Below are 57,671 nucleotides of genomic sequence, written 5' to 3'. Positions count from 1 at the left end.
TTGACGTTGGTTTCGGCAGCGGTCCCGGCGAACTCTCTTTAGGCGCCAAATTCAACATCCTCTCCGAGCGCCGCGGAGACGCCCTGGGACTGGCCGTACAGCCGGTCGCCAAGTTTCACCTGGATGCCAGCCGTGGACGTCTGGCCCGCGGACTTTCCTCGGGAGCCAACGACGCCGGCTTCGACTTCATCCTCTCCAAGGACATGCCCAACAGCGGAACCTTCACCGCCAGCTCGGGCCTGATGATCACCGGCGACCCCAACGGTGTGGACCGCCAGAACGAGTGGAACTTCGGACTGGGTGTGGGAGTTCCTCTGGGAAGTGCCAAGAAGGTGCACTTCATCGGCGAACTGACGGGTACCGTCTTCTACGGTGAACGCCGCGGCCTGGCCAATCCTCACAACCCCGTCGACGTGATCGGCGGACTGAGGGCCTTCCCGGCCAAGTGGCTGGCCATTTCGGGCGGCTACATGGGCTATGTCGGCGCCAACATCGACGAAGCTTTCGGCATCGACGAGACCGACCGTCACGGTTTCTGGGCCCAGTTGGCTTTGCAGCGCAAGATCAACCGTCCTCCGACGGTGAGCTGCAACCCCGCCCAAACCACCATCACCGAAGGCGAGTCGGCCACCGTCAACGCCCGCGTCAGCGATCCCGACGATGACAACCTGACCATGACTTGGTCGGCTTCCGGCGGACGCCTGAGCGACAGCGGAACGTCTGCCACCTTCGATTCCACCGGTCTCGAGGCCGGACGCTACACCGTCAAGCTGGACGTCAGCGACGGCGAGGCCACGGCCTCCTGCTCGGCTGATGTCAATGTCGAGAAGAACAAGCAGCCGCCCACCATTACCTGCCAGCCGGGCAGCGTCAGCGTCACCAAGGGCGAGTCGGCCACGCTCAATGCCCAGGCCTCCGATCCCAACGGGGACGCCCTGACCTATTCCTGGACCGTCAACGGCCAATCGGTCAGCAACAACAGCCCCACCTTCGAGTTCGGAACCGCCCAGCGCAACCCCGGCAGCTACACGGTTGAAGTGACGGTCACCGACGTGGACGGCATGACTGCCTCCTGCAGTTTCGACGTCACCGTCAACCGCCGTCCCAACAACTGTCCCGAGGTGAGCCTGTCGGTCGATCCCACCGAGGTCTACGCCGGCGAAGATGTCCAGGCTACGGCCCAGATCAGCGATCCCGACGGCGATCCCTTCACCGTCGAGTGGTCGGTCGACGGACGCACCCGCACCGGCAGCGGCAACAGCTTCACCATCGATACTTCCGGCTTGGCCGGCGGATCGCATACGGTGGAAGCCAAGGCTACCGATGACCGCGGTTGCGAGGGCAGCGACTCGGCCACCTTCAATGTGACCGAGAAGGTCATCATCCAGATGCCTCTGGACAACATCGGCAAGGCCAAACTGGACGAGATCGCCCTCAAGATGCAGCAAGAACCCCGCCTGCGAGCCGTCATCACCGGGTACACCGACGACACCGGCTCAGAGGCCGTCAACGAGCGGGTCGGTCTGAGACGCGCTAATCGCGCCAAGGCCTATCTGGTCGATGAACGCGGCATCAGCGAGGACCGCATCGAAGTCAAGAGCGGCGGCGAAACCAATCCCATAGCCGACAACTCCACGGCTGAGGGACGCAAAGAAAACCGCCGCGTCGAAGTTGAGCTTTCCGTCCCCTAGACGGCAGGCTGGAGCTTCGCTAACCGTCGGGCCTCCTCGCAGCAATGCGGGGAGGCCCTTTTTGCGCCAATTTGCGGCCCGCCAAGGGTCCGCGAAGGTTGCCTTTACCAGGGGCCAATCGGTTATCCTCTAAGGATGCTGTCGCACATGAACCAGATCGCCAAGTCCCTTCCGCAGTTGTGCCGGCTTTTGCTTCTCTCTTGCTGCTGCTTCCTCGAGGCTCAGCCCGTGGAAGAAGTCGAGTTGGAGGTGCTGGGGCCTTTCGGGGGCGATGTGCGTTCCCTGGCCATTCATCCCCAGCGGCCCGACACGGTATTTCTGGGCACTTCCGACAGCCAGATCTTCAAGTCGACCGACGCCGGCCTGAGCTGGGAGCGCTTGCTGCCGGGACTGCCGCAGCGCCATCTGGTAGTCGACAACCTGCACTTCGACCCAGCCGACCCCGACACGCTCTATGTCGGAGCTTGGGAAACTAAAAGCGACTACGGCGCGCTTTTCGTGACCCGCGACGGGGGGAAGGACTGGCAGGAGATTCCGCTGGGGCAATATCAGATGAGCATTCGCGCCATCGCCGTGGCGCCCTCCGATTCCCAGGTCATCGCCCTGGGCATTTCCGAGGGGGTCATCCTCAGCCACGACGGAGGGGCAAGCTGGCGTCGGGTAACCCGCGGCTACCGCAGCCTCTACAACGTGGAATCCCTGGCTTTCGACCCCAGCGACGGGCAGACCCTCTACGTGGGAACCTGGAGGCGCGGTTGGAAAACCGTCGACGGGGGACGGACCTGGAAGCCCATGCACCAGGGAATGGCCTTCGACAGCGACATGTTCAGCCTGCTGGTCTCGCCACGGGATCCCCAAGTGCTCTTCTCCAGCGCCTGCACGGGCGTCTACAAGTCGACCAACGGCGGAGAGAGTTGGGTCAAGCTGCGCAATGGCCTGCCTAAAGAGGCGAAGCGCACTCGCATGCTGCATTTCGATCCTGCCGACCCCTCCATCGTCTACGCGGGAACCACCGTCGGGCTCTATAAAACCGAGGACAACGGCGCCCGTTTTGAAGAAATCTATCCAGGAGTGGTGGTCAACGCCATCGCTGTCCATCCTCTCGACAGCCGCATTGTGCTGGTGGGGGTGGATGACGCCGGAATCCTGCGCAGCCAAGACGGCGGACGCACTTTTCAGCCCTCCAACCAGGGCTTCACCCATCGCCACATCTCAGCCCTGGCCTCGGCTCCCGGAGACTCCGGACACTACTATGCGGCCATAGCCTCGGACGGATCCCATGGAGGGTTTTTCATCACCCGCGACCGGGGCCGCCACTGGCAGTCTTACAACGACGGATTGGAGGCGGCCGTGTCCTCCATCCGCCGGATCCTGCCCTCGCCTGACGGCGAAGTGCTGCTGGTCACCGGGGATGGCCTCTACCGGGGACGGCCCGGCCAGTCTTCCTGGACTCCTCTGCAACTGCCCAAAGGGCCTCAGATCGGCGATCTGGCCCCGGTGCCGGGCCGCGACCAATTGCTCCTGGCTACTGCCCAGGGGGGCCGTTTGGCCGATCTGTCTACGGGACGCCTGCGCTCCATCGACCTGGGCGTTTACGAGGGACCCGTTCACGCCGCCTTGCAAACCCCCCAGGGCGGACTGATGGTGGGGACCGAGATGGGCGTCTTCTTCAGCCAGGACGGCGGAGAGAGCTGGGCCATCCGCGTCCAGGGCCTGCCCTACACCCCGGTGCAGCGCCTGCAGGTGGCGGGGGACGGGGCCGTAGTGGCGGCCACTCCGCGGGGACTCTACCTGAGCAGCGACCAGGGCCTGACCTGGAATCCGGTGGAAGGGCTGCGCCGTGACGGCCTGACCGCCGTGACCGCCGATTCCGGCCGCCGGCTCTTCGCGGCCGATCTGAGCGCCGGTTACTTGTTCTCGCGCTCTCCGGAGGATGGTTCCTGGCGGCGCCTGCGTCTCAAGGACGCTTCCAGGGTAACCGCCCTGGCCGCGGCGTCCGACGGTTCCCTGCTGGTGGGGACCCTCACCGACGGGCTGTGCCGGCTTGATTTCCCTGCCCGGGCCGCCATGGAAGCCGGGTCGCGTTGAGGACTCGCCATGTCCCTGCCTTCCTATTCAACCGCCTTGCTGCTGGTGGCCGGCGCCATGCTGGTGTTGGCCGGACTCTACCTCTCGCGCCGCCTCTGGCAGGTCGAGGGAGGGGGCTTGCAGAGTTTGCCCGGAAACGATCCCGACTATGGCGAGCAGATCATGCCGCTGATGATCTACGAAGAGCGCTATCCCGCCTTCGGACGCATTGCCGCGCTCGTCTTCGGCCGCTTCCCGCTTTCCCGCTTTCTGCCCGACGAGGACTTCCGGCGGGCCCTCGACTACTTGAGCCGGCAAGCCTTCCAAGAGGCCTCCAGCCGGTCCGCTGAAGCCGCCATGTGCGTCATCGTCAAGACCTTCGTTTCCGACCCCGAAGTCCAATACCGCTGCCGCCCTCTCGACGAACTCGTCGACCAGTTCCTGGCCGAGATCGAAATCGACTGATGGCCAGACGCCTTCAGGATGCTGCTAAACTGTTCTGTTGAGATAGCCAATGGGTTCCCGCGTGAGGAGAGCGTGGCAGCCTCGAACAACAGATGGGCAGATGATGCGTTTCGTGATCCTTTGGTGGTTGCGGTCGGTTCAGCGGCGGCCATTCTCGAGCTTTCTGTTGATGGTGACGTCTTTCTTGCTCACGCTCTCGACACCTGATCTACTAGGCGGCGAACCTAATCCAGGCGCAGCATTCAGCGCCTCCCTGAGGTGGATTGCTACAATATCGATGGGAGCCATCGTGGCTTTCACCGTCTACTCGATGCAGAGGGATGCTGCTCAAGCCAAAGCGCTTCTTCACTTGTGGGGTCATGCTCGCCTCCAGCTGTTCTTGCTGGAAATCAGCGTTCCAGCTTTGCTTGGTGGGCTGCTCGCTTTCCTGACTTGGCCTGGTCTTTCTCAAGCCGGGCTTCTCGCGTTGGCGTCAATGGCGATCGTCTATTCATCCGGCGCAGCAATCGCTCTGGCGATAGCTCCACGTTCCAGTCCCGACCGCTAGCCTGAAGACCCGCTTCCCGCTCGGATCGAGTTTCACCGTCTCTCGCTGTATATGCCATGTTGATAATAGTTGAAAATAAGTTGACATTTAATTGTACTTATGGTAATACCGCATGAAACTCTAGATAGGTAGTCTATGATTGTACACTCGATAGCTGTTGTCTGAGGCTTGCCGCTTCATCCGACACTCAAGGAGATGAGGTGATCATGCGGAAAATTATGCTGATCTGTTTCGCGATGGCTTTCTTGACTGTCGCTGTGCTATTCGATCCAGCGATGATCAGCGGCGAACCCCCGTGCAGGCTGGTGGCCGAATGGGGCGAGCGGAATGCAGAACATCTGCCCAAGGCGTATTGGGAAATCGTGACTTTCCCCTATCCATACCGAATTCAGATCTTCTCTCGCCTAACTTCGGACGAGAAGGCCCGCTTCTTTCAAGAACAGATCTCCAACTTTCTCGCTTCCGATGCCGGCTTGTCAGAAGGCCAGGTCCGCTTTCTAGAGGAGGCCCGTCAGGGCCTTAGTCGTGATCTCTATGAAGGCTCCTCGGATCCTGCCTTCCTAGTAAGGTACGAAGCAGAGGCAGCCGAGATCCTCGGTCCGGAACTGGCATTGAGTCTCTTCCAGACTCTGGGCCCGCGTGAAGTCAAGACACCTCTAGGCTTACTTGCCATCCGAACCAATCTGACAGCGCTGGTGAAGGGCTGGTTCACAGCGACGGCCTTCACAGGCTCGTGTATCTGCAATCAGAATATCTGGTGTCAATGGTATGGATGGGGCAACTGCGACCTCGGTGTCTGCGAGGCCACCGTTGCAGGGTGCGGTCTCTTCGGGAATAGCGAGTGCACTGGCGGTTGTGAGTTCTTTGATGAGGATCCCACTCAGAGCGGCGGAGCAAGCTGAGCTTCTTTTCAAGACCTTTCGGAGGGCCTCATGCCATCTTTGGCACCAGAACCGGCTTCCCACCAGGCCATCGAGATCGAAAGGGTGAAGTTCTGCGCCGGAGTCTGCGCCGCAGGACACCAGCGAGTATTGCTCCAGGATTTGAATCTCAGTGTTTCCCCTGGAGAATTCCTCACCATCACAGGGCCAAGCGGGATCGGTAAATCTACACTTCTTGACCTCATTGGTGGAATCAGGTTGCCTGAGGCAGGCGCCATTCGCATCTTTAACACCGAGATCTCGCTTTTAGGGGGACGCGCTCGCCGCCGTCTAAGGCGCTTGTGCATTCATTATGTGGATCAAGGCCTTCACCTCCTGCCACACTTGACTGTCCTCGAGAATCTGTCAGCCAGCCAGTTCTTCCAGGGCTGTTCCAATTTGATGACTGTGGAGAAAGCTATCGAAGTCCTGGGGCTGACAGAAAAGCGGCGCTCTCTTCCCTATCAACTCTCTGGAGGTGAGCGGCAACGGGTTCGCATCGCCCAGGCACTAGTGACCGAGACGCCGATACTCCTGGTCGATGAACCATCTTCTAACCTTGACGCCGAGAATGCTCTGCGCGCTTTCGAATGCTTGCAGGCACAACACCAAGGGGGGAGGACCATCGTCATGACGACCCAAGACAAGACTCTCCTTCGTGCTGCCCCCAAGGTAAAAAGCCTCGAGGAATTTCAGGCTGGCGGACGTCAAACATAAAAGGGCTCAGTTCCCCCCTTTGATCAACCAGTTCCTGGCCGAGATCGAAATCGACTGATGGTGCAGGAGGCCTGGCGGCGGAGGGCTCTCCAAGCCTGGTTAAAGGGACAGTGCCTTGTGCTAGAGTGCCTTTGGTGGACTGGAAAAGCGAAATCAAGAAGAAGCTTGAGGAGCACGCACAGAAGAAGCAGGATCTGTCCGCGCCGCAGGATGAGGACCCGGCCCAGGAGCCGGATGCAGCCGAGGGAGCTTCCGAGAACGGAACCGAAGCTTCGGAATTTACGGTTTCGCTGGGCCAGCGTCCTACTCTGAAACGCCCTCCCAACACCTTCCTCCGCGACGAAACGTTCACGCTCCCCTCGCCGCAAGAGCTGGCGGGGAAGGGAATCGACGCCCCGGCCGATGACGCTTTTCCCCCAGAGGAAGCGGGTCCGGACCCCGCTGCGGATACGGAGAGCGAGGAGGACGATCAGCCGGAAGCTGTCGAAGCCGCCGAGGAGGAAATCCAGGAGAAAGCCGCGGCAATGCTTTTCGAAGAGGCGCCCGAGGCGGAGGATGAGGAGGAGGTCGACGAGATCCAAGAGGCCGATGAGGCCGACCAAGCCGATGAAGCGGTCCAACTGGAACTGCTGGAACGCGCCTTGGCACCGGACCGCAAAAAGGGCGGGGAGGAGGCCCAGGACAGATCCATCGTCACCTTCCAAGACCGCACCGATACCCAGCTCTCGCCCCTTGACCGGCCTTTGCAGCGCGGCGATTGGGAAAGCGACGACCCGCAAAGCGTCTCAGGAGGGTTTTTACGCGATCAGTCTCAAGAGCAAGGCGATGAAACCCCCGATTCCTCAGACTCGCCCTATCGGAACGACTTCCCAGACGAAGACCTGGATGAGGCTGATGAACTGTGGGTGCCCAGGGAGATCTTCGTTTCTCGATTCCTGGCCGGCCTGGTGGACCTGATTCTGGCCTCCTTCACCGGACTGGTGTTCGCTTTCGGGGCCTCCCGCCTGCTGGCCTTGGACTTGCTCACACGCCCTGCTTTGGAGATCGGCGGCATACTGGGCTTGATCTTCTTCCTGGTCGGCTCGGTCTTCTTTCTGCGCTTGAGCGGACAGACGCCGGGAATGCAGCTCACCGAACTGCGGGTGCTCCACCAGGAGTCCCCATCGGTGCCCACCGGAGCCGCCCTCATCCGTGTGCTGGCCTTCCTGCCTTCGCTGGGACTGCTTTTCGCGGGACTGCTGTGGGGACTCTTCGATCCCTGGGCCCGCTGCCTCCATGACCGCCTCTCTCAAACCCGCGTGGTCTACCGCAAAAACCACTAGTGCTGCCGGTCATAAGTTCTGAGCCAGGCCGTCGTTTTTTGTCCCTTCTGAAAGGGACAGATCCGCCCAGGCCCGCGACTGTGTTAGAAGTCAAGTCCGGGCTCGCTGAAGGCGAGCGATTCGTCAGCCCAGGGTCAGCCCCGGCGAGCGCCAGCGAGACGGCGGCGCCACCCTGGGTTTCAGACGGCCAATGTGCCAACGCTGAAAGCGTGGGATAACGCCACAGGGTGGCTCAAAACTTCTGGCGCACTGCACTAGCCCGATCTAAGGTTACTGCTGGGAGGGGGCATTGTCGGGGGTAAAGGGCGGACGGCAGGGAGAGCCTTGCTGGAACCTGCTCAAGTCAACGCCCAGACGTCGGGCCAGGTCCTGCTCGCCGTTGGCCTCGGCGATCTTGATCATGCGCTTGGTCCAGTCGGCGGCTTCGGCGCATTGGCCGGCTTCCCCTAGAGCCAGCGCTACGGTGTAGCCGTGGGCCAGGCTCTGGCGGGCCGAGTAGACGGCTTTGGCCAGTTGCACGGCACGCTCTCCGTTGCGCAGGGCCGGATCAGAGGCCGTGGCCAGCAAATGGGCCCAGGCGTGCAGCAGGCGTCCCCGGCCGGGGACCTCCTCCTCAGCCGTTTCCAGGAGGAGCAAGGCATCGGCCGGCTGACCGGCGCTGACCAGCCAATCGACCGCCCGCAACACGACCGCTTCGTCCGAGCGGTCATGCTGGGAGGCCAGAACAGCCAAGCGGTCAGCATGCTCCCCGTTGAGGCGGACCGACAGGCGAGCTGCCCATTGCAAGGCCTGAGGGTCGTCGGGCCGCTCCTGCAGGACGGCGAGAAAGTGCTGGAGGGCCTCGGCAGGTTGCTCCTTCATGAGCAACGCCCCCAGGTTGAAGTGAGCCGACGATTGCCGGGGCTCGAGTTCCAGCGCTTTTCTCAAGTGCTCCCGGGCTTCCTCCTCCCGGTCCAGGCGCGCCAAGGCAGTAGCCAAGTTGACGCGCGCTCCGGCATTCTCAGGAGCCGCTCTTACGGCTTCGGCGAAGGACTCTGCCGCCTGCTCGATAAGGCCGTTTTGATACTGGGAGCGTCCGCGAATCGTGTAGATCACGTAGCCGCGCTTGAGATCGGCCATAGAGTCGGCGATGGGGTCGGCGGGGGCCACGCCCACCGTGTTGCGCCGGGCCAAGTGTTTGCGCGCCTCCTCCAGCTCTCCCATTTCACGGTAAGCCATCCCCAGGGCATAGTGAATGCGTCCGGCCTCGGGAACGGCTTGCAGGGCGATTTCGAAGTTATCGCAGGCGCTTTGCCAGTTGCCGCGGGCCATCTCAACCTGACCCATCCCGAAACGGGCCGCGGCGTCTCTCGGGTTGTCGTTCAAAACCCGTCTGAAAAGGAGCGCGGCCTCATCGCTCCGGTTCTGCTCCAGCTCGATCCTTCCCAGGTGGACCCTGGCGGCCGTAAGGTCATCGTCAATCCTCAAGGCTTCTCGAAAATAGAGAGATGCCTCTTGCAGGCGACCCTGTTCCTTCAGCAGCAGGCCCATCAAGTGAGGCCACTCCCGCGTTCCGCTGTCCAGCCGATAAGCGTTCCGGTAGGCGGACTCGGCGGCATGGTGGAACTCGTAGGCATGATAAAGGCGCCCCAGGTCTCCGTAAGCCTGGGAGAGTTGCTGATCAGACACCTCGGTTGCCCCCAGAGCTCTGAGGCCCTCGTTGGTGGCTTCGATCTGGTCTCTGACCACCTGCTCCAACTCCTCGGTGGGCGGGACGGCAATGGGTTCCAGCCCGATCCGAAGCGGTTTGATCACTGTTCCCTGGGCCAGGCCCATGGGAAATGCGGTCAGCGCCCAGACCGCCAGGGCCGCGAAAGTCTTGGACAAGTGTCGGATCATATGTCTGAGGATAGCAAAATCCCTCCTGCCGAGAGCCTCGCTTTGGCAAGACCCGCAGGATCGAGTAGCATCCCTTCAGCCTCACCCATCAACGACCAGCAAAGGAGCAACGATGAATCGACGTGAATTCCTGCAAAACTCGGCGGGTGCTGCGGCCCTGGCCACGGCCACGGTTTCAGGCCGGCTCCGGGCTCAAAGCGCCGCCACTCCGGTGGTCGTCTCCAGCGCCAATGGACTGCAAGCCACCGAAAGAGCCATGCAATTGCTGCGCGACGGCGCCGACACGCTGGAAGCGGTCGTCTCGGGCGTGGCCTTGGTTGAGAACGATCCCGAAGACCGCAGCGTGGGCTATGGAGGGCTCCCCAATGAAGAGGGCGTGGTGCAGCTCGACGCCTCCGTCATGCACGGGCCGACCCGGGGTGCGGCCGGCGTGGGGGCGGTTGAGAACATCCGCAACCCGGCACGGCTGGCCAAACTCGTCATGGAGCGCACCGACCACGTGCATCTGATGGGAGAGGGGGCCAAGCGCTTCGCCCTGCAGATGGGCATGCAAGAGACCGACCTGCTGACCGAAGAGTCGCGCCGCATCTGGTGGGAGTGGAAGCGCTCGCTGAGCGACCGCGACGATTGGATCGATCCCGAGGAGCGTATCCCGGCCTCCATGCGTCCCGACCGTCAGGCCGCGCTGCGCCAGTACATGCGCCATCACGGCACCATCAACTGCAACGCCGTCAACGCCAAGGGAGAAATATCGGGAGTCACCACCACTTCGGGACTGGCCTTCAAGATACCCGGACGCGTAGGCGATTCGCCCATCATCGGAGCCGGTCTTTACGTTGACAACGAAGTGGGCGCCTGCGGCAGCACCGGACGCGGCGAGGCCAACCTCAAGACCTGCGCCAGCTTTCTGGCCGTTGAGTTCATGCGCAACGGAGATTCCCCCGAAGAGGCCGGACTAAAGGTTTTGCGCCGGATTGCCGAAAATACCACCGAGCCTTACTTGTTGAACGAGCAGGGACGTCCGCGTTTCAACGTGAACTTCTACCTGGTCGACAAGAAAGGCCGCCATGCAGGAGTGGCCATGTACAGCGGAGGCCGCTACGCCGCTTTTGACGCCTCAGGCAACCGGATTCGCGAGTCGGCTTACCTGTACAAGAGATCTGACGAGAGGTGACGGTCGATACCAAGTCTTTTCGTCGGAAGCGCTACCATGAGGCTGGAATGTCTCTGTCTTCGTGCAGGGCAATCTAAGCCAAGGCCCGAGCGAGAGACCCCGAGCCACAGGCATGGGGAAGCCAGGTCATAAGGGCGAAAAAAAATGAACGGTCAGCGCGGCAACGGAAAATTTGGATGCGTGGTCACCTTGGCTCTGATGGGGCTCTTCATTTTCATCTCCATCAAGGTCATTCCCGTCTACCTGGACAAGCTGCAGTTCGAGGAAGACTTCGCGCGTCTGGTGAGTCAGGCGGGTGCCCAGTCGATGAGCGTCAACGCGCTGCACAAGAACATCGAACGGATCGCCGACCTCTATGATTTCAAGATCGTCGAAAACACCCTGCAGCACCGGCGCAAGCAGTTCGCCACGGGTCCGCCTCAGCTCTACATCGAGGTCACCGTCTTTCGCGAGGTGGAGTTTCCCGGATACACTCATCGCTTTCAGTATCGGGTCAAGGAATCCACATTCATCGGCACGCTTTAGGCTCCTGTCCGGCAGAGTGCGGGAGTTGCATCCGCGGCGGCGCCGGTGGTATGCATGAGTCGACTTATGCAACCATCGCCCTTCCGCCCCCGCCACAAGCGCGTACTGGTGACTGGCGGAGCCGGTTTCATCGGCAGTCATCTGTGCCGCGCCTTGCTGCAGCAGGGACATGACGTCCTCTGCCTGGACAACCTCTACTGCAGCCGCAAGCGCAACGTTTTCGACCTCCTCTCCAACTCCCGCTTCGAGTTTCTGCGCCACGACATCACTCAGCCCATACTGCTGGAAGTCGATCTCATCTACAACCTGGCTTGCCCGGCTTCTCCGCTGCACTACCAGCACAATCCGGTCAAGACGGTCAAGACCAACGTCATGGGCGTCATCCACATGCTGGGCCTGGCCAAGCGGGTAGGGGCCCGCATTCTGCAGGCCAGCACCTCGGAGGTTTACGGCGACCCCAAAGAGCACCCTCAAGCGGAAACTTATTGGGGCCATGTCAACCCGGTGGGACGACGCAGTTGCTACGACGAGGGCAAGCGTCTGGCCGAAACATTGATGATGGACTACCACCGGCAGAATTCGGTCGACATCCGCATCGCCCGTATCTTCAACACCTACGGTCCCTTCATGCACGAGCAGGACGGCAGGGTGGTCAGCAACTTCGTGGTGCAGGCTCTCAAGGGAGAGCCGCTGGAAATCTACGGCGACGGCAGCCAGACACGCTCCTTTTGCTATGTCAGCGACCTGGTGGAGGGGCTTATCGCTCTGATGGAAAGCCAGGACCTTCACCAGCCTGTCAATCTTGGCAACCCCGACGAGTTCACCATCCTGGAGTTGGCGCAACTGGTACTGGAATTAACCGGCTCGGCCAGTCAAATCGAGTACGCGCAGTTGCCCCAGGACGATCCGGTGCGGCGCCGGCCCGCCATCGACCGGGCCCGCCAGGAACTGGGCTGGCAGCCCAAGGTCCCTTTGCGCCAGGGCCTGCAACTCACGATCGATTACTTCGACGACCTGATGCGCCATGGCCAATGACGATGGACAGGGAGGCAAGTATGGCCGCATGATGGCCGAGTACTCCACCATCTTGCTGCTCCTGCCGTCAGCCACTTTTGCGGGCTACCTGATCGGTTCATGGCTGGATGACTGGTGGGGCAGCGAACCGCTGATGGCGGCCCTGGGCATTCTGCTGGGGGCGGTGGTGGGATTTCACCAGATATATCGTGTCCTGATGCGCAAGCGGTAGCTGCCGGGGGGTGGGAAGGTGCATTTCAATCGATGGCTGGGCTGGCTTACCCTGCTGGCGGCTTTGGCCGCCTGGTGGCGGTACGGTATAGTCATGGCGGCGTCGGTTGCCTTAGGCGGGGCCGTGGCCTGGCTCAACGCCCGCTGGATGCGGGCCGGCTTGGACGCCGTCCTGACGCCCCAGGGACGTGAAAAGGCCGGGCGTATGGCCATGCTCTTCATGGCCCGCCTCGGATTGATCTTCCTGGTGCTGTCTGTTATCATCCTGACTTCTTTTTTGAGCGTCCTGGGCGTCATCGCCGGCTTGTCGCTCGGGGTCATCGCCGCCCTGGTCGACGAGGCCAGACAAATCAAGTGGAAAGTTCGCTGAGATAAAACTGGATCAATGGAACATCACGAGCCATTCATCGCAGAGATCGTAAACCACTACATCGCCAACCCCATCGCGGGATGGTTCGGATACCATCCCCACGGCGATCACGGCGGCGTGCTGCCCGGGCATTTGGTGATGATCATCATCGCCTTCCTGTTCCTGACGGTTTTCTCGCTTTGGCTGCGCCGCCGCCTCAGCGTGGACTCGCCGGGCGGCGTGCAGCAGGCGCTGGAGCTGACCATCCAAGGGCTGAGGAGCCTGGCGCAAGACGTCATAGGAGCCCGCAACCGCCGCTACTTCCCCTTGTTGGGCGGGCTCTTTTTCTACATCCTGGTTTGCAACTGGATGGGCCAGATTCCGGGATTCGCTCCTCCCACGGCCAACTTCAACATTCCGGTTTCGATGGCCATCTGCAGTTTTCTCTACTACAACTTTCACGGGGTGCGGGTGCACGGCCCCGTCAGGTATTTGATCCATTTCGCGGGTCCTGTCCTGGCTCTGTCCTTCATCGTCTTTCCGATCGAGATCATCAGCCATGCGGCCCGCATCGCCTCGCTGTCCATCCGGCTTTTCGGCAACCTCTTCGCCGAAGAGTTGGTGACCGGCAGCCTGGCCACCATTTTTCCCTTCGTTGTCCCCTTGCCCACGGTGTTGCTGGGCTTGTTCGCCGGACTGATCCAGGCCTTTGTTTTCGTGCTGTTGACCATGGTCTACATCGGAGAGGCGGTCGCAGAAGAACACTGACCCCGTCGGACGCGAGGGGACGCGCCCCGAGCTTTTTAATCGGATACGACTTGCTGAAAATAAGGAGAGTCTTGCAATGATGAGAAAGATCGCAATTACCGCTTTCGTTCTGCTGCTTTTCGCCGTGGTGGCCCTTCCGGCCGCCGCCCAGGGGGACGCCGCTTCCTCGTCCGGCGGCACCCTTTTCTGGGGGCTGTCGATCGGCATGGGCATTGCAGCCGCCGGTTGCGGACTGGCCCAGAGCAACGCACTGAGAGGCGCTTGCGATGGTGTGGCCCGCAATCCCGGCGCGGCCGACAGCATCCGCCTGTTCCTCTTCCTGGGGCTGGCGCTGATCGAGTTCTTGGCCCTGCTGACTTTTGTGATCTGTTATCTGGTTTACGGCCTCGCCAGCTAACAGAGCCCGGAGCTTGCGAGCGGCGGAGGCGCCAACAGCCGTCTTCGTCGCTTCTCCGCTTTCTTCCCTTTTTCCCCACCTCGACCGTTCCATTGCCAGCCCCTGCGCTTTCCCTTGGACGAGAACGGCGCGGCTGTAGTAGGATTTGCGGCGCCCATGGAGTCCCTGGAGTTTTTTCAACGCTTTCGCGAAAATGTCCGCCAACGGCCGGACCACGCCGTCTTCCAGATCATCGAAGAGGAGGGTCGGGAGACCTTCAGCACCAGCCAAGTGGCGGACGGGCTGCAGCGGGTCAGCCTCTTTTTGCAGCGGCAGGGCCTGCAGCCGGGCCAAGCCGTAGGAGTCCTGATGGAGAACCATCCGCGCTGGGGCGTGGCCTACCTGGGGGCCCAGAGCGCGGGGATGGTGGTGGTTCCCTTCGACATCCTCCATTCAAGCAAGACGCTGGCCGAGTTGATCGTCCACTCGGAGTGCCGCCTGCTCATCACCTCGTCCGGGCTGGCCGACAAGATCCGCGAGATCCAGGAACGGCTCGGTGATCCGCTGCCCGTGTTGGTGGCGGGAGAAGGCCAGGATGAAATGCCCCAGTGCTGGCATCGCTGGGAAGACCTGATGGCGGAGGACCTGGAGGAGCCGATCCCCATGCCGCTGGTGGAACGCGATCCCCAGGATCCGCTTTCCGTCATGTACACCTCGGGGACCACCGGCGATCCCAAGGGAGTGGTGCTCAGTCAGGCGGCCATCTACCGCAACGTCAACGCCGTCTTCGAGCAGATCAAGGTCACCGAGAACGACCATATCCTCTCGGTCCTGCCCCTCTACCACGCCCTGGCCCTGATGGCCAACTTCATCATGCCCCTCTACGTCAACGCCCGCACCACCTATCTGCCGGCGTTGGACGCCCAGCGCATCCTCAAGGCGTTCCGCGAGGAAGGCATCACCATTTTCGTCTGTGTGCCTCAGTTCTATTACCTGGTGCACAAGCGCATCTTTCAGGAGGTTGAACGGCAGGGAATGCTCAAGCGCCGCCTCTTCAACCTCATGCTCAAGTCCTCTCATTTCTGCAATCAACACCTGGGCTTCAACCCCGGCAAGGTTTTCTTCGGCCGGGTGCGCAAGCCCTTCGGCCGCCGGTTTCGCTTCTTCGCCGTGGGCGGCGCCCGATTTGACGCCGAGGTGGCGCGCTCCTTCCGTGATTTGGGATTCACCATCCTCCAGGCCTACGGGATGACCGAAACGGCGGCGGTGGCCACCGTCACTCCCCTGCGCTCGCCCCGAGCCGTGGGATCGGTGGGCCAGCCCCTGCCCCACGTCCGGCTGCGCATCGAAGAGGCTGATGAAGAGGGCGTGGGAGAGGTGCTGGTGGGCGGCGGCAGCCTGATGCAGGGCTATCTCAAGAATCCCCGCGCCACCGAGGAGACCCTCGATAACGGATGGCTTCACACCGGGGACCTGGGTTATCTCGATTCCCGCGGCCTGCTCTACATCACCGGACGCAAGAAGGACGTGATCGTCCTCAGTTCGGGGAAGAACATCTTCCCCGAGGAACTGGAGCACTTTTACCAGGACGAGATCTCCCTCATCAAGGAGATCTGCATTCTGGGGGTGCCGGACGAGACCTCCGGGGAAGGGCAGGAAAAGCTGCATGCGGTGGTGGTGCCCGATTTCGAGGAGTCCAAGCGCCAGCAGATCGTCAACGTGGCCGACATGACCCGCTATCTGCTGGAAAACGCCTCCCAAAAGCTGCCTACCTACAAGCGCGTGCGCAGCTTCACCATCCGGCGCGATGCGCTGCCCCGCACCACCACCCGCAAAATCAAGCGCTTCCAGGTGCAGGAAGAACTGCAAGAGTCCGCTGCCCAAGCCGGCCGGGCTGAGGGAGAGGATCAGCCGCAAGCCGGGGACGAGCCTTCATCGGCGGTGGAAGAGCGCATCTTCGAGATGATCCGCAAAGCCAAGCGGGCGCCTGTCTTGCGCCGGTCCATGAATCTCGAATTGGATGTCGGCTTCGATTCCCTGCAGCGGGTCGAGTTCCTTTCCAATGTGCAGGAGAACTTCTCCGTCCACATCTCCGACGAGCAGGCCTCCGAGATCTTCACGGTCGAGCAACTGGTAGAGGCCGTCGAGCGGCGTTTGTCGGGTCAGGGCGAGGAAGGCGAAGCGGGTATCCGCTCCTGGAAGGAGATCCTGGAATCTGAACTCGAGGAGGGCGAAAAGAGGCTCATGAAAGAGGTCATGGACCCCCGGCCCTTTTACGAGCTGATCGTCTACCTGGTCACCCGTTTCATCAAAGTGGCGGCTAAGCTGCTTTTCCGCTTCAAGACCTGGGGACAGGAGAATCTGCCCCGCCAGTATCCCTTCATCATCTGCCCCAACCACCAAAGCTATGTGGACGCCCCCATGGTGGCCTCGGCTTTGCCTCCCCGGGTGCTCAAGCACACCTTTTATCTGGGCTACAGCGACTATTTCGAAAACGCTTTCATGCGCTGGGTGGCCCGGCTTTGCAAAGTGGTACCGGTCGACCCCGACCGCCACTTGCGGCAGGCTCTGCGATTAGGCGCCGAAGGTCTGCGCCGGGGGCAGGTGCTGGTGGTCTTTCCAGAGGGCGAGCGAACCATCGACGGCTCTCTCAAGCCTTTTCGCGGCGGTCCCGCCATTCTGGCCCAGGTCCTGCAGGTTCCCGTCGTGCCGGTGGCCATCACCGGCGCCTATCAGGTGTGGCGGAGGGGTTCGGGCAAGATCCGCCTCCATCCCATCCACATACGCATCGGGCGGCCCCTCGACCCGCCTGCCGAGCCCGAGCAGAGGGAGGAATTCACTGAGCGTTTAAAGGCCTCGGTGAGAGCGCTTATGGAAGAAGATGACCTGCAGTAAAAAGGGGGGGCATGTCTTCTGTCAGGTCGACATGCCCAGACGTTTCATCTTGTTGTAGATGCTCTTTTCGCTGATGCCCAGTTGGCGGGCGGCTTCCGATTTGTTGCCTTCGCACTTGGCCAGGGTTTGGGCGATGGCCATTCTCTCCACTTCGGCCAGCGGCACGCCGCCCAGGTCTCCGGCGGGAGCCGGGTTGCGTCCGCATCCGGAGATTTCGGCAGGCAGGTCGCCGCGTCCCAGACGCGCTCCGCCTGAGAAGGCCGTAGCGCGTTCCAGCACGTTCTCGAGCTCCCTGACGTTGCCCGGCCAGTCGTAATTCATGAGGGCTTCCACGGCCTCGGAGTCGATGGCGTAGGAGGACTGGCCGCGCCGTTTGGCCAGGCGGCCCAGGAGGTAGCGGCTCAGCTTGGGAATGTCCTCTTTGCGGCAGCGCAAGGGAGGGATGCGGACGGGCAGCACGTTGAGGCGGAAGAAGAGGTCTTCGCGGAAGCGCCTCTCCGCGCACATGGCCCGCAGGTCCTGATGCGTGGCGGCGATGACCCGCACGTCCACGGCCACCTCCCGCCCCCCCCCGATGCGCTGGAAGCGCCTTTCTTGAAGGAAGTTGAGCAGCTTGGGCTGCAGGTCCAGCGGCATATCTCCGATCTCGTCCAAGAAAAGAGTTCCGCCGTCGGCCATCTCCACCCGTCCGGGGCGTTTCTCCAAGGCTCCCGTGAAGGCGCCTTTCTCATGACCGAAGAGTTCCGCTTCCACCAAGTCGTGGGGCAGGGCGGTGCAACTGACGGTAATGAAGGGCTGGTCTTTGCGGGGTCCGGCGTTATGCAGCAGCCGGGCCACCAGGCCTTTGCCTACGCCGCTTTCGCCGGTGATGAGGACGGAGGAATCGAGCGCCGAGATCTTCTCCACAGCCTCCACCACCTGTTTGGCGGCTTGGGAATCGCCGACGAAGGGAACATCGGTGGAGGGCATGCCGATAGCAGCCCGTAATTGGCGGTTTTCCTGTTTGAGCTTGAAGGTGGAGGCGGCACGATAGACCAGTTCGATCACCTCTTCCAGGTTGAGCGGCTTGGTCAAATAATCGAAAGCCCCGGCCTTCATGGCGTCGACCGCATCGCCGATTTCAGAACTGGCGGTGATGATGATGCATTCCACCGAAGGATGGCTGCGGGAGATGTGTTCCAGGCACTCCATGCCTCCGGGGCCGGGCATGTTCAGATCGAGGAGGGCTACCTGGAAGGCGTCGGAGATCGTGGCCAGCGCCTGATTGCCGTCGTCGGCCGTGATGACATGCAAGCCGGCTCCCTCCAGACGCCGCCGGACCAGGCGCCTGATCACGGCGTCGTCGTCGGCGACCAGTACAGACACACGGCACTCGTCCTCGTCTATCCGCCGCTCTTTAGCGCTGGTCTGCTTGCTCATCAATAGACAACCGCCTCAATAATCCAAGCATTCCTCGAATCGACAAATAAGCACTGGATCTTTAGGGCCCTCAACCGCCGGCTAAGCCTCGACTCTCGGAAGGTTTACTCAAGAAGTTATAACAAATCTCCTTGGGTAATTCGAACCCAGGGCGGGCTGCGGGTTCAGTAGCGGCGATCGTTTTCCCAAGCCCAGGCGCTTTGCAAGATCGTCGTGAGGTCGGAATGGCGGGGCTTCCAGGAGAGCTGTCGACGAGCCCGCGAAGGATCGCAGACCAGCATGGCGGGATCGCCCGGCCGGCGCGGAGCTTGCTTTGAGGGAACGGCGAGCCCGGTGACGCGGCGGGTTTCCTCGATGACCTCGAGGACGCTCAGTCCTTTTCCCGTACCCAGGTTGAAGCACTCGCCCACGTCATTTTCATGCAGCCTTTCCAGTGCCACCAGGTGTCCCGTAGCCAGATCTTCCACGTGAATGTAGTCGCGGATGCAAGTACCGTCCGGAGTGTCATAATCGTTGCCGAAGATATGCACCGGACGGTCTCTTCGGGCAGCTTGCAGGATGCAGGGTATGAGATGGGTTTCGGGCTGATGAGATTCGCCCAACCTCCCGTCCAGGGAAGCGCCGCAGGCGTTGAAGTAGCGCAGGTTGATGTAACGCAGGCCGTGTGCCCGGCGGCAGTCCTCCAGGAGCAACTCCACCGTGCGCTTGCTGCGTCCGTAGGGACTGATGGGACTGCAGGGGTGTTCTTCATCCATGGGAATGCGTTGGGGCTGCCCGTAGACCGAACAGGAGGAGGAGAAGATGAAGCGGTCGACCTCGTGCTGCAAAGCCGTTTTCACCAGCAGAGCGGCCTCGCCCACGTTGTGCTGGTAATAGCGCGCGGGCTCCCGCATCGATTCGCCCACCAGGGAAAGACCGGCGAAATGCATGACGGCGTCGATGGGGTACTGCTGAAAGACTCTGAGGACGTCCCCGGGGCGGCCCAAGTCACCGTCCTCGAAACGGCAGCCTTGGGGAATCGCCTCCCGGTGGCCCCGGCTGAGATCGTCGAAGATGAGCACCTCCAAGCCCTGGCGCCGCAGAGCTCTGGCGGCATGGCTTCCGATGTAGCCTGCCCCGCCGGTGACCAGGATCATGGGCATGTGCGAAGTTTAGCACTTTCCTAGGAGTGAGTTTTTTGTTAAGAACAGGTGGAGGAGCGGCGGTCGCCGGGGTCGCATCGCAGGCACGACGGCGCGACATCGAAAGGAGCAGGCTCGGATTGAAGTGGAAGCTGCTGCGTGAGTTCGTCAAGGATCCTCGCCGAGTGGGCGCCATCGTGCCTAGCTCCAACGGGTTGGCCGAGGCCATGACGGCCCAGCTTGAATTGTCTTCAGCCCAGGTTGTAGCGGAGTTTGGAGCTGGGAGCGGCGTTTTTACATCTCTCATCCTCCAGCGCCTGCCTGCCGACGCTCTCTTTTTCGTGGTGGAGAAGAATCCCGCCTTGGCCCGCCACTTGCGCCGCCGTTTCCCGGGCATGCACCTGGTCGAGGATTCGGTGGAGAATCTGTCCCTCATCCTGGAGCGCCTGCAGCAGCCTGCGGTCGACCGCATCGTTTCCAGCCTCCCGTGGGCCTTTTTCGAAGCCGAACAGCAGGATGCTCTGCTCTCCCAGATCGTCTCTGCCCTGCGTCCCGGCGGCGTTTTTGTGACCTACGCCTACGCCCATGGCGCCATGCTGCCCTCCGGTATCCGCTTCCGCAAGCGCCTGGAGCGCTCCTTCGCCTCCGTGGACAAGTCGGAGGTGGTCTTCCGAAACATCCCTCCAGCCTTTGTTTATCGGTGTCTCAAATAGGACCGAAGGGGCGCGGATTAATTTGGGCAATATGGCGGCGGTGCTGAAACGAAGCGGCGAGATCGGCGTATTAGGTACCGTATGCATGACGCCGGGAGGGGAATTGTCTCAATTTTTGCGTTTTTTTAGTATTGCTCTTGTTCTGATGACGGTGTCGGCCTGCTCGGGCGACGAGACCGCCGACACTCCGGCCGGGGACCGTTCCTGGATGCGCCGAGGCGGTGGAGGCGGCGCCTCTTCCAGAGCCGAATTGGAAGAAATCAGCGTCAAGGCCTATCGCGTCGAGCGCCAGTCCATCTCCAGGTTCCTGCTCTCCAACACGACCTTGGAGCCGATCCGCGAGGTGGTGGTGGTCGCCCGCTTGGGCGCTTTGGTTACCGCCATCCTGGTGGAGGAAGGCGACCGGGTGCGGGAAGGGCAGTTGCTGGCGCGGCTGGATGACCGTGAGATCCGCAACGAACACGAACAGGCCCGCATCGCCGTCGATCAGGCCGAGATCCGGGCCCGCCAAGCCGAGGTTCAGGCCGAGCAGTCGCAGTCCAACCTGCAGCGTTCCGAGCGCCTGCGCTCCCAAAAGTTAATCAGTCAGCAGGATTATGATCAGGCTTCTCTCTCGGCCCGCACCGAGCGACTGGCTTACGAAGTGGCCCGACAGGAGTACGAGGCTGCCCAAGCCCGCCTCGAGGCTGCCGAACTCCAGCTCGAATACACCACCATCGAGTCTTCGATATCAGGCGTTGTCACCGAACGGATGATCGACGTGGGCGACCGCCTATCGGCCAATCAGGAAGTTTTTCGTGTCGAGGACTTCACTCCCATGTGGGCGCGTGTCTTCATCCCCGAGAGAGATCTCAAGCGGGTCGGATTGGGGCAGCGTGCCCTGATCGAGATCGAAGCTTTTCCCGAGGAATCCTTCACTGCCGCCGTTAAGATGATCAATCCGCGCGTCGACGCCCAGTCGGGTACGGTCAAGGTGACCCTGGAAGTGGCCGCTTCGCGAGGGCTGCTGCGCCCAGGCATGTTCGGAGTGGTCAAGATCCCCACCGAAACGCGCCGAGACGTGTTGGTGGTGCCCAAGAAGGCGATCGTGCGCGAACGCGAGGAGAACCGTGTTTTCGTTATCCAGGAAAACGGAACGGTCTCCAAGCGGACGGTCGAGCTGGGACTCACCGAAGAAGATCGCGTGGAGGTCCTCTCAGGAGTCTCGGAAGGCGATGCCGTGGTGACCGTGGGGCAGGAGAGCCTCAACGACGGATACCCGGTCAAGATTCTGGCCTGGGAAACCCCTCAAGGCGAGCAGATGGTCGAAGTCCCGGCCATTGCTCCTAACCGCGCCATCAATCCCGCGGCAGGGGATCGCGGCCCGGGGGCCCGTTCCATGGGCCAGGACTCCGGCGGAGACCGTTTCCAGGCTCTTCTGGACCGCTTCCCCGAGGTCAAGAAGGAATACGAAAAGCGTCTCAAGGACGACCCCGGCTTGGCCACCGATCCCCAGAAGCGGCGCGCTTTCGTCCGCGAGATGATGTCCAAGATGCGTGGCCGTCAATGAAGCTGGTCCAGTTTTCGATTCACCGACCGGTCACGGTGACGATGTTCTTCGTGGCCATCACCGTCTTCGGCGTGGTTTCCTACGACCGCCTGGCGCTCAATCTCCTGCCCGAGATCTCCTATCCCACCCTGACCGTGCGCACCGAGTTGGAGGGTGCTGCGCCGGCCGAGATCGAGAGCCTGCTCAGCAAGCCGGTGGAGAACGTGGTCAGCGTGGTCGACAACGTCACCCGCGTCAGCTCGGTGTCCAAGCCCGAGGTTTCAGATGTGATTCTGGAGTTTTCTTGGAACACCGACATGGACTTCGCCAGCCTGGAAGTTCGCGAGAAGCTCGACCAGGTCAATCTGCCCCTGGAAGCGGACGCGCCCATTCTGCTGCGCTACGATCCCTCCACCGACCCCATCATGAGGGTCAGCGTAACCGGGTCGTCTAATCTGGCGGCGCTGCGCTACTTTTGCGAAGAGTTTGCCCGTCCCGACATCGAGAGCATTCCGGGCGTGGCCGCGGCACGGGTGTCGGGAGGCTTGGAAGAAGAGATTTTCGTCGAACTCGACGAAGAGCGCATCACCGGCCTGGGACTTTCCATTCAGGACATCACGTCCCGCCTGCGACAGGAGAACATCAACCTCACGGGCGGCCTGCTGCGTGAGGGGCAGAGCCAATACCTGGTCCGCACCCTCAACGAGTTTCAGACGGTTGAGGAAATCGAGCAGGTGGTGGCTGCTCTTCGCAATGGCGCCACTGTCCGCCTGGGCGAGATCGCCGACGTCTACTCGGGCTACAAAGAGCGCGACATCATCACCCGCGTCGATGGCGAAGAAAGCGTCGAGATGGCCATCTTCAAGGCCGCCGCCGCCAACACCGTGCTGGTGGCCGAGCAGGTGCGCGAGCAGTTGCGAGGACTGGAAGCGTCTTACGCCGAACGTCCCAATCCGCCCCAGTTCCAGGTGGTTTTCGACCAGTCGCGATTCATCAAGCAGTCCATCGACGAAGTGCTCGACACTGCCATTTACGGCGGCATTCTGGCGGTGGTGGTGCTTTTCATCTTCCTGCGCAGCCTCAAGAGCACCATTATCATCGCGCTCTCCATTCCCACCTCCATCGTGGCCACCTTCTTTCTCATGTACGCCTTCAACATTTCGCTCAACATCATGTCCTTGAGCGGACTGGCCTTGGGGATCGGGCTGCTGGTAGACAACTCGATCGTGGTATTGGAGTCGATCTTCCGCTATCACTCCAAGGGTTACAGCGTGCGCGAAGCCGCCGACCTGGGGGCCAGCGAGGTGGGCACGGCGGTGGTGGCCTCGACCATGACGACCATCTGCGTCTTCGCTCCCATCGTTTTCGTGGAGGGTGTTGCCGGGCAGCTCTTCCGCGACCAAGCCCTGACGGTGACTTTCTCGCTGGTGGCTTCCTTGCTGGCCGCCGTCATGCTCATACCCATGCTTTCCAGCCTGGGGAAAGGAGCTCAAGGCCGCATCCGGGGGGCCGGCGACGCCTCAGGCAAGGGGTTGTTGGGACGCTTCTACCTGGGCCTTCTCTCTCTGGCCCTGCGGCAGCGGCTGCTGTCGGTGGGTATTGCCGTGGTCCTTTTTGCCGGCTCGACTTCGCTGGTCGGATTCCTGGGCGCTGAACTGATCCCCGAGATCAGCCAGGGAGAGTTCTTCGTGGACGCGGAGCTGCCGCCGGGCACGCCTTTGGAAGAGACGTCCGACCGGCTGGCCGAGCTGGAGCAGCGCTTGCGGGACCATCCCGAAGTGGCGCTCTTTTACACCATCGTGGGATCGGGCAATCAGACCGGCGTTTCAGCGGTGGAAGAGCGCGAGCATATCGGCCAGCTCTACCTGCGCCTGCGGGAGGGCATTTTGCACGAGGAGGAGGAAGACGTCCTCAACCGTCTGCGCGACGACTTGCGCAGCGTTCCCGGCGTCGACCTGACTTTTTCGCGACCGGCTCTGTTCACCTTCAAGACCCCGGTGGAGGTCATCATTCAGGGCTACAATCTGGACGCTCTCAAGTTTCACGCCGAGCGCCTCAAAGCGCGCCTGGAGGAGATTCCCGGGTTGCGCGACCTGCGTTCCTCCACCGAGGGAGGCAATCCGGAGCTGCAGGTCCGATTCGACCGGCGCCGTCTGGCCAGTCTGGGAATGACGGTCAGCCAGGGGGCCGAGATCCTGCGCGACAAGGTTCTGGGGGCCACGCCCACCCAATTCAACGAACGCGACCGCAAGATCGACATCCGGGTACGGGTGCAGGAAAAAGACCGGCGGTCGGTCGAGGACGTCCGCAATCTCTTCATCGACACGCCGGCAGGGGGCCGCCGTCCCCTCAGCGACCTGGCTCAAGTCGACCTGGTGGAAGGTCCCACCGAAATCCGGCGCCTGGGCCCCCAGCGGGTGGCCACCATCACCGGCAACATCGAGGACCGCGACCTGCAGAGCATCGTCGAGGACATCCAGGCGGTTTTGTCCTCCTTCCCCCTGCCCTCCGACTTTACGGCTTTCGTGGCCGGCCAGAGCGAGGAGAGGGCGGTGGCATTCCGCAGCATGCAGTTCGCCATACTGCTGGCGGTCTTCCTGGTCTACCTGGTGATGGCTTCCCAGTTCGAGTCCCTCTTGCAGCCCTTCGTCATCATGTTCTCCATCCCCTTCGCTCTCATCGGGGTGGCCGTGACGCTCTTTCTCACCGACCAGATCATCAACGTGGTGGTGCTCATCGGGGGAGTGGTGTTGGCGGGAATCGTGGTCAACAACTCGATCGTCCTCATCGACTACACCAACCGCCTGCGCAAGCAAGGGAACGACAAGTTCGAGGCCGTTCGGCAAGCCTGCGCGGTGCGTATCCGGCCCATCATGATGACCACTTCCACCACGGTGCTGGGACTGCTTCCCATGGCCCTTTCGGCGGGAGAGGGATCGGAGCTGCGCATCCCGCTGGCGGTCACCGTCATCGGCGGACTCATCGCTTCCACCCTGCTGACGCTGATATTGGTCCCGGTGGTCTACACCCTGGTGGTGCGCGAAAAAGGGGCCACGCCGTGAAGAAGCCGCTACACTTGCGTCCAGGGAGTGAAACGCCATGAAGCTTTCCGAATACTCCGTCTTGCGGCCCGTCACCGTTCTGATGGCGACGGTATCCATTCTGGTGCTGGGGCTGATCTCGCTGCAGCGTCTGCCCCTGACTCTGCTGCCCGAGTTCTCCTCCAACGGGCTGAGCGTCAACGTCGACTACCCCTCCTCCTCTCCAGAAGAAGTGGAACGCAATATCTCGCGCCCCCTGGAAGAGGTGCTCAGCACGCTCGACAATCTCGACAGCATACAGTCCTTTTCCAGGGCGGACGGTTCGAGAATCCGCCTGGAATTCACGCCCGACACCAACATGGACCTGGTGGCCATGGACGTGCGTGACCGCATCGACCAGGTGCGCGGCGATCTGCCCGAAGATGTCGAGCGCATCCAGTTGCGCCGCTGGCAGTCGTCCGATATTCCCGTTTTCCGCTTCGATTTGGCCTGGGACGGCGACGCCGACGAATTCTACAACGTCACCCAGGACATCATCCTCCGCCGCCTGGAGCGCATCGACGGCGTGGCCAACGTCGCTCTGCGCGGCCTGGCCACCAAGCAGATCCTGGTGGATGTCGATCCCGAGCTGATGGAAGCGCTCGGGGTGGACATCTTCAACGTCCAGCAGGCGCTGCGTTCCTCCAACGTGAATGTCTCGGGCGGATGGGTCTACGAGGGGGGCAAGAAGCTCTCTCTGCGCACGGTGGGAGAATTCAGCGAGATCGATCAAATCCGCAACCTGCCCTTACCGGGGCGCCGCGTGATCCTTTCGGACGTGGCTGAAGTGCGCTACGGCTTTCCGGACCGGGAAGAGTTCTCCCGGCTCAATAAGAAAGATTCGGTATCGGTGCGCATCAACAAGGCCTCCACCGCCAACGTGGTGGCGGTGTGCGCCGACATCCGCAGGGAACTGGATGCGTTGAAAGAACTGCCCCAGCTCAGAGACAAGCTTTCCATGCACGTGATCAGCGACCAATCTGAAGGCATTCTCAAGAGCTTGAGCGATCTGCGCGACGCCGGCATCTTCGGCGGTCTGCTGGCGGCCATCGTGCTCTTCCTCTTCCTGCGCAAGTTCCGCAGCACCATCATCATCTCCCTGGCCATCCCCGTTTCGGTGGTCTTCACCTTCGCCTTCATGTACTTGCTGCGCACCTTTTTCGGCTCCACCATCACCCTCAACATCATCTCCTTGATGGGCTTGATGGTGGCCGTAGGCATGCTTGTCGATGCGTCGGTCGTGGTCCTGGAGAACATTTTCCGCTACAAGCAGGACAAGGGCTACGAGACCATCAAGGCGGCCATCAAGGGCAGCACCGAGGTGGGCACCGCGGTTTTGGCCTCCACCGCCACCACCGTGGTGGTCTTCGTGGGCTTCCTTTTCCAGGGCGGATCAGGCATGGGACGCTTCACGCGCGACTTCGGAATCGCCGTCAGCGTGGCCCTGGTGGCCTCTCTGGTGGTGGCCTTGACCCTGATTCCCATGCTGGCGGGACGCTTTTTCACCGGGCGGGAAAAAGAAAAGTCGCGTGTCATACAGCGGCTCACCGAGGGTTACGGCAGCCTGATGCGCTTCATGCTGCGCTGGCGTTTTATCGCCCTCATCCTGATGGCCCTGATCGGCTGGAGCTCCTACGTCCTCCTGACCTCTATCGACCGCCAGTTGATGCCCTCGGTATCCGAGCGCAGGCTGCGTCTCGATGTTTTCCTGGAGCGTTCCTTCAGTCTGGAGGAAATCAGCGCCGTGTTCTCCCGCGTGGAAGACCTGATACTGGAGAACAAGGAGGAGCTGGAGGTGGAATCGGTCTCCAGCGACTTCGACGACCGCACGCCCAGCCAGGGATACTACGAAGGCGACATCGAGGTCTACCTGCGCGAGGAGGGCGATCTCACCCCCGCTCAGCAGTTGCAGGAACGTCTCAGGGCCAAGCTGCCCGATATCCCGGGTGTCGAGTTCCGCTTCGGGCGTTCGCGCCACTACGGCGGGGGCGCCGAAATGGGTGTCGAAGTCGAGTTGCGGGGCGACGATCCGCTCATGCTGGCGACTTACGCAGAAGTCGTCAAACGGCGGCTGCAAACGGTTCCGGGCGTTCGCGACGTGGCCAGTACTCTGGAGACGGGCGACGACGAAGTCCACCTTGAAGTCGACCGTCAGCGGGCCGAGCAACTGGGCATTTCGGCTGAGCGCGTGGCCCGTTCCGTGGCCTCGGCTCTGGGCACGCGGGCGGCCACCCGCTACAAGAGCGACAGCGGGGAGGTCGACGTCGTACTCCAGTACCGGAGCGGAGACAAGCTGAGTCTGCAAGAACTGGCCAACACCAGCTTCGAGAATTCCCGGGGAGAAATGATCCCCCTTTACTCGGTGGTCAACTACAGCTACGAAAAGGGCCCCGTCTCGATCGAGCGCGAGGACCGGCGTTCGGTGCTGGAAGTGGTGGCCAACACCGAGAAGGGCGAGTCGTCCTTCATGCTGATGGGGCAGGTTCAGCAGGCCATGCAGGGCATCAGTCTGCCCGCCGGATACAGTTGGGGCATGGGCCGGGGCTGGCGCGACTTCCGCGAAGAAGAGCAGCAGAGCTTCTTTACCATCCTCTTGGCCATCGTCTTCATGTACATCATCATGGCCTCGCTTTTCGAGCATTTCGTGCAGCCCTTGACCATCATGCTCTGCGTTCCTTTCTCGCTCATCGGCGTGGCCGGACTCTTCTACCTCACCGAAACCACCCTCAACCGCAATGCCTATCTGGGAATCCTGGTGCTGTTCGGCATCGTGGTCAACAACGGCATTATCCTCATCAACCACATCAACGTCCTCAACCGGCAGGGTATGCCGTTGCGCGAGGCCATCGTGCAGGGCGGCATGGACCGCCTGCGTCCCATTCTCATGACGGCCGCCACTTCGCTCTTCGGGTTGGCTCCCCTCACCTTGCCCTTCATCTTCCCGGACTCTTTTCCCGAGGTGGGCGAGAGAGGCCGCATGTGGGCCCCCGTCAGCCTGGCCGTCCTGGGAGGTTTGACGACCTCGACCTTCTTGACCCTGATCATCCTGCCCACCATCCACTCCTACATGGAGGACCTGACCAGCGCCACCGTGCGCTTTCTGGCCTGGGTGGGACGTTTGCCCGAGAGCCTGCGCACCAGCCAGCCCCCGGCCTGAGCCAAGATCGTTTTCATGGCCGGGGAGAACTGCTATGATTCTCACCCATGAAGGACTGGACCGAAGATGTCGGCGAAGTGTTGCTCAAGGAAGAGCAAATCCGCCGCAAGGTTGAGGAGATGGGCCGGCGCATCACCTCCGACTATCAGGGGCGTGACCCCTTGCTGGTATGCATTCTGCGCGGGGCTGTGGTCTTCTTTTCCGACCTGGTGCGGTTCATCGACTTGCCTTTGGGCATGGACTTCATCGCCGTTTCCAGCTACGGCGCTTCCACCAAGTCCTCGGGGCAGGTACGCCTGGTCAAGGATTTGGAGGCCAGCATCGAGGGCAGGGACGTCATCCTGGTTGAGGACATCGTCGACACGGGACTGACGTTGAACTACCTGCGGCGCAGCCTGGGAAACCGCAATCCGGCCTCGCTCAGGGTTTGCAGCCTCCTCTCCAAGCCCTCCAGCCGTCAGATCGACGTCGAGGTGGAGTACTGCGGATTCGAGATCGAAGACCATTTCGTGGTCGGTTACGGGCTTGACTACGCTCAGCGTTTCCGCAACCTGCCCCATATCGGCATCTACGCGCCCAACCCCTAAAAGTAGGCTTTTTCCCAGGTTTTTTTGAGATTTTTCTCTTTTTCTGTTCGGTTTCGGCGCGCGGGTCGTTTCTATAGGGTAGTGAGAGCACATTCGCTGAAGGGGGCTGTCCTGGCCTCCTTAGAGTGCGGAGACGGCGATGATTGGAATCGAGCCTACCCTCCAACGCCGTTTCCGCGCCCCTCGCCCCAACCCGAACGTGGCCCGGGCCGGCAAGGCCCGGGTCCGGGCATGGGGGCGCCCCTTTGAAAAACACCCTGCCGCATTGCCATCGCCAGGCGCTCTCTTCTTGAACCACCAGCCTGTCTGTGTTACCTTTCACTCGGTGGTTTGACATCCGCACTCCCCTTCCAAGTTTCGCGTTTGCAGAAACTTGGGCCGATTTCGCCAGGCGCCGGGGAGCGTTCGAGTCGGCCCCAATTTCTCATCACGGGTCGGTCGCAGAGTATCGTCAACCATCCGCCGTCCGCCGCCAACCCGTGACCAATTTGCACAGGAGAACTTGATGGCAAGACGCCCTAACCGCTTTCGTGGGAGACCGCGACGCAAGAAAAAGAAGAAGAAGGACAAAAAACCTCAGGAACAAACCGGGCCCGAGGCCAATCAGCCTGAAGCCATCGAGGTGGAAGGCGTTGTTGTCGAGCCATTGCCCAACGCCATGTTCCGTGTCGAACTCGACAACGGCCACACCGTGTTGGCGCACATTTCCGGAAAAATGCGCCGCCACTTCATCCGCATCCTGCGCGGTGACCGGGTCACCGTCGAACTCTCGCCTTATGATCTGACGCGGGGTCGGCTGACTTACCGCTACAAGTAAGCTGCGCCGTTCCGACGCCGTTTCTCTCCATCTCCACATCTTACCCCCGCCCCAAGGCCGGGCGAGGTGCGGCTCGACTAACCCGGTGAGTATTCGAGCGGGGCGCCCGGTCCGATGGGAAATCCGAATGCCAGCCAGATTCCCAGCAGTATCGTCCACACCACCAAGAAGGCGATGGTGTAGGGCAGCATGGTGGAGATAACGGTGCCGATGCCGGCCTTTTTGTCGTAACGGCCCATGAAGGCCACGATAAGGGGAAAATAGCTCATCATGGGCGAGACGATGTTGCTGGAGCTGTCCCCGATGCGATAGGCCACCTGCACCAGTTCCGGCGAGTATCCCAAGAGCATGAACATGGGGATGAAGACCGGAGCCATGACGGCCCACTTGGCCGAGGCGCTTCCCATGACCAGGTTGATGATGGTGGAAAGGAAGACGAAGGCGATGAGCAGGGGCGGGCCTGTCAAGCCGGTCGATTGCAGGAAGTCGGCGCCCTCGATGGCCGTGATCAGTCCCAGGTTGGTCCAGCGGAAATAGGCCACGAACTGGGCGGCGAAGAAGACCAGCACGAAGTAGACGCCCAGCGTTTCCATCGACTTGCCCATGCCGTTGATGACGTCGGCATCGCTGGAAAGCGTCTTGGCGCCGATGCCGTAGGCGATGCCCAGCAAGGCCGCTCCAATGAAGATGAAAGCCACGATGCTCGACATGAAGGGTGAGCGCAGCAACTCGCCGGTTTCAGGGTCGAGCAGGTATCCCACCGAGGGCAGAGCCCCCAGCAGCAGGAACAGCCCGAAGGCCGCGAAAGCCGCCAGTGCATAGAGCAGTCCCCGCTTTTCGTCGGCGGTCAGCTTCTCCAGTTTCTCGGGTTTCTCGTCGCCTTTGTACTCACCCAGCCGCGGCACGATGATGCGTTCCGTGACCCAGGTGCCGGTGGCGGCGATAAAGAAGGTCGAAACGATCATGAAGAAGTAATTGCAGGCGGGGTTGACGTCGTAGGTGGGAGCGATGATGCGGGCAGCTTCGGTGGAGAGGCCCGAGAGCAGGGGATCGACCGTGCCCAGGAAGAGGTTGGCGCTGTAGCCGCCTGAGACGCCCGCGAAGGCAGCCGCAAGTCCGGCCAGGGGGTGGCGGCCCACGGCCAGAAAGATGATGCCTCCGAGCGGCACCAGCAGCACGTACCCGACCTCGCTGGCCGTATTGGAGAGCACTCCCGTAAAGACGATGACGAACGTCAGCAGACGTTTGGGAGCCGAAAGCACCAGCAGGCGCAGGGTGGTGGAAATGAGGCCGCTGCGCTCGGCCACTCCGATTCCCAGCAGCGAAACCACCACCGTCCCCAGAGGAGCGAAACTGGTGAAGTTGGTGACCATTTCCATGAGGACGCGGTGCAGTCCGGCCAGGGACAGCAGCGAGAAAGGTTCGACGGTCTCCTTGGTTCCCGGATGAATGACGGTGACGCCGGCCCAGGAGGCGATGCCGGAGAGGACGATGGTCAGTCCGGCCATGATGGCGAAGAGGCTGGCCGGATGAGGGAGGGCGTTCCCCACCCTCTCCACGATGCTCAGAAAACTGCCCATCAGTCCGCCGGTGGCGGCGGCCTGGGCGGCAACGTCGGCGGCTTCTTCCTTCTTCTTTGAATCGTCAGCGTCGAAATGTTCCTCTTCCAGCTTCTCTTCGGCGGGGTCGCTGCCCATCGGCGTTTCTTCTCGTCTCATGCTCGCTTCCTTAGATCGTGTGTGGCCCAGTGGCGTTCATTCTCGGCTTGACGGGCTAGAGTACCGAAAAAGGAGGCGAGGCGCCACGGTGAAAAGCGCGCTATGGCCCATTCAATGGGCGCTTTGCCGCTTTAAGCAGGTCCTCAGGGCCTGAAGATGCCGTCTGGTGCGGATCAGGGGCCGCCATAAATGGCATACGGCGTGCACCTGTAGTGAATGGAAGGAATGGCCATGTTCACTCGCATTTTCATCCTGCTGATCGCGTTGCTGGCCGCCATGCCGGCCGCTTCCGCACTTCAGGCCCAAGAGATGAGTTCTGAAGAGGCTCAAGAGGCCTGTTTAACCTGTCACGGAGACGAATCCCTGAGCCGGGACGAGAGCACCCGGAGGCTCTACGTCGAGCTGCAGCGGCTGGTGGATTCGGTGCATGGGATCTTTTCCTGCACCGACTGCCACCAGGACCTGGCCGGGGTCGATCCTTTCGGGCACGATTCGCCTTTGCAAAAAGTCGACTGCGGACTGTGTCACTATGACGCTCAGGAAGAGTACTCGGAAAGTCTCCACGCCTATGCGCTGCAGCGGGGCAATGAGCGGGCCCCCGGCTGCGCTTCCTGCCACGGAAGTCACAATGTGCTGAGCGTGGGCAACGGAGATGCGCGTTCTCATATTCCCGAGATGTGCGCGGGCTGCCACGGGCAGGCCGGACTTCTCACCGATCAACTCGTGCGCATGCCTCAGGCTGTCCAGAGCTATGCCCGGTCGGTCCACGGACAGGCCTTTGCCCGGGGCATCTCAGCGGCGGCCACCTGCACCGATTGCCACGGCGTCCACGCCCTCAAGGGGGTTCTCGATCCCCAGTCCCGCATCCACCCTCAAAATGTGGCCGAGACCTGCGGGGCCTGTCACAACGAGGAATCCTCCCAGTATGAGCGCTCCATCCACGGACGCGCCTTGGCCACCGGCATTGCCGACAGCCCCACCTGCAACGACTGCCACGGCGAGCACCTGATCCTGCCCGCCGATCATCCCGAGGCCTCTACTTATGCGGCCAGTCTGGCCGAAATGACCTGCGGCAATTGCCATGAGGACCCGCGCATCATCCAGAAGTACGGGTTGGCCGACTACGTGGTCTCAACCTACGTCGACAGCTATCATGGCTGGTCGCTGCGCTGGGAGGGGATGGAATCGGCCAACTGCGTGAGTTGCCACACCGCCCACTGGGTGCTGCCGGCCCGCGATCCCAACTCCACCATCTCCGACAAGAACGTGGTGCAGACCTGCCGTCAATGCCATGAGAACGCCGATGCCAGTTTCGCCTCCAGCTATACTCACAAGACCGCCTCGGTGGGATCGCATCCGGTGACCCGCTGGTTGGAGTGGATCTACCTGATACTGATTCCGGTGGTGATCGGGGGCATGCTGCTGCATAACGCCGTGGTGCTCAGCTATTACCTGATGGAAAAACGTCGCCACGAGTTGGCCGGCGAAACCGTCCTGCGCATGGACCGGGTCCAGCTCTGGCAGCATATTCTGCTGGCGGTTTCCTTTATCGCGCTGGTCATTACCGGTTTCGCCCTGCGCTTTCCGGACGCCTTCTGGGTCAAGCCCCTGGCCGCGGTGGGGATGAGCGAAGCCTGGCGCTCCTGGATCCATCGGGTCATGGCCATTGTCATGATGGGTGTGGGCATCAGCCATTTCCTCTATGTGTGGCTTTCGCGACGAGGACGGCGCGAGTTCCGTGCCATGATTCCCGGCCGCAAGGACTTGGCAGACTTCTTTGACTACATGCGCTACCACCTTGGACTGCGCAAGGAGCCGGCCCGGTTCGGACGCTACGACTACACCCAGAAGGCCGAGTATTGGGCACTGGTATGGGGAACGGCAGTTATGGCACTGAGCGGGCTGGTGCTCTGGTTCCCGGCCGCCTCGGTGCGCTGGTTCCCGTCATGGGTGGTGCAGGCGTCCGAGGTTCTCCACTACTATGAAGCCTGGCTGGCCATGCTGGCCATCCTGGTCTGGCACTTCTTCTTCGTCCTGCTTCATCCCGCCGCCTATCCCATGAGCTGGGCTTGGCTGACCGGACGCATGAGCAAGGACGAGGTCCGCCACCTCCACCCCGAGTGGTATCGCGAGATGGAAGAAGAAGCCCGCCGCAAGAAGGAAGAAGAGCCGAAGGCCGAAGAGCCAGGATCAGGGGAAGCTCCCGCCTAACGCAGGGCCTCTTCCAGGGCCACCGAGGCTTCGGTTTTGCGGTCGCGGTACTTGACGATGACGGGGGTGGCCAGGGAGAGCTGGTGGCTGCGGGCGAAGTCGCCCGAGGCGGGACGGCTGCCCGGAACCACCACGGCTCCTTCGGGAATCCGCAGCGGACGCTCCTGAGAGGAGCGGTGGATCGTCTCCCGCACCAAGTCGTAGACAGCCGTGGCGCGAGTCAGGATGACCCCCGCCGCCAGCACCGCGCCGCGGCCAACCACCGTTCCCTCGTAGACTCCGCAGTTGCCGCCCACCAGCACGTCGTCCTCGATCACCACGGGGACCGCCCCGATCGGTTCCAGCACGCCTCCGATCTGGGCGGCGGCGGAAAGATGCACGCGGCGTCCGATCTGGGCGCAAGATCCCACCAGGGCATGAGAATCGACCATGCTCCCCTCGTCCACCCAGGCGCCCACGTTGATGTACATGGGCGGCATGCAGGTGACTCCCTTGGCCACGTAGCTTCCGCGGCGGATGGCCGATCCCCCCGGAACCACCCGAACTCCCGACTGCAGCGTCAGGGATTGCAGGGGGTAGGTGTCCTTGTCGAAAAAGCGGAAGCGCCGGTCGATGGACTGATCGCTCAGCTTGCCCAGGCGGAATCCAGCCAGGATTCCCTGCTTGACCCAGGCGTTGGCTTTCCATTCCCCTTCGCTCTTCTCGGCTGCCCGCACCTGGCCTGTTTCCAGGGCCTCCAGGAAGCGTTCGAAGAGCCTGCGGTCGGCCTCGTCGAAGGACTCCTTGCGATAAAGATCTTGAACGGCATCTTGCATGGCGGTCTTGCTCACTCTTCGATCAGTCCCAATTGTTGCAGCAGCTCATCGAAGCGCCGCCTGGGGGTGGGTGAAAGGGGGACCAGGGGCAGGCGCACGTGCGGCTCGATCATTCCCATGCGGGAGAGGGCGTATTTAACCGGCGCCGGCGACGACTCGACGAAGTTGAGGTTCATCAGCTCCAGGTAGCGGTAGTGCAGTTCGCGGGCGGCTTCCAGACGTGAAGAGCGGGCCAGCGTGGTGAGGCGCGTCATGTCGGCGGGAATGAGATTGGAGACCACCGAGATGACTCCGTCGCCTCCCAGCGCCGAGATGGCCAGGGTCAGCGCATCGTCCCCCGAGAGCAAAGCCAGCCCTTCGGGTTTAGCTCCGGCAATGCGCATGATCTGTTGCAAATCGCCCGACGCTTCCTTGACCGCCACCACCCTTTCATGCCGGGCCAGCTCGAGCACGGTATCGGGGAGGAGGTTGCTGCTGGTGCGTCCGGGCACGTTGTAGAGCACCATGGGAATATCGACGGCTTCAAGGATGGCCCTGAAGTGGCCCTTCATGCCCTCTTGGGTGGGTTTGTTGTAGTAAGGAGCCACCGAGAGGATGGCGTCGGCGCCCTGCTCTTCCACCATACGGGACAGTTCCACGGCGTGGGCGGTGTTGTTGCTGCCGGCGCCCGCCACCACCGGCACGGCCCCGTCGCTGGTTTCGACGCAGGTGCGCACCACCTGGCGATACTCTTGCTCGCTCAAGGTCACGCTCTCGCCGGTGGTTCCGCAGGGCACCAGGAAGTCGATGCCCGATTCGATCTGCCATTCGATGAGGCGCCGGTAGGCTTGCAGGTCGAGGGCTCCCTGAGAATCGAAGGGTGTGACCAGCGCCGTTCCGCAACCTTTCATTCCATCTGCTCCTCAATGACGTTCTGCATGGTGAAGAGTCCTTTCCGTCCCGCTTTATGCTGGTCCCTCAACCATTGTGCGGCCAGCAGGGAGCCTAAGGCAAATCCGTCCCGGTTGCGGGCGCTGTGCTCCAGACGCAGCGTGTCGGAGGGCGAATCGAATCCGACCACGTGGGTGCCGGGGATGGATCCGGCGCGCAGGCTTGCAACGTCCAGCTTGCGCCGGTAGCTCTCTTCCACGATCTCCCGCAGCGAGAGGGCCGTGCCGGAAGGAGCGTCCAGCTTGTGGCGATGGTGGGCCTCCCACAAGAAAGGGTCGTACTCTTGAAAACGCGACAAAAGACGGGCAGCCCGGCGGGTCAAGCTGAAGAGCACCTGTACGCCCAGGCTGAAATTTGAGGCGTAGAGGACAATGCCTCCCGCCTCTTCGACCTTGTCCTCCATCTCCCTCAGCCGGTCATACCACCCGGTGGCGCCGATGACCAGCGGGATGCCGGCCTGCAAGGATTTCTCGATGTTGCCCGGTACCGCCTCCGCCAGCGAGAAGTCGACCAGCACCTCGCTTTGCTCGAGCCAGTCTCCGCTGAATGGGCGCCCCGGCGGATTGTCCCGGCGGCCCAGCAGGCGCACCACCCGGTGTCCCTTCTCAGGCGCCAGGCGCTCGACGGCCTGAGCCATGCGTCCGCGGCCGATCAAGCTGATCTTCATGGCGCAAGCCTCTCGAAGACTTCAGGGTCGGGATCTCGGAAGAAGGTTTCGTGAATGCGGCGGACGGCCGTGGGCATATGCTCCTGGCCTACCAGGAAAGTCAGGTTGGTGCGCGAAGCTCCCTGGGAAATGAGCCGCACCTCGATATCCTTGACGGCCTCGAAGACCAGTGCCGGCAGCCCCTTGCTCCAGGGCAGGGCATGGCCCACCACGCTGACGATGGCCATCGAGCTTTGCACCTGCACGTCGCCCAGGGCCGCCAGGTCGCGGAGCAGTTGGTCTATCTCGTCTTCCCGGTCGATGGTGACCGAGACGTTGATCTCAGAGGTGGCGATCACGTCCACTGGAATGCGGCGCCGGTCGAAGACGTCGAAGATGCGGCGGGCGAAGCCGTAGGCCAGCAGCATGCGGGGCGAATTGATGTTGAGGATGCTGATGCCGGGCTTGCAGGCGATGGACTTGATGGGGGTGCGGCTGGGGACTTCACGGGCCGAGATGAAAGTCCCCGGCTGGTCGATGCGGGCCGAGTCGAGCACGTAGACGGGAATGTCGCGGGCGATGGCCGGAATCAAAGCCGCCGGATGCAGTACCTTGGCGCCGAAATAAGCCAGCTCGGCAGCCTCGTCGAAGGAGATCGACTTGATCTTGAGGGCTTGGGGGACCAGCCTCGGATCGGCCGTGAGAATCCCCGGCACGTCGGTCCAGATCTGGATCTCCTCGACCTCGAGGGCGGCGCCTGCCAAACAGGCGCTCAGGTCCGAGCCCCCGCGTCCGATGGTGGTGGTCTCTCCCGCCGGACCCGAAGCGATGAAACCCTGCAGGACGCAGATCTTGTCTCCTTGCTTCTCCACCTCCCCGCTCAGGTTGGCGAAAGTGGCCTGCTCGTCGACGTGGGCCCGGGTGTAGCGGTCGTCGCTGCGTACCAGCAGTCGGGCGTCCAGGTAGGCCGAGGGGAGGCCCCTGGAAAGAAGCAGGTGGTGAAAAATGGCGGTGCTGAGCAATTCGCCCCGGGCCAGCACCTCGTCCTGCATCTGGGGACGCAGAAATCCTTCTTCCTCCACCCGCAGCAGCAGGCGTCTGACTTGATCGAAGTAGTCTTCGATGCTGCCGCGCGCCTTGCGCAGGGAGGCTCCCTGCATGAGTTGGGAGGCGATTTGCAGGTGCTGTTCCTCCATTTCCCGACGTTTGCCGTGGGCCGGCTCGTGCTGACCTTTTGAAGCCATCAGAGCGGCTTGCAGAAGGCCGTCAGTGGTCTTCCCCAGCGCCGAAAGCACCACCAGGGGGCGGCGCTGGGCCCGCGCTCTTACGGCTTCGAAAACCCTTTCATAGGCGGCCGCGTCGCGTTGCGACGATCCGCCGAACTTCATGATGATCATTGGCCTAAAAAACGGTCTCGGAACACGTACTCGGCATTGAGAATCGAGGCACCGGCGGCGCCCCGCACCGTGTTGTGCCCCAGAACCAGAAACTTGTAGTCGAGCAGTGGGCATGGGCGCAGGCGTCCGATGACGGTAGCCATGCCTTTTTGAGTCCACACGTCAAGACGGGGTTGGGGGCGATCGGGTTCGTTTCGCACCACTACCGGCTGGGGCGGAGCTGAAGGTAATCCCAGCCGCTGCGGCTCGCCTCGGAACTGGCTCCAGCAGCTCCTCACTTCATCCATCGAGGGGGCCTTGCCGCGAAAGGAAATCGAGACGCATTCCAGGTGGCCTTCTTCTACCGCCACCCGGTTGGCCTGGGCGCTGACCCTGAAGTCGGCGTGCTCGATGCGCCCCCCCCTCAGGCGTCCCAGGATCTTCTGTCCCTCGCTCTCGATCTTGTCTTCCTCGCCGCCGATGTAGGGCACCACGTTGGCCAGGATATCCAGCGAGGGGACGCCCGGGTAGCCGGCTCCCGAAAGCGCCTGCATGGTCACCACGTGCACCCTGTCGAGGGGGTATTCCTGCTGCAGCGGACCCAGCGCCATGGCCAGCGCGATGGTGGAGCAGTTGGCGTTGGTGACGATGGCTCCCCGCCAGCCGCGCTTGCGGCGTTGCACGGGGATGAGTTCCAGGTGGTCGGGATTGAGTTCGGCGATCACCAGCGGGACGTCCTCGTCCATGCGGTGGTTCCTGGCGTTGGAGAAGACCCAGCAGCCGCGGCGGGCGAACTCCTGCTCGATCTCTCCGGCTACCGACGAATCCAGTCCCGAGAAAACCACGGGACAGTCGAGCTGGTCGCTGCACGACTGCACCTTCATGTGACGCAGCGGCTCCGGCATGGGCGCCGCCTGCTTCCAATTGACCGTTTCGCCGTAGGCTTCGCCCACCCGCTTGTCCGAGGCCGCCAGCGCCCCGATCTCAAACCAGGGATGCCCGTCCAGCAGCAGCGCGAACTTCTGCCCCACCGCTCCCGTAGCTCCCAGAATCCCGACCCTTAACCTCTCGCTCAACTCTTTCGTCCTCTCGTCTGTCTAGTCTCTTTGGATGGGGGCACACTTCCGAAGTTCCCTCCGCGCCTGTCGCAGCCGAGGGGTGGCGACAGACCTGGATGGTAAGTATTTCATATGAACGGCAGGCTTGTTGCAATTTGGTTCCTGGCTGCCGGGCTGCTCTTGGCGGGCTGCGGCAAGAAGCGCGGCGACGTGGCGCTGACCCGCCAGGTCAGCGGACGCGTGCAGGAAGGCTTGGCCAGTTGGTATGGGCACGGCGACGGATACCACGGCAAGACCACCGCCAGCGGCGAGCGCTTCGACAAGAACAAGCTCACCGCAGCCCACTACTCGCTGCCCTTCGGAACCCGCGTCCGCGTCACCAACCAGAAGAACGGACGCACGGTGGTGGTTAAGATCAACGACCGCTACCCCATCTCGACCCTGCGCAAGGGCCGCATCATCGACCTCTCCTACCGCGCCGCCCAAGAACTGGCCATGGTCCGCGACGGCGTCGTCCCGGTCCGCCTGGAAGTCCTGCGCTGAGAAAGGGGAACCTTACAATTCCACAACCGGAGTGGGGCGGGATTGGTGGGTCAGGTGGAGTTGGATGGGGTTCCAGAGGTCGTGGAAAGTGCCGGTGGAGCGGCGGTTCAGGCCTTGGCGGGCGGTGTCCAGAGCGATGTCGGGGTCGTTGTTGTTGCGGCTCAGGTGGGCCAGAAAGACATGACGGGCTTGGCCGTCGAAGCGGGATAGGAATCCCGCGAAGGCGCGGTTGGAGAGGTGGCCCAAGCGGCTGGTCAGACGCTGCTTGAGGCTCCAGGGATAGGGGCCCAGGCGCAGCAGCTCTTCGTCGTGGTTAGACTCCAGTATGAGCCAGTCGCAGGCCGAAAGGCGCTCTTCCACCGCCTCGGTGAGGCTGCCCAGGTCGGTGGCCACGGCGCCGGCAAGGCCCGCCGCGCGCAGGCGGAAGCCAACGGGATCGGCGGCGTCGTGGAGGACAGGGAAGGGGTCCACCTCGACGTCGCCGACCACAAAGGGCTCCCCGGTGCGGAACTCTTCCCAGCGGTCGATCTGCTGCAGTTCGGCTACCTCGTTGCGGGTGCCCACATTGGCGTAGACGGGTGCCTGGTAGACGCGCACGAAAGCCTCGGCCCCCTTCCAATGGTCGATGTGGCCATGGGTGATGAGCAAGGCATCGAAATGGTCGATGGGAAGCCCGGCCTCCTGCAAACGGCGCCTTAAGCTGCGCGGTCCGAAGCCATTGTCGATGAGCAGGCGCGTGCGCCGCGTCTCGACGTAAGTGCAATTGCCGCTGCTTCCCGATCCCAGAACACACACTCTCACGATGCGCTAGAATCTAACAGGCGGGTATGAACAAAAATCATCTTGTGGGCCTGGATCGCGACCAATTAGTCGCGCTGGCCGCACGAATGGGCCAAAAGCCCTTTCGCGGAAAACAGCTCTATCATCAGATCTACCGGCGCAAGCTCCTCGACTTCGAACACATGACCGACTTGTCGAAGGACTTCAGAGGCCGGCTGAGGGAGGAGTGCGCCCTGGGTCCGCTGCAGGTGGAGCGGCGCTGGGAGGCTTCCGACGGCACCATCAAGTTTCTCTTCCGCCTGGAGGACGGCCGGCACATCGAGTCGGTCTACATCCCCGAAGAAAAGCGGGATACCTTGTGCATCTCCTCCCAGGTGGGATGCGACGTGGGCTGCACCTTCTGCCTCACCGCCCAGATGGGGTTCCGCCGCAACCTGACGCCGGGCGAAATCGTGGGTCAAGTGCTGACTCTGATCCACCTGGGAGTGGTGCCCGATACAGGCTTCAACATCGTCTTCATGGGCATGGGCGAGCCGCTCTACAACTACCGCAACGTCATGAAGGCCTTCCGCCTGCTCATCGATCAGGAGGGGATGGACCTCTCCTATCGCAAGATCACGGTCTCGACGGCGGGGGTCGTGCCGGTGATGAAGCGAATGCTGCAGGAGGAACGGTTGCCCAAGCTGGCCATTTCGCTCAATTCCACCACCGAGCAAATGCGCAGCCGCATCATGCCCATCAACCGCAAGTGGAACATGGCCGAGCTGCTCGACGTCTGCCGCAAGCTGAGCCGGCGCGCCGACCAGCGCCTGACCTTCGAATACGTCCTGTTGGCGGGCGAGAGCGACTCCGACGAGGACGCCAGGCGTCTGGCCCAACTGCTGCAAGGCATGCGCGCCAAGGTCAATCTTATTCCCTACAACCCCAATCCCGGACTGCCCCACAGCCGCCCCCCGCTTGAGCGGGTGGAGCGCTTTCAGCGCATTCTGGTCGACCGGCAGGTATCGGCCTTCGTCCGCAAGACGCGGGGCGATGACGTTTCAGCCGCCTGCGGCCAGTTGGCCCACCTGGAAGAGGCCGCCGTCTAATCCTGTCTTTGCATCATGTCCCGCAAGTTCCACATCGCCACTTTCGGATGCCGCACCAACCAGGCCGACAGCGCGGCTCTGCGCCAGGACTTCCTCGACCGCGGCTACAGCGAGACCGAAGACAGCTCCCAGGCCGACGTGGTGGTGGTCAACTCCTGCACTGTCACCCACCGCTCCGATCAGCAGGTGCGCCAACTGACCCGGCGCCTGCGCCGAGACAATCCCGCCGCCCGCCTGCTGGTGACGGGCTGCTACGCGCAGCGTGAGCCGCAGGCGCTGGCCCGCATCCGCGGCGTCGACGCCGTGGTGGGCAACACCCGCAAGAGCGAGTTGGTGCAACTGGCCCAGGGAATCTCGATTCGGCCCGCCGACGGGAGGCCGCGGAACGCATCGCAGCGGGGCGTGTCGAGGCGGGAGATGGCGGCGGTCTACAGCGACGACTTCGCCAAGGTGCGGGCCATCGACTGGACGCCGGCCACCCAGGTGGGCGGACGCACTCGGCCCTTCGTCAAGATCCAGGACGGATGCGACGCCAAGTGCACCTACTGCATCATTCCCTCGGTGCGGGGGCCGTCGCGCAGCGTGCCCCCCCAGCAGGTGCTGGAGCAGGTCCGCCGCCTGGTCGGGGCCGGCTTCCGCGAGATCGTCCTTACCGGAATCCATATCGGCACCTACGGGATGCATCTGCGTCCGCGCTTTCCGCTCGACCGGCTGCTGGGCGAGATCGCCGGGATGCAGGGGCTGGGATGGCTGCGCGTCAGCTCCATCGAGCCCATGGAACTCTCGCGCCGCATCATCGACCTGGCCGCCGACAGCGACAAGATCGCTCCCCACTTTCATATCTGCCTGCAGAGCGGAAGCGATTCGGTGCTCAAGCGCATGCTGCGCCCCTACAACACGGCCCGTTTCGCCTCTATCGTGGAAGAGATCCGCGACAAGATTCCTCACGCCGCCATCGGCACCGACGTCATCGTGGGTTTCCCGGGAGAGAGCGAAGAAGAGCATCGCCGTTCGCTGGACTTCGTGGGCCGCATGCCCTTCACTTACCTGCACGTCTTCCCCTACTCGGACCGCAGCGGGACCAAGGCCTCGTCGATGGAAGGCAAAGTCGACCCTCGGGAGATCAAGCGCCGCTCGGCCCAGTTCCGGGCGCTCAGCGACCAGAAGGAAGCGGCCTTCCGCCGCTCCTTCCTGGGACGCCGCCTGCAAGCCCTGACCCTCACCGACACGGCTCCCGACGGCTCCCGCCTGGCCCTGACCGGCAACTACATCCAAGCCCTCCTCCCCGCTTCCTACTCCGGCAACCAACTGGTCCAAGGCCAGGCCCTCCGCGAAACCGACAACGCATTGGTCCTGGGCTAGAGGCTGCGGCTTTAGGCTGCCGACGAAGCAGCGACTTGCAGGCGGATGCCCTCCCAGTCCTGGAGAATTCTGATGACTCGGAAGAGGTGGCGCATGTGAGGGTTGCCGCTTTCGGAGAACATGCGCATGAGGCTCTTGGACGAGCGCCCGGTGCGCTTGCCCAGTTCAATGAAACCGATGGTGGCGTTAATGTAGTCGCGCAGCACCGATTTGCCTTCCTCCACTTGGCCCCGCAACAGAGCTTCGACGCCTTGTCCGGTTTTCCCTTGGCGCTTGTCGCGCTCCCTTCTCTATAACGCGCCATCCATGCGGCTGAGCGATATTCGAGGGCCGATCTTGCGGATCGAGCGTTGCCGGGACTTCAGCCGGTTTGGAGGCAGTCGAGGAGAGGTTTCATGCGGCGGCGGGAGATGTCCAGGCGGGTGCCGTTGCGCAAGGTGAGCTGGCCGTGCCCGCCGGGCATGGGATCGACCTGGGCTACCGCGTCGAGGCGCACCAGCGCCGAGCGCGAGATGCGGAAAAAGAGCGACTCATCGAGGCGTTTTTCCAGATCGGTGAGAGTGGGATCGATCCAGAACTCCTTATCCGAGGTGCACAGTTTGGTGTAGCCCTCCTCGGTCCCGAAGTAGAGGACCTGGGCCTCGGGCACGACCTGAAAGCCCGATTTGTGGCGGGCCAGAAAGCGTATGGGACGGCCCGCTTTGCGCACGGCTTCGTCGAGGCGGTCCTCCAGACCTGCGTCCTGGGTCTCCTGCTTCGAGGACGAACGCAAGCGGGCCCGTTCCACGGATTCCTTGAGGCGGGCCCGCGAAACCGGCTTGAGAAGGTAGTCGAGGGCGAACATCTCGAAGGCGTCCACGGCGTACTGGTCGTAGGCCGTGCAGAAGACGATGAGAGGACGCGGAGAGGGTAGGGAAGCGGCTACTTCCAGGCCGCTGATGCCGGGCATCTGGATGTCCAGAAAAACGACGTCCGGATGTTTTGCTTCAACAGCCTCCAGCGCCTCTTGCCCGTCGCCGGCCTCGCCGACCACCTCGACATCGTCAAAGGCCGTCAGCAATTGACGCATGCGCTCCCGTGCCGGCGCCTCGTCGTCTACGATCAAAGCCTTCAACTCGGTTCCTCCTGGACAGTGCCGATCTGAACCTGATCGATGCCTAACTTTATCTCACACTTTCAGTGTTTGGTGGTTTTGACGGTGAATCCCAGGGTTGCGCCCTTGCGCACTTCGTTTGCGGCGGGCTTCACCCTGGGCTGGCGAATCGCTCCCCTTCAGGGAGCCAGGACTTGACTTTCAACGCAGTCGCTGCCTGCCCTCCGGAGCCTTGGCGAAGGAGGAGCCGGTGAATCGCCCCCCTTCAGGGAGCCCGGACTTGACTTTCAACGCAGTCGCTGCCATCGGTGATCACCGGCCCGTTGGCGGGTGGCCTGCTCCCGTCCCTCCCTGGCCTTGCCGTGCCCTTCCTAGTGCTGGCGGTCATAAATTCTGAGCCGGGGCCTTGCCAAGTTCGAGGTGCGACATGCGAATTTCGAAAGAACCCCGAAGGGGTGCAATTCGCCAGCCAAGGTCAGCCCCGGCGAGCGCGAGCGAGACGGCGGCGCCACCCTGGGTTTCAGACGGCAAAAGTCCGACACCCTCGAAAAGCGTGGAATAACGCGACGGGGTGGCTCAAAACTTCTGACGCACTGCACCAGCCTATCAAGCGGGGAAGGAGGCCTTTTCAGCCCTGCCCTGCGTCGCCTATGGCGAAGGAGGGTCCGCAGCCTTCAAAGCCAGCACGGTGCAGTCGTCCTGGGGGGAGCCGCTGTGGCGGCGCACCTGCTCGATGAGATGATTGCAGATTTCTTCGGGCGAGCCCTGCAGGGCCCGGGCGGCGGACTCGGCCACCCTTTCCAGGCCGAACTCCTCCTCCTCGGAGTCCTCCGCCTCGATCAGCCCGTCCGAGTAGAGGACGATGGTGTCCCCCGGCTCCAAGACCACTTCTTCCTGCTGGTAGTCGGCAGAGGCGAAGAGTCCCACGGGAGTGCCCCCGCTTTCCAGGCGCTGCGGAACGCTTCGGCCCGGTCGGAAGAGCAAGCCGGGCGGATGGCCGGCGTTGACATAGCTGAAGCGCCCCGACGACGGATCGAAGAGGCCATAGAAGAAGGTCACGTACATGCTGGGCTGGGTGGTTCGCCAGGTGCGCCGGTTCAGTTCCGCGATCAGCGAGTCTACCCGACCGCCATGCTGGGATGCCAGGGTTTCCAGCCGTCCCTGCAGGCCGGCCATCACCAGTCCGGCCGGGACGCCCTTGCCCGACACATCTCCCAGGGCCACGCCCAGCCGGTCCTGGGGCAGGCTGATGAAGTCGTAATAGTCGCCGCCGACTTCGGAGGCCGGACAGCAGACGGCGCCCACTTGCAGCCCGGGCCGGGTGGGGTAGCCCCGCTCCAGCAGTTGTTGCTGCACCCCCTTGGCTCGTTCCATTTCGCGGCCGCGCCGTGCCGAGGCCAGCGCGTCCTTGACCTTCCCCACGGTTCGCTGCAGCCGCTTGCGGGTGACGGGTTTGAGCAGGTAGTCGACGGCGTGCAGTTCGAAGGCGTCCAGCGCGTAGTCGTCAAAGGCGGTACAGAAGACCACCCGCGGACGGGGCGCCGGCAGGCGTGCCGCCACTTCGGTTCCGCTGGCCCCCGGCATCTGGATGTCGAGAAAGACCAAGTCGGGACGGACTTCGGCGATCTGTTGCAGGGCGTCCATGCCGTCCGCTGCTTCGCCCACCACCTGCAGTTCGCCGAAACCGTCCAGCAAGGCACGCAGACGGTTGCGTGCGGGTTGCTCGTCATCCACCAACATCACTCTGATCATATCGTCTTTCACCACAGGCTCTCAGCCTGCCTGGCCCTGCGCCATCTGTTGGCTGTCGCTCTCGGCGGGCATTTCGATGCGCACCACGGTGAGGCTGTTTTCCCGGTCGCGGGTGACTTCCAGCCGGGCCTGCCTCCCATAGTATCCCCGCAGGCGGCGCTGGACGCTCTTCAGTCCGAATCCTTCGCCGCGACGCCGCTCATCGGGACGGCTCAGCCCCTCCTCGAGATCGAATCCGGGACCATTGTCCTTGACCTTGAGGATCAGGCGGTCGCCCTGCCTGCGGGCTGAGATGCCGATGCGCCCGACGCCGCGCACCGAAGAGAGCCCGTGTTTGACGGCGTTTTCGACCAGCGTCTGCACCATCATGCCGGGCACCTTGATTTGGGCGGCCTCTTCCTCCAACTCGACTTCGTATTGGAGACGGTCTCCGAAGCGGGCCCGCTCGACGTCGAGGTAGGCGCTGAGGAAATCGAACTCGTCCTGCAGCAGCACCCATTCCTGTTCGGAACGGCGCAGCGTGTAGCGGAAGACTTCCGCCAACTGCTCCACCGTCTCCTCGGCCAGCTCCGGCTTCTGGTGAATCAGGGAAGCGATGGCGTTGAGGGCGTTGAAGAGAAAATGGGGATTGATCTGGGCCCTCAGAGCTTTCAGTTCGGAGCGGCTGGCGTGTAGCTTGAGGTCTTGCTCGCGCTTCTCCTGTTGTTTGCGCTTCTCTTGCAAACGCAGGTTTTCAAGCATGCGGGCCAGGATCTCGGCCAGCGTCTGCAGCAGTTTCTGATCGCTGCGGAAGTACGGTGTCTGGCTCTGCCGCTCCCCCATGTGGATGTAGCCGTAGATTCTTCCATCGGCCTGAATGGGCACCGTCAAGGCGGTGATGGAACCGTACTCGTCCCCTCGTATCAATTCGCTCTCTTGCTCGCCGGCTCGCGTCCCGATGGTTTCAACCCTCGCCTCAGCCAGGAAGATTTCCCCCAGAATGCGTCCGGATTGGGTTCGCAGCCTCTGTTCGTCGGTAGAATCGCGCACGGCTCCCAGGAATTCCTTGGCCGCCTCGGTGGCTTCGAACTGGCGTCCAAACCACCATTGGTCAAGCTTGCGCGACAAGAGACGGGAGAGCATGGGGAGCGACAGGGCCAAGGGAAGAAAGGCCAGGGTGAGAAGCAGGGCTCCCTCGTCGTCGGCCCTCAAGTCGGGCACGAGGGCCGGCAGTCCGACGAAGAAAATGAGCAGCAGTCCGAACACCAGGAAGAAGAAAAGCCCCCGCTTGACGACCAGGTCGAAGAACTCGTAGCGCTGCTGGTAATAAAGGCCCACGAAAACGAAGGTGAGGGGCATGGTGCGGGCCACCAAGAATCCGACCTCCCGCAGCATGGGCAGCCAGAAAGTGAACGGCAGCGCCAGCAGCACGGCCAGCAGGAAGATCATTCTGCGGCGATAGACGCTGCGGCGTTCTTCCTCGGTCGGGAGTTTGGCCTCCTTCTTCTCGGTTCTCTTGACCCACAGAATGAGGGCGATGCAGAAGACGGCTGTGTAAGAAAACCCCAATTGGAAGAAAGTACCTATCCGCTCTCCCGAGATGGTGCTCCAGCCCAGAATGACGCCGAGGATCTGAGAGACGGAATAGAGCGCTCCCAGCCAGGAAACCGCAAGGCCGGCCAGCCAGGGCCATTGGCGGTTCAGTTTGTTTCTTTCGGACGCATAGAAGATCTGGCAAATGAGGGGAGGGAAAAAGAGCGCCGCCTCGGTGAAGAGAAGTTGCCAGGCCTGTCGCTGGACAAGCTTTCCCAGGTAGGGAACGGCGTCGATGATTCCCAGGAGAAACCAGAAGATGGAGAGCATGTTGATGGCCAGTGAAGAAACCAACTCGAAAAGAGGCGGCTTCTTCTCGGCCTTCAAGGTCATGTAGGTCAGCACCGAAAAGGCCACTACGCCGAAGGTGCTGAGGTAGAGCGCAATCCAGGAGTAAGCATCCATATCCGTTTCCTTACCCTGCCATTATGAGACTGGATGCGCCGGCAATCTACGTCGCAGCGCTCAACGGTTGAATTGAGCAGGTCAATGGTCGTGGCCGCCCTCTTATCGGCCGGGGCCTCGCAGGTTCTGCTCCAGGGCCTGGCCCAGGGAGATGTTTTGCGTGGAAAGGGTCGATCCCAGTGCGCGCTGGAGGCGCAGGCTGCTCTGGATCAGGTCGACCCGGTTGCGGATCAGCACCGATTCGGCCTGGGTCAGATCGCGTTGCACTTCGATCATGTCGCGGGTGGTGGCCATGCCCACGTCGAAACGGGCCTGCTGGCTGTCGAGACGCTCGCGGGAAAGGCGCACGGCGGCCTGGGCGGCCTCCACGCCGGCGCTGTTCATCTCGATCTCGGTCAGCGCCCGGCGGACTTCCAGGGCCACTTCTTGCAGCAGCGAGCGGCGTGCCAACTGCTCCTGGTCCAGCGCGATCTGAGCCTGGGCGTTCCGGGCCCGGGCCGCCTTGTTGCCCAGGGGCAGGCGGAAGTCGAGAGCCACCAGGTAGCCGTAGAAGTCGCCGCCGAAGAGCTGCTCCAAGGAATCGCCGGCGCCTCCCGGCTGGATGTCGATGACGGGAGCGTTGATGAATCCGCCCGAGAAGTCGCGGATGAGACGGCGTCCCCCCAGGCCGAACTGCTGGTAGGAAAGCAGCAGGTCGAGTTGGGGCTTGAGGCGGTTGCGGGAGCGCTCCAGCAGGACGCGCGAGTTCTCAATCCGCAAGCCCGCCCGAGCCAGCTCAGGACGGTTGCCGCGGGCCTGCTCCATGAGCTGGGGGAAGGGAGAGGCCACGGGAGGCGGTTGATAAATGTCCTGAGAAGGCACGATCTCGCCCGGGAAGGCGCGGGGGTCCTCAAGCCCGGTGATGAGGCGGATCAACTGGTCCTGGGCCAGGCGGTAGTTGAAGCGTGATCGGATAAGCTGCTCGCGGCGCGCGGCTACCTCGGCCTCGGCCTCGATCACCTCGACGCGGGCCGCCGAACCCACCTCGAAACGGGCCTGATTCTGGTCCATGGTGGTCTGGGCCAATTCCAGAGACTCTTCCTGCACCTTGATGTCTTCGAGGGCGAACTGCAGCTCCCAATAGCCCTCTTGCACCGCAAGGACGACGTCGGCTACGCGGGTCTCGAACTCGTGGCGTGAAATGTCGAGATCGTTGCTCGAGATTTCGATGTCGTAGTCGGCGTCGATCCGTCCCCAGCCCCTGAGCAGGTTCTGGCGCAAGGTGGCTGCCAAGTCGGTGGCAATGGCGGGGACCAGATCGGCGAAGGAGTTGGTGGTGCTGTTGCGGTTGGCGTTGAATTCGAATTCGAAATGGGTTCCGGAGGAAAGGTCCTGCCGGTAGCCGAATTCATAGCGGGTGTCGACGTCGGTGACGCTCTCCCCTCCGGCCAACAGGCTGGCGGTGGGCTGGGTGGTGCGCTGCCAGTCGAAATTGAAGAGGAACTCGGGATCGTAGACTCCGCGGCGGGCTTCGATTTCCCAGAAGGCCGAGAGGGGCCGATGGCGCTCGACGTTGATGTCGAGGTTGTTGCGCAGGGCCATTTCAACCGCCTGGCGCTGGCTCAGGTAGACCTTTCCGGCGTCGACGCGACCCATGACGTGCAGGTCGGGAGTTGTGATTTCACGGCGCGGCTGGTCCTGGTGCCAGCGGCCTTGGGCCCACAGCGGCGAGGCCGCCGGGAAGGCGCCCAGCAGCGCCAGAAAAAAAGCGGTAACGCGGGTCATCATGGCGAGTGCTCCGGTTGTCTTGGTTGCGGCCCCCTGGTTCGGCGGACGGGTGTGGGACACAGCACGGGGTCAGAGAGGGATCCTCTTTGCGCGGCAGCACGTCCAGATTCAGGTCACCAATCATCATGATGGAATGGGAGCCGAACCGGGGCTGGCGGGGTGCTGTCACGGGCGGACGGGGCGGAGCCGCCTCAGTACTTGAGGATGGAGTAGATGTTGTGTCCGTCCAGCTTGGAGCGGCCGTTGAGGAACTCCAATTCTACCAGGAAGGCCAGTTCGTGAACGCTGCCTCCCAACTTCTTCACCATCTCGACGGTAGCGGCGGCCGTGCCGCCGGTGGCGATCAAGTCGTCGACGATGAGGATGTTCTGATCGGCCTCGATGGCATCGCGGTGTATTTCAAGGGTGTCCGAGCCGTATTCCAGGTCGTAGGAGTGGGAAAGCTTCTCGGCCGGCAGCTTGCCGGGCTTGCGCACGGGAATGAATCCGGCCCCGATGTTGGCGGCCAGGGCGGGAGCGAAGATGAATCCCCGCGACTCGATGCCCAGCACCTGGTCGATTCCGGCCCCGTGGTAGCGCTCGGAAAGGATGTCCAGGACCTGGCGCAACCCCTGAGCGTCTTTCAGCAAGGTGGTGACGTCGTAAAACAGAATGCCCGGTTTGGGAAAATCGGGCACCTCGCGAATCTTCTTTTTCAATTCTTCCATGGCTGCCTACCTTTCGATCGTGAATAACTGGAAGTCCTTCTCCGGACCCTCTTCTTCCCGAATCGAATCGACCTCGGAGAAGCGCGGACCTTGGTTGAGATGGCTCTTGAACTCATCTAGGGTCTCGGAATCGGCTTGGGCCACCACTTCGACCGTGCCGTCGGGATTGTTGCGCACCCAACCTTTAACCCTCAGGCGGGCCGCGGTTTGCTGGGTGAAGTAGCGGAATCCTACGCCTTGAACCCGGCCGCAAAGAACATATCGTCGAGTCATGTTGAACGTGCCGTCTGGGTGGGAATGGTCGGGGCGAGAGGATTTGAACCTCCGACCTCACGGTCCCGAACCGTGCGCGCTGCCAGGCTGCGCCACGCCCCGTATGCGAAGCTCTAGTTTATAACATACTTGATGAGCAGGAATCCACCGATGAGCAGGACGGTGAAGAGGACGGCCAGCAGGTTGAAATAGCGGTCGATGAAGCGCTGGATGTGAGGTCCGAAATAGAGGATCAGCAGGCCGATGAGGAAAAAGCGCAGGCCGCGGCTGATCAGGCTGGCCAGGAAGAAAATGGGCAAGTTGAGCTGGAAGACTCCCGCTGCCAGCGTAAACACCTTGTAAGGAATGGGCGTGAACCCCGCAATGCCCACCGCCATGGCGTCGTAATCGCGGTAGAGCTGCTGGACGCTCTGGAACTGTTCTTCCATCTGGTAAAACTCGACGATGGGCCGACCCAGCAGTTCGAAGAACTGATAGCCGATCCAGTAGCCGATGCCCGCGCCCAAAACCGAGCCCGCCGTCGTCACCAGGGCGAAAAAGAGGGCGCGGCGGGGCGCCCCTACCGCCAAGGCGATCAGCAGGACATCGGGAGGGATGGGGAAAAAGGAGGACTCCGCCACGGCGATGGCGAAAAGGGCCCAGGTACCATAGGGGCTCTCGGCAAAGCTCAAGACCCAGTCATATAGTCTGCGGACCCACCTCATCGGCAGGCTCTCCGAGAGCGCGGCCCGTTTCGTAGACAAAGCATAGACAATATTAAGTCAATAATGAATCCGCCTCGTCGGGAAAGGCATCTAGAGAAGTGCATCCGATGGATGCCGAGGAGAAGGGGCCGGATACGACTCAAGTACGAACAAATTGCCCCCGTTCATCTTTCGTGTCGTTCTCCAAATCCGGTCCCTTCTCCAGACTCTTCTCAGCGGCTTTCTTCGGCCACCACTCCTTCGGCGATGACGATCTCCACACGCCGGTTCTGCTGACGGCCCCGGGCGGTGGAGTTGTCGGCGATGGGCCGGTCCAGCCCGTAGCCGACGGCTTTCATGCGGGTCGAAGCCAGTCCCTGCTCAGCCAAGAAGTCGAGCACGGAATCGGCCCGCTCCTGCGACAGCCTGAGGTTGTAGGAAGCCGTGCCGGTGGAGTCGGTGTGTCCCTCGATGCGAAGGTTGAGATCCTGCATGATGAGGAGGATGCCGGCCAGCTTGGCCAGCACCAGACGGGCTTGCGGTTTGAGATCGGCCTTGTTGGTGTCGAAGAGGATGTCGGGCAGGTTGACGATAAAGCCGCGGGCCGAGTTGCGGGTATCGGCTACCTGGGAGAGAGCGTTTTGCAGACGGCCTTCCAGGGTTTCCTTCTCTTCTCTCAGATCCTGCATGCCTGCCCGCAAGGTTTCCCTTTCCTGGCGCAAGTCTTCCAGGGCCTGTTCCAGTTGGGCGTTCTCGCGGTTCAACCGGGCCTGACGGTCTTCCAGCCGCTCCAGTTCCTGGCGGGCCTGCCGCACGGCGTTCTCGGCCATCCGCTTCTCGTTTTCGAGGCTGGCCTGTTCGGCCCTCAGCCGCTCTTGCTGGCTCTGCAGGCGGCTGATTTCCTGCTGCGACTGAGCGGCGATCCGCTGGGCCCTTTCTTCGGCGGCTGCGGCCTTGGCTTGAGCTTCCTCTGCATCGGCCTGGGCACTCTCGGCCCTGGCCCGGGCGCTTTCGGCTTCCTCACGCAGTTCTTCCATGCGCGCCTGCCGTTGGGCGATCTGGCGCTCCAGTTCTTCGGCTTGTTTGCGGCGCAGGGTGATCTTGATGGCCTCGTTGCTGGAGGCGACCGACTTGCGGGCGAACTCGCGGGCGCCGCCGCGGCTGCGGGAGGAGCGGGCCATCTGCTGCGACTGGCGCAGCGTCAGAGAGGCCTCGGACATGATATCAGGGGCGTACTCCCGGGCGCCCAGTTCCTGGGCCAACTGGTAGACCTTTTCAGCCTGAACGACATCCAGCGGCTTGTCCCCGTCATAGTCGACGGGCGAGAGATTGTCGAAGCCGCGGCGGGGGGCGGGCGAGAAATTGTTGTAGGTGAGCTGGCTGGAGGGCGCTTGCGGCTCCGAACTGGGGGCATTCTTGAAAATGACCATGGCCGAGGGTCTGGAGACCTGGTAGTAGGGCTCTCCGGTGACCATCAGGGCGAAAGTGCGCAGTCCTGTCGAGTAGCGGACCTTGTCGTCGCGCTCCTGGGGACGCACCCACAGCTCGCCCAGGTTTTCGGCTCCCCCGTCGCGATTGACGGCCCACAGCACATAGGCGGTCACGTCGCCTCCGAAGAGCACGGCGGGTTTCATGTTGTCGTACTCGACTTCGATGCGCATCTGGCCTTCCTTGAATTCCATCTTGGCTTTCATGCGGGCATCGGGCAGAAACGTACTGCGCAGCATTTCGATCTGCACGCTCTTGCGTTCGGGAAAACGCACCACGTTGAGCTGCTCCTGGACCTCTTGCGCCCAAAGCGCCGTGGAGAGGGTGGCGATGAGCAATAACAGGGCTGACTTCTTCATGGAGCGATACTCCTTATCTCAAATACTACGGGCCTTATCTCAAATACTTCGGGCCAGTCATCGGAAACGAAACCAGCGAACCGGAGCCGCCTCCGGCGGGGAAACGGCTCCGGGCGATTCTCCGCGAATTCTACAACAAATCGATTTCCTCCACCTCCGAGCCGTTGTAGACGACGTCGCCTCCCTCCTCCAGTATCTTGCGGCAGAGCGGGCAGTCGAGGCTGAAGAACTCCTGGGGATCGAAGTCGGCCACCCGCCGGGCGATGGTGTCGGCGTCGGGGCTGTCGAGGTGGACGAGGCGGAAGATGCCCACCGGAGTAAAGACCGCCTCTTCTTCGTCGTACTGGTCTTGGCAGTCGCTGTCCCTGGGCAGGACGGCAGGGCGCGGGTCCGAGGCCCTCTTGCGGGGGGACTTTGCAGAGGACATGGATTGCCTCCTCTCCTGTTGGGGCCGGCTCGCCGGGGACGCTTGGCGGCAAGCCGGCCGATGATGCGTCCCGCCTCTCTATAGACGTGCCCGATAGGCCGATCTGCGAAGCTTTCTGAATGCCGGGCCGAGGAAGGCCTTGTCCGCAGCTCTCAGGGGCCGCCTTGAAAGATCCCCCTCGGGCTCGTACACTGTCACTTAAGGCGCCCCTCCATGACGAGGGGCGAACGCGTTTTGGAGAGTGTGAAAGAGACGGCTGAGGAGGGCGAAGGAAGCATGGCCACGAAGTACAAGGTAGGGAGAAACTGCGACAGTTGGTGCACCAAGTGCAAGCTCACTCTTGAGCACGTCATCGTCTCGATGGTGGGCAGCCGGCCTGCCCGGGTGCAATGTCTCACCTGCAAATCGAACCATAACTTTCGACAAGCTCCCAGCAGCAAGAAAAGTACAAAGAAAGGCGTCAAGATGGTTTCCAGCAAGAGCAAGGCCAAGTCCTCAGGTCCCAGGTCCAAGACCAGCCGCACCCGCGGGCCCGGGGGCAAGAACTGGAACACGCTGATCACCGAACGAGATACCTCCAAGGCCCGGCGCTACAAATTGACGGCCACCTTCGAAAACGAGGAGCTGATCGACCACTCCCGCTTCGGCATGGGCATCGTCCTGGAGGCGGTGCCTGACAAGATCGAGGTGCTATTCGAGGACGGCGCCCGCACCTTGGCTCACAGCCGCTGACAAGCGCGGCCGGAGGTGATATAAACTAAGACTTGCCATGGCCAAACATCGGCTCAGACACCTGATTGCTGTTTCCCTTGTCCTGGCATTCCTCTGTTTCACCGCCAGCCAGTCTGTGGAGATCGCCCATCCCATCGAGGAGGCCTCCCAGACCGACCACCGGCATCCCAGGGGCGACTCCGGTCTCGATCTGGTCTGCGTCCAGTCTGGCGACCACAACCACTTCTGCCTCCACCAGCAGAGTCTGGCCCCCAGCGTGGAGGCACCGGAACTTCTGCCCACCTGGGCTCGGCTGGATGCCCACCCCGACTCCGATCCTCATTTCCTGATCGGGACCGAACTCGATCTGCGCCCCCGCGGCCCCCCCCGACCGCCCTCCACCGTCTAAATCTCCCAGTCTACGGATTCAAGTTTTTTGCTGAAAGCAGCAGGCCGGATGCAATAGGAGTGCGTCCGGCGGAGGGTTTTTACATGATGTTTCTAAGAATGCGGCCGCTGCGCTTTTTGTATTTGCCGGCAGCGCTTGTGATCTGCTGGGCCGGAGTCAGTTCGGCCCAGGACTCGGCACGCCTGCAAGGTCAGGTTAGGTTTGTCAACAACGGACAGCCGATCCATTCCGCCACCGTCATGGTGGTGGAATTGAGCAAGGTCGTCGAAACGGACGCCGAAGGGCGCTATGCGATGCAGCTTCCGGCTGGATCCTACACGGTGATCGCTTACACGAATTCTCTGACGGCACCAAGCGCCGCCGTCGAAGTCCGCTCCGGGGAAACGCGCTCCCTCGACTTCGCCCTGGAGCTGACTCCCCTTAAACACGAAATCACGGTCACGGCTGAAGACATCCAGCAGACGGCCTTCCAAGCGGTGCAGTCGGTCAGTTCGCTGGATTCGATCGACCTCAGCCGCCGCCACGCTCCCGGCCTGGGCGAAGTGCTCAAGGATCAGCCGGGCGTGTCCAAGCGCAGCTTCGGTCCGGGGAGTTCGAGGCCGGTGATCCGCGGCTTCGACGGCGACCGTGTCCTGATCATGCAGGACGGGATCAGGGTCGGTTCGCTGGCTTCCCAATCCGGCGACCACGGCGAGCCCATCGATTCCACCAGCCTGGAGAGGCTGGAGGTCCTCAAAGGCCCGGCCACGCTTCTCTACGGCAGCAACGCGCTGGGGGGAGTCGTCAACGCCCTCAGCGGCCATTTCGAGGTCCACACCCAGCCCCATGAGGGCACCCGCGCCAAGGTGTCGACGGTGGCGGGCAGCGCCGACCGGCACTTGGGAGGAAGCCTGACCGCCGAGCACGGTGTTGGACAGTGGCTCTTCTGGGTTGGCGGAGGCGGCCAGAGAACCCGAGACTATGAGACGCCTCAAGGCGAGATCACCAATTCGGCTTCTCGCATCAGCAACGCAAGGGCCGGCCTCGGCTACTACGGCGAGAAAGCCTTTGCCAGTTTCGGCTACACCTACAATGACGGCCGCTACGGCATCCCCTTCGCCCAGGAGTTCCACGGACACGAGGAGGAGGGAGAAGGCGACGGCGGCGAAGAAGAAGACCTGGAGGCTGTCGACGTGGCCTTTCGTCGTCACAACCTGCGCTTCGCCGGCGGATTCCGCAGCCTCGGCTCATGGATCAACTCCTTCAAACTCTCCCTCAACTACACCGATTGGGGCCATGACGAGCTTGAGGTCTTCGATGGCGGAGAGGAGATCGAGGTGGGAACGGCCTTCCAAAACCGGCAGTTCGTCTACCGCGGGGTGTTTCAGCAGGCCCAAAGAGGTCTGCTTTCCGGAAGCTTCGGTTTCTGGGGCCTGAGCCGAGACTATGACGTCAGCGGAGAGGAGGCGCTTTCGCCGCCCGTCGACGAGAGCGCCTTTGCCCTCTTCACCTTGCAGGAGATCGACTTCGAACACGTCAAGCTGCAGTTCGGGGGCCGTCTGGAGCACAATCGATTCAAGCCCCAGGGCCCGCAACTCCGGGGACAGGGGAATGAGGGCGGCGAGGCGGAATTGCTGCGTCTTCCCGACCGCGACTTCACCGGCCTCTCGGGGGGCGTGGGGGCCCGCTTCGACCTCTGGGAGGGCGGCGCCTTCGTGGCCAACTTCGTCAGTTCCTACCGAGCCCCTGCCCTGGAGGAGCTTTACAACTTCGGCCCCCACGTCGGGAATCTGGCTTTCGAGGTGGGCGATCCCGACCTCGTGAGAGAGCGCAGCAACGGCCTCGACTTGTCTTTGCGTCATTCCAAGGGCCGCGTCAGGGCCGAAGCCAGCTTTTTCTACTACGACATCGACGATTTCGTTTTCCTGGCTCCCACCGGCCAGATCGAGGACGGTCTCATCGAAGCCGATTTTTCCCAGGGCGACTCACGCTTTGTAGGGTCCGAACTGCGCCTGGACGTGGGAGTCCATGACTCGGTCTGGCTCAACTTCGGACTCGACACGGTGGATGCCCAGTTGACCGGCAGCGGCGAATCGCTTCCCAGGATTCCCCCGCTGCGGGCCAGGCTGGGCGTCGATTTCCGGCATGACGGCTTCAGCTTCAAGCCGGAGTGGGTGGTGGCCGACGGGCGCAAGGAGGACATCTTCGCCAGCGAGACGCCCACCGGCGGTTACGGCGTCGTCAACCTGGCAGCCTCCTACACCCTGCCGGGGCGCCATCTGCTGCACCACTTTTCCCTCAACGTCTACAACGTGGGCGACAAGCTCTACCGCAACCATCTCTCCTTCATCAAGGACTTCGCGCCCGAGATCGGGAGAGGCGTCAGCTTGGCCTACACGGTGGAGTTGTTTTAGACGCCTTAGCGCATCCAGCGGCGGACCTTCTCCACCAGGGCCTGGGGGTCGTTGACGTTGAGCAGCAGTTGCTCGACCCGTCCCTGGGCGTCCAGCAGGAAGACCGAGGGGAAGATGTTGACGCCGCCCATGGCCTCCCAGTTCGCCCGGTCGAGCAGGTAGTTGGGGAAAGCCATCCCCTCTTCCCGGGCGTACTGGCTCCGCTCGGCGTCGTCGGGCTGAAGGCCCAGTACGGCGTCGGCGTTGTAGCCGACGATCTGCAGCTCTGAACTGGAGAATTCCCGCTCCAGCTCGACGATGGAGGGAGCCAGCCGGCGGCACACCGGGCAGCGCGTCACCCACAGCCAAACCAGGCGGGGCTTGCCCGCCTGCAACCCATGAGATCCGCTGAAGGGGTTCTTCAAGTCGAGGGAGGGGAAGCTTACTCCCTGCCAGTCGCTGACGCGCACGGGGACGCTGTTCTGTTCAATGAAGGCCTGCAGTTTGGCGGCGTCCACCGATTGCAGCTCTCCCTCTGGGTCAAGCTCCACCATACGGGGCAGACGGGGTTCCGCCTCCAGGACTCTGAGAAGCAGAGCGGCGGAATCTTCCTCCAATCCGAAGGCCTGGGCCAGTTCCCTGCAACTGGGGAGCCGTCCGTCGCTCTGGCGCACCGTTTCGATGCGGGCGGGAAGGCGGAAGAAGACCTCGTAGAGGCGGGCGGCGTAGACGCGGGCCTCTCGAGAAAGGTCCTGGTCGGACCAGATCTCCGAGAAGAGCACTCTGCCCTTTTCCGAGGCCAACATGGCCTCGACGCGCTCGTGGATAACGGTCTTGGCGGAGCCCTGGGGGGAGGCCGAAAGCCCGCTTCCGGATGGGGGGTTGGCCCAAGCCACAACCACTGCCGTCAGCAGAATGGAGTATGTTGGCAAAGTTCGCGAGAGATTCATTTCCTTGATTCTCTTGACGAAGGAGTCCTCGCCGGGTTCCAATCCTTGTGGCCGTCCTCTCTTGAAAATGCGCCTTTTTTCGCACAATCGCGACGAAGCCGCTACAATGTTTCAGGATGCCTACAGGGGTCGAAGCAATCGGGGGGCGGGCCTCGTGGGAACCGCCAACTTATCTTTTTGGAGGAGTGATGAAACGAGTTCTCGTCCTCGCGTTTTTGGCTGGGGCGCTGACGCTGACTGCGTTGGCGTCCTCTTACGTAATGGTCAGCGATTCCGACTTGGCCAGCCGCTCGTCGGCCGTTGTCATCGGACAGGTCTTGCAGGCCCAGGGGGTGATGCAGGACGGGATTCCCTGGACGCGCTATACCCTGGGAGTGGAAGAAAGCCTACGCGGCCGTCTGTCCGGGCGCATCGAAGTCGACGTCCCCGGCGGCATCGTCGGTGACGTGGGCTTGAAACTCTACGGAATGCCCTCTTTCGCACAGGGGGAAAAGGTCCTGCTCTTTCTCTCGGGGCGCGATGGCTCGAGCATGCGCCTGACCCATCAGATGCTGGGGGCTTTTTCCCTTTACGACACGCCCAATGGCGAAGTCGCCTTGCGTCACCTGGAAGGTGCCGTCGAGATGCAACTCCCCCGTTTGGGCCAGCGGGGACGTTACCATCGTCCCCGCAATGTGGAGGCTTTCAGCCGTTGGCTGAAGAGCGAGAGCCGCCCGGCGGAGGACTATTTCGTCGACTTGAGCCGGCAAGAAGCCGAGGAAATCGGCCGCCAGCGCGAACTGAGGCAGCGCTTCACCCTGCTTGAATGCCGCGAC

At 62.3% G+C, this 57,671-nt stretch carries 50 protein-coding genes and 1 tRNA gene (1 of these 51 running past the window's edge); 29 read left to right on the top strand and 22 right to left on the bottom strand.

Features of this window, described 5'->3' with window-relative positions; all coding sequences use genetic code 11:
* The 7 genes from VLU25_18745 to VLU25_18715 all read left to right on the top strand — a co-directional run.
* Window positions 1-1,691, top strand: the 3' portion of a protein-coding gene (locus VLU25_18745; GenBank protein ID HSR69973.1) for a PKD domain-containing protein. The gene continues 424 nt to the left of window position 1, outside the view; the window shows 1,691 of its 2,115 coding nt (coding positions 425-2,115); its start codon lies beyond the left edge, outside the window; its stop codon occupies window positions 1,689-1,691.
* Window positions 1,692-1,838: 147 nt separating this feature from the next.
* Window positions 1,839-3,779 (top strand): hypothetical protein, encoded by a 1,941-nt coding sequence (locus VLU25_18740; GenBank protein HSR69972.1) that lies wholly within the window; start codon window positions 1,839-1,841, stop codon window positions 3,777-3,779.
* A 9-nt stretch (window positions 3,780-3,788) separates the two neighbouring features.
* Complete coding sequence (locus tag VLU25_18735) at window positions 3,789-4,223, top strand: hypothetical protein (protein ID HSR69971.1); 435 nt, start codon at window positions 3,789-3,791, stop codon at window positions 4,221-4,223.
* 100 nt (window positions 4,224-4,323) lie between these two features.
* On the top strand, window positions 4,324-4,770 hold the full coding sequence (locus VLU25_18730; protein HSR69970.1) for a hypothetical protein: 447 nt from the start codon (window positions 4,324-4,326) through the stop codon (window positions 4,768-4,770).
* Between the two features lie 206 nt (window positions 4,771-4,976).
* Window positions 4,977-5,672 carry a bacteriocin fulvocin C-related protein gene (locus VLU25_18725; protein HSR69969.1) on the top strand — a complete coding sequence of 232 codons (696 nt, stop codon included), beginning with the start codon at window positions 4,977-4,979 and terminating at the stop codon, window positions 5,670-5,672.
* A 30-nt stretch (window positions 5,673-5,702) separates the two neighbouring features.
* The gene (locus VLU25_18720; protein HSR69968.1) at window positions 5,703-6,407 is read left to right on the top strand and encodes an ATP-binding cassette domain-containing protein; all 705 of its coding nucleotides are present in this window, start codon (window positions 5,703-5,705) and stop codon (window positions 6,405-6,407) included.
* Between the two features lie 134 nt (window positions 6,408-6,541).
* Window positions 6,542-7,729 carry an RDD family protein gene (locus VLU25_18715; protein ID HSR69967.1) on the top strand — a complete coding sequence of 396 codons (1,188 nt, stop codon included), beginning with the start codon at window positions 6,542-6,544 and terminating at the stop codon, window positions 7,727-7,729.
* 270 nt (window positions 7,730-7,999) lie between these two features.
* Here VLU25_18715 and VLU25_18710 read toward each other — a convergent pair whose 3' ends face one another.
* On the bottom strand, window positions 8,000-9,595 hold the full coding sequence (locus VLU25_18710; protein HSR69966.1) for a tetratricopeptide repeat protein: 1,596 nt from the start codon (window positions 9,593-9,595) through the stop codon (window positions 8,000-8,002).
* Window positions 9,596-9,719: 124 nt separating this feature from the next.
* On the opposite strand from VLU25_18710, the gene VLU25_18705 reads away from it, so the two are divergent.
* The 8 genes from VLU25_18705 to VLU25_18670 all read left to right on the top strand — a co-directional run bounded on the left by VLU25_18705 (window position 9,720) and on the right by VLU25_18670 (window position 16,939).
* Window positions 9,720-10,781, top strand: a complete 1,062-nt coding sequence (locus VLU25_18705; protein HSR69965.1) for a N(4)-(beta-N-acetylglucosaminyl)-L-asparaginase — start codon at window positions 9,720-9,722, stop codon at window positions 10,779-10,781.
* A 144-nt stretch (window positions 10,782-10,925) separates the two neighbouring features.
* Entirely contained in the window at window positions 10,926-11,306 is a 381-nt protein-coding gene (locus VLU25_18700; protein ID HSR69964.1) for a hypothetical protein, read from the top strand.
* A 66-nt stretch (window positions 11,307-11,372) separates the two neighbouring features.
* On the top strand, window positions 11,373-12,341 hold the full coding sequence (locus VLU25_18695) for a UDP-glucuronic acid decarboxylase family protein (GenBank protein HSR69963.1): 969 nt from the start codon (window positions 11,373-11,375) through the stop codon (window positions 12,339-12,341).
* On the top strand, window positions 12,331-12,552 hold the full coding sequence (locus VLU25_18690; GenBank protein ID HSR69962.1) for an AtpZ/AtpI family protein: 222 nt from the start codon (window positions 12,331-12,333) through the stop codon (window positions 12,550-12,552). Before VLU25_18695 ends, VLU25_18690 begins: the two co-directional genes overlap by 11 nt.
* An 18-nt stretch (window positions 12,553-12,570) precedes the next feature.
* Window positions 12,571-12,921: an ATP synthase subunit I gene (locus tag VLU25_18685; GenBank protein HSR69961.1), complete on the top strand. Its 351-nt coding sequence runs from the start codon at window positions 12,571-12,573 to the stop codon at window positions 12,919-12,921.
* Window positions 12,922-12,936: 15 nt separating this feature from the next.
* Complete coding sequence (atpB, locus tag VLU25_18680; GenBank protein ID HSR69960.1) at window positions 12,937-13,668, top strand: F0F1 ATP synthase subunit A; 732 nt, start codon at window positions 12,937-12,939, stop codon at window positions 13,666-13,668.
* A 76-nt stretch (window positions 13,669-13,744) separates the two neighbouring features.
* Window positions 13,745-14,065, top strand: coding sequence for an ATP synthase F0 subunit C (locus tag VLU25_18675; protein HSR69959.1), 321 nt, complete (start codon window positions 13,745-13,747; stop codon window positions 14,063-14,065).
* 156 nt (window positions 14,066-14,221) lie between these two features.
* Window positions 14,222-16,939, top strand: coding sequence for an AMP-binding protein (locus tag VLU25_18670; protein HSR69958.1), 2,718 nt, complete (start codon window positions 14,222-14,224; stop codon window positions 16,937-16,939).
* Between the two features lie 21 nt (window positions 16,940-16,960).
* Here the strand turns inward: VLU25_18670 and VLU25_18665 are convergent, their stop codons facing one another.
* Both VLU25_18665 and galE read right to left on the bottom strand, forming a co-directional pair.
* A complete protein-coding gene (locus VLU25_18665; protein ID HSR69957.1) occupies window positions 16,961-18,358 on the bottom strand; it encodes a sigma-54 dependent transcriptional regulator in 1,398 nt (465 codons plus the stop codon).
* A gap of 164 nt (window positions 18,359-18,522) precedes the next feature.
* Complete coding sequence (gene galE / locus VLU25_18660) at window positions 18,523-19,500, bottom strand: UDP-glucose 4-epimerase GalE (protein ID HSR69956.1); 978 nt, start codon at window positions 19,498-19,500, stop codon at window positions 18,523-18,525.
* A 119-nt stretch (window positions 19,501-19,619) separates the two neighbouring features.
* Here galE and VLU25_18655 point away from each other — a divergent pair, with 119 nt between their 5' ends.
* The 6 genes from VLU25_18655 (at window position 19,620) to infA (ending at window position 29,361) form a co-directional block, all read left to right on the top strand.
* Window positions 19,620-20,192, top strand: coding sequence for a methyltransferase domain-containing protein (locus VLU25_18655; GenBank protein HSR69955.1), 573 nt, complete (start codon window positions 19,620-19,622; stop codon window positions 20,190-20,192).
* 145 nt (window positions 20,193-20,337) lie between these two features.
* Entirely contained in the window at window positions 20,338-21,741 is a 1,404-nt protein-coding gene (locus tag VLU25_18650) for an efflux RND transporter periplasmic adaptor subunit (protein HSR69954.1), read from the top strand.
* Entirely contained in the window at window positions 21,738-24,782 is a 3,045-nt protein-coding gene (locus VLU25_18645) for an efflux RND transporter permease subunit (protein ID HSR69953.1), read from the top strand. The genes VLU25_18650 and VLU25_18645 overlap by 4 nt, the downstream gene beginning before the upstream one ends.
* A gap of 37 nt (window positions 24,783-24,819) precedes the next feature.
* Entirely contained in the window at window positions 24,820-27,957 is a 3,138-nt protein-coding gene (locus VLU25_18640) for an efflux RND transporter permease subunit (protein HSR69952.1), read from the top strand.
* A gap of 47 nt (window positions 27,958-28,004) precedes the next feature.
* Window positions 28,005-28,544, top strand: coding sequence for a hypoxanthine phosphoribosyltransferase (gene hpt, locus VLU25_18635; protein ID HSR69951.1), 540 nt, complete (start codon window positions 28,005-28,007; stop codon window positions 28,542-28,544).
* Window positions 28,545-29,160: 616 nt separating this feature from the next.
* Window positions 29,161-29,361: a translation initiation factor IF-1 gene (gene infA / locus VLU25_18630; protein HSR69950.1), complete on the top strand. Its 201-nt coding sequence runs from the start codon at window positions 29,161-29,163 to the stop codon at window positions 29,359-29,361.
* Window positions 29,362-29,438: 77 nt separating this feature from the next.
* Here the strand turns inward: infA and VLU25_18625 are convergent, their stop codons facing one another.
* Window positions 29,439-30,941, bottom strand: a complete 1,503-nt coding sequence (locus VLU25_18625; protein HSR69949.1) for an AbgT family transporter — start codon at window positions 30,939-30,941, stop codon at window positions 29,439-29,441.
* Window positions 30,942-31,310: 369 nt separating this feature from the next.
* Between VLU25_18625 and VLU25_18620 the strand changes: the two genes are divergently transcribed.
* On the top strand, window positions 31,311-33,290 hold the full coding sequence (locus VLU25_18620; protein HSR69948.1) for a cytochrome b/b6 domain-containing protein: 1,980 nt from the start codon (window positions 31,311-31,313) through the stop codon (window positions 33,288-33,290).
* Here the strand turns inward: VLU25_18620 and VLU25_18615 are convergent.
* The 5 genes from VLU25_18615 to asd are packed head-to-tail and all read right to left on the bottom strand — an operon-like array spanning window position 33,287 to window position 38,133.
* Window positions 33,287-34,120 (bottom strand): 2,3,4,5-tetrahydropyridine-2,6-dicarboxylate N-succinyltransferase, encoded by an 834-nt coding sequence (locus tag VLU25_18615; GenBank protein HSR69947.1) that lies wholly within the window; start codon window positions 34,118-34,120, stop codon window positions 33,287-33,289. The two genes, VLU25_18620 and VLU25_18615, sit on opposite strands and share 4 nt — an antisense overlap.
* Window positions 34,117-34,995 carry a 4-hydroxy-tetrahydrodipicolinate synthase gene (gene dapA, locus VLU25_18610; protein HSR69946.1) on the bottom strand — a complete coding sequence of 293 codons (879 nt, stop codon included), beginning with the start codon at window positions 34,993-34,995 and terminating at the stop codon, window positions 34,117-34,119. Before dapA ends, VLU25_18615 begins: the two co-directional genes overlap by 4 nt.
* Entirely contained in the window at window positions 34,992-35,702 is a 711-nt protein-coding gene (dapB, locus tag VLU25_18605) for a 4-hydroxy-tetrahydrodipicolinate reductase (GenBank protein ID HSR69945.1), read from the bottom strand. Before dapB ends, dapA begins: the two co-directional genes overlap by 4 nt.
* On the bottom strand, window positions 35,699-37,069 hold the full coding sequence (locus VLU25_18600; GenBank protein HSR69944.1) for an aspartate kinase: 1,371 nt from the start codon (window positions 37,067-37,069) through the stop codon (window positions 35,699-35,701). The genes dapB and VLU25_18600 overlap by 4 nt, the downstream gene beginning before the upstream one ends.
* A 5-nt stretch (window positions 37,070-37,074) precedes the next feature.
* Window positions 37,075-38,133: an aspartate-semialdehyde dehydrogenase gene (asd, locus tag VLU25_18595; protein HSR69943.1), complete on the bottom strand. Its 1,059-nt coding sequence runs from the start codon at window positions 38,131-38,133 to the stop codon at window positions 37,075-37,077.
* Between the two features lie 114 nt (window positions 38,134-38,247).
* Between asd and VLU25_18590 the strand changes: the two genes are divergently transcribed.
* Window positions 38,248-38,658: a septal ring lytic transglycosylase RlpA family protein gene (locus VLU25_18590; protein ID HSR69942.1), complete on the top strand. Its 411-nt coding sequence runs from the start codon at window positions 38,248-38,250 to the stop codon at window positions 38,656-38,658.
* A 12-nt stretch (window positions 38,659-38,670) separates the two neighbouring features.
* On the opposite strand, the gene VLU25_18585 is transcribed toward VLU25_18590, so the two are convergent.
* Entirely contained in the window at window positions 38,671-39,459 is a 789-nt protein-coding gene (locus VLU25_18585; protein HSR69941.1) for an MBL fold metallo-hydrolase, read from the bottom strand.
* A 26-nt stretch (window positions 39,460-39,485) separates the two neighbouring features.
* Between VLU25_18585 and rlmN the strand changes: the two genes are divergently transcribed.
* Both rlmN and mtaB read left to right on the top strand, forming a co-directional pair.
* Complete coding sequence (gene rlmN / locus VLU25_18580) at window positions 39,486-40,526, top strand: 23S rRNA (adenine(2503)-C(2))-methyltransferase RlmN (protein HSR69940.1); 1,041 nt, start codon at window positions 39,486-39,488, stop codon at window positions 40,524-40,526.
* A gap of 15 nt (window positions 40,527-40,541) precedes the next feature.
* Window positions 40,542-41,888, top strand: a complete 1,347-nt coding sequence (gene mtaB / locus VLU25_18575) for a tRNA (N(6)-L-threonylcarbamoyladenosine(37)-C(2))-methylthiotransferase MtaB (protein HSR69939.1) — start codon at window positions 40,542-40,544, stop codon at window positions 41,886-41,888.
* Window positions 41,889-41,899: 11 nt separating this feature from the next.
* Here mtaB and VLU25_18570 read toward each other — a convergent pair whose 3' ends face one another.
* The 11 genes from VLU25_18570 to VLU25_18520 all read right to left on the bottom strand — a co-directional run bounded on the left by VLU25_18570 (window position 41,900) and on the right by VLU25_18520 (window position 52,414).
* Window positions 41,900-42,112, bottom strand: a complete 213-nt coding sequence (locus tag VLU25_18570; protein ID HSR69938.1) for a hypothetical protein — start codon at window positions 42,110-42,112, stop codon at window positions 41,900-41,902.
* Window positions 42,113-42,249: 137 nt separating this feature from the next.
* Window positions 42,250-43,002, bottom strand: a complete 753-nt coding sequence (locus tag VLU25_18565) for a LytTR family DNA-binding domain-containing protein (GenBank protein ID HSR69937.1) — start codon at window positions 43,000-43,002, stop codon at window positions 42,250-42,252.
* A 627-nt stretch (window positions 43,003-43,629) separates the two neighbouring features.
* Window positions 43,630-44,733, bottom strand: coding sequence for a SpoIIE family protein phosphatase (locus tag VLU25_18560; protein HSR69936.1), 1,104 nt, complete (start codon window positions 44,731-44,733; stop codon window positions 43,630-43,632).
* Between the two features lie 21 nt (window positions 44,734-44,754).
* Window positions 44,755-46,710 carry a histidine kinase gene (locus VLU25_18555; protein HSR69935.1) on the bottom strand — a complete coding sequence of 652 codons (1,956 nt, stop codon included), beginning with the start codon at window positions 46,708-46,710 and terminating at the stop codon, window positions 44,755-44,757.
* Between the two features lie 102 nt (window positions 46,711-46,812).
* Window positions 46,813-48,477, bottom strand: coding sequence for a TolC family protein (locus VLU25_18550; protein ID HSR69934.1), 1,665 nt, complete (start codon window positions 48,475-48,477; stop codon window positions 46,813-46,815).
* Between the two features lie 191 nt (window positions 48,478-48,668).
* Window positions 48,669-49,184: an adenine phosphoribosyltransferase gene (locus VLU25_18545; GenBank protein ID HSR69933.1), complete on the bottom strand. Its 516-nt coding sequence runs from the start codon at window positions 49,182-49,184 to the stop codon at window positions 48,669-48,671.
* Between the two features lie 6 nt (window positions 49,185-49,190).
* The gene (locus VLU25_18540; protein ID HSR69932.1) at window positions 49,191-49,457 is read right to left on the bottom strand and encodes an acylphosphatase; all 267 of its coding nucleotides are present in this window, start codon (window positions 49,455-49,457) and stop codon (window positions 49,191-49,193) included.
* 25 nt (window positions 49,458-49,482) lie between these two features.
* Window positions 49,483-49,559, bottom strand: a tRNA-Pro gene (locus tag VLU25_18535).
* Window positions 49,560-49,570: 11 nt separating this feature from the next.
* Entirely contained in the window at window positions 49,571-50,161 is a 591-nt protein-coding gene (locus tag VLU25_18530) for a YqaA family protein (GenBank protein HSR69931.1), read from the bottom strand.
* Window positions 50,162-50,373: 212 nt separating this feature from the next.
* Window positions 50,374-51,987, bottom strand: a complete 1,614-nt coding sequence (locus tag VLU25_18525; protein HSR69930.1) for an OmpA family protein — start codon at window positions 51,985-51,987, stop codon at window positions 50,374-50,376.
* A 130-nt stretch (window positions 51,988-52,117) separates the two neighbouring features.
* Window positions 52,118-52,414, bottom strand: a complete 297-nt coding sequence (locus VLU25_18520; protein ID HSR69929.1) for a hypothetical protein — start codon at window positions 52,412-52,414, stop codon at window positions 52,118-52,120.
* Between the two features lie 276 nt (window positions 52,415-52,690).
* Between VLU25_18520 and VLU25_18515 the strand changes: the two genes are divergently transcribed.
* The 3 genes from VLU25_18515 to VLU25_18505 all read left to right on the top strand — a co-directional run bounded on the left by VLU25_18515 (window position 52,691) and on the right by VLU25_18505 (window position 55,927).
* Entirely contained in the window at window positions 52,691-53,146 is a 456-nt protein-coding gene (locus tag VLU25_18515) for a hypothetical protein (protein ID HSR69928.1), read from the top strand.
* Between the two features lie 37 nt (window positions 53,147-53,183).
* Window positions 53,184-53,534, top strand: a complete 351-nt coding sequence (locus VLU25_18510; protein HSR69927.1) for a hypothetical protein — start codon at window positions 53,184-53,186, stop codon at window positions 53,532-53,534.
* 83 nt (window positions 53,535-53,617) lie between these two features.
* Window positions 53,618-55,927, top strand: coding sequence for a TonB-dependent receptor (locus tag VLU25_18505; protein ID HSR69926.1), 2,310 nt, complete (start codon window positions 53,618-53,620; stop codon window positions 55,925-55,927).
* Between the two features lie 5 nt (window positions 55,928-55,932).
* Here the strand turns inward: VLU25_18505 and VLU25_18500 are convergent, their stop codons facing one another.
* Window positions 55,933-56,856 carry a TlpA disulfide reductase family protein gene (locus tag VLU25_18500; GenBank protein HSR69925.1) on the bottom strand — a complete coding sequence of 308 codons (924 nt, stop codon included), beginning with the start codon at window positions 56,854-56,856 and terminating at the stop codon, window positions 55,933-55,935.
* A gap of 188 nt (window positions 56,857-57,044) precedes the next feature.
* Here VLU25_18500 and VLU25_18495 point away from each other — a divergent pair.
* Window positions 57,045-57,671: hypothetical protein (locus VLU25_18495; protein HSR69924.1), on the top strand; the 627-nt coding region annotated here is incomplete at its 3' end.

The organism is Acidobacteriota bacterium (assembly GCA_035471785.1).
Classification (GTDB): domain Bacteria; phylum Acidobacteriota; class UBA6911; order RPQK01; family DATIPO01; genus JANQFM01.
The sequence above is the reverse complement of the archived record's forward strand: the minus strand, read 5'-3'. Positions and strand labels throughout refer to the sequence as shown.

Coding starts and splice junctions, on each gene's coding strand:
- VLU25_18740 (HSR69972.1), top strand. CDS start 1,839: ATGAACCAGATCGCCAAGTCCCTTCCGCAGTTGTGCCGGCTTTTGCTT.
- VLU25_18735 (HSR69971.1), top strand. CDS start 3,789: ATGTCCCTGCCTTCCTATTCAACCGCCTTGCTGCTGGTGGCCGGCGCC.
- VLU25_18730 (HSR69970.1), top strand. CDS start 4,324: ATGATGCGTTTCGTGATCCTTTGGTGGTTGCGGTCGGTTCAGCGGCGG.
- VLU25_18725 (HSR69969.1), top strand. CDS start 4,977: ATGCGGAAAATTATGCTGATCTGTTTCGCGATGGCTTTCTTGACTGTC.
- VLU25_18720 (HSR69968.1), top strand. CDS start 5,703: ATGCCATCTTTGGCACCAGAACCGGCTTCCCACCAGGCCATCGAGATC.
- VLU25_18705 (HSR69965.1), top strand. CDS start 9,720: ATGAATCGACGTGAATTCCTGCAAAACTCGGCGGGTGCTGCGGCCCTG.
- VLU25_18700 (HSR69964.1), top strand. CDS start 10,926: ATGAACGGTCAGCGCGGCAACGGAAAATTTGGATGCGTGGTCACCTTG.
- VLU25_18695 (HSR69963.1), top strand. CDS start 11,373: ATGCAACCATCGCCCTTCCGCCCCCGCCACAAGCGCGTACTGGTGACT.
- VLU25_18690 (HSR69962.1), top strand. CDS start 12,331: ATGGCCAATGACGATGGACAGGGAGGCAAGTATGGCCGCATGATGGCC.
- atpB (HSR69960.1), top strand. CDS start 12,937: ATGGAACATCACGAGCCATTCATCGCAGAGATCGTAAACCACTACATC.
- VLU25_18675 (HSR69959.1), top strand. CDS start 13,745: ATGATGAGAAAGATCGCAATTACCGCTTTCGTTCTGCTGCTTTTCGCC.
- VLU25_18670 (HSR69958.1), top strand. CDS start 14,222: ATGGAGTCCCTGGAGTTTTTTCAACGCTTTCGCGAAAATGTCCGCCAA.
- VLU25_18665 (HSR69957.1), bottom strand. CDS start 18,358: ATGAGCAAGCAGACCAGCGCTAAAGAGCGGCGGATAGACGAGGACGAG.
- galE (HSR69956.1), bottom strand. CDS start 19,500: ATGCCCATGATCCTGGTCACCGGCGGGGCAGGCTACATCGGAAGCCAT.
- VLU25_18650 (HSR69954.1), top strand. CDS start 20,338: ATGACGGTGTCGGCCTGCTCGGGCGACGAGACCGCCGACACTCCGGCC.
- VLU25_18645 (HSR69953.1), top strand. CDS start 21,738: ATGAAGCTGGTCCAGTTTTCGATTCACCGACCGGTCACGGTGACGATG.
- VLU25_18640 (HSR69952.1), top strand. CDS start 24,820: ATGAAGCTTTCCGAATACTCCGTCTTGCGGCCCGTCACCGTTCTGATG.
- hpt (HSR69951.1), top strand. CDS start 28,005: ATGAAGGACTGGACCGAAGATGTCGGCGAAGTGTTGCTCAAGGAAGAG.
- VLU25_18625 (HSR69949.1), bottom strand. CDS start 30,941: ATGGGCAGTTTTCTGAGCATCGTGGAGAGGGTGGGGAACGCCCTCCCT.
- VLU25_18620 (HSR69948.1), top strand. CDS start 31,311: ATGTTCACTCGCATTTTCATCCTGCTGATCGCGTTGCTGGCCGCCATG.
- dapA (HSR69946.1), bottom strand. CDS start 34,995: ATGAAAGGTTGCGGAACGGCGCTGGTCACACCCTTCGATTCTCAGGGA.
- dapB (HSR69945.1), bottom strand. CDS start 35,702: ATGAAGATCAGCTTGATCGGCCGCGGACGCATGGCTCAGGCCGTCGAG.
- VLU25_18600 (HSR69944.1), bottom strand. CDS start 37,069: ATGAAGTTCGGCGGATCGTCGCAACGCGACGCGGCCGCCTATGAAAGG.
- VLU25_18590 (HSR69942.1), top strand. CDS start 38,248: ATGAACGGCAGGCTTGTTGCAATTTGGTTCCTGGCTGCCGGGCTGCTC.
- rlmN (HSR69940.1), top strand. CDS start 39,486: ATGAACAAAAATCATCTTGTGGGCCTGGATCGCGACCAATTAGTCGCG.
- mtaB (HSR69939.1), top strand. CDS start 40,542: ATGTCCCGCAAGTTCCACATCGCCACTTTCGGATGCCGCACCAACCAG.
- VLU25_18560 (HSR69936.1), bottom strand. CDS start 44,733: ATGATCAGAGTGATGTTGGTGGATGACGAGCAACCCGCACGCAACCGT.
- VLU25_18555 (HSR69935.1), bottom strand. CDS start 46,710: ATGGATGCTTACTCCTGGATTGCGCTCTACCTCAGCACCTTCGGCGTA.
- VLU25_18550 (HSR69934.1), bottom strand. CDS start 48,477: ATGATGACCCGCGTTACCGCTTTTTTTCTGGCGCTGCTGGGCGCCTTC.
- VLU25_18545 (HSR69933.1), bottom strand. CDS start 49,184: ATGGAAGAATTGAAAAAGAAGATTCGCGAGGTGCCCGATTTTCCCAAA.
- VLU25_18540 (HSR69932.1), bottom strand. CDS start 49,457: ATGACTCGACGATATGTTCTTTGCGGCCGGGTTCAAGGCGTAGGATTC.
- VLU25_18530 (HSR69931.1), bottom strand. CDS start 50,161: ATGAGGTGGGTCCGCAGACTATATGACTGGGTCTTGAGCTTTGCCGAG.
- VLU25_18525 (HSR69930.1), bottom strand. CDS start 51,987: ATGAAGAAGTCAGCCCTGTTATTGCTCATCGCCACCCTCTCCACGGCG.
- VLU25_18520 (HSR69929.1), bottom strand. CDS start 52,414: ATGTCCTCTGCAAAGTCCCCCCGCAAGAGGGCCTCGGACCCGCGCCCT.
- VLU25_18515 (HSR69928.1), top strand. CDS start 52,691: ATGGCCACGAAGTACAAGGTAGGGAGAAACTGCGACAGTTGGTGCACC.
- VLU25_18510 (HSR69927.1), top strand. CDS start 53,184: ATGGCCAAACATCGGCTCAGACACCTGATTGCTGTTTCCCTTGTCCTG.
- VLU25_18505 (HSR69926.1), top strand. CDS start 53,618: ATGATGTTTCTAAGAATGCGGCCGCTGCGCTTTTTGTATTTGCCGGCA.
- VLU25_18500 (HSR69925.1), bottom strand. CDS start 56,856: ATGAATCTCTCGCGAACTTTGCCAACATACTCCATTCTGCTGACGGCA.